Annotated in this window: 56 protein-coding genes (2 of these 56 only partly in view); 32 read left to right on the top strand and 24 right to left on the bottom strand. The window is 67.8% G+C overall.

From position 1 onward, the window contains the following. Window positions 1-403: the 3' end of a helix-turn-helix domain-containing protein gene (locus tag ASE83_RS01580; RefSeq protein ID WP_055786856.1), read on the top strand. The gene continues 494 nt to the left of window position 1, outside the view; 403 of the gene's 897 nt are visible here — the last part of the coding sequence; the start codon falls outside the window, past its left edge; its stop codon occupies window positions 401-403. 167 nt (window positions 404-570) lie between these two features. Beyond that, on the top strand, window positions 571-1794 hold the full coding sequence (locus tag ASE83_RS01575; protein ID WP_156360193.1) for a hypothetical protein: 1224 nt from the start codon (window positions 571-573) through the stop codon (window positions 1792-1794). A gap of 115 nt (window positions 1795-1909) precedes the next feature. On the opposite strand, the gene ASE83_RS01570 is transcribed toward ASE83_RS01575, so the two are convergent. From ASE83_RS01570 to ASE83_RS01555, 4 genes are all read right to left on the bottom strand, one after another. Beyond that, window positions 1910-2188 carry a hypothetical protein gene (locus ASE83_RS01570; protein ID WP_055786862.1) on the bottom strand — a complete coding sequence of 93 codons (279 nt, stop codon included), beginning with the start codon at window positions 2186-2188 and terminating at the stop codon, window positions 1910-1912. 44 nt (window positions 2189-2232) lie between these two features. Continuing rightward, complete coding sequence (gene ung, locus ASE83_RS01565; RefSeq protein ID WP_055786865.1) at window positions 2233-2964, bottom strand: uracil-DNA glycosylase; 732 nt, start codon at window positions 2962-2964, stop codon at window positions 2233-2235. Further along, entirely contained in the window at window positions 2961-3266 is a 306-nt protein-coding gene (locus tag ASE83_RS01560; RefSeq protein ID WP_055786868.1) for a zinc ribbon domain-containing protein YjdM, read from the bottom strand. Before ASE83_RS01560 ends, ung begins: the two co-directional genes overlap by 4 nt. Window positions 3267-3337: 71 nt before the next feature. After that, window positions 3338-4798, bottom strand: coding sequence for a S41 family peptidase (locus ASE83_RS01555; protein WP_082443214.1), 1461 nt, complete (start codon window positions 4796-4798; stop codon window positions 3338-3340). A 260-nt stretch (window positions 4799-5058) separates the two neighbouring features. Between ASE83_RS01555 and ASE83_RS01550 the strand changes: the two genes are divergently transcribed. The 5 genes from ASE83_RS01550 (at window position 5059) to ASE83_RS01530 (ending at window position 12859) form a co-directional block, all read left to right on the top strand. After that, window positions 5059-6447 (top strand): TIGR03013 family XrtA/PEP-CTERM system glycosyltransferase, encoded by a 1389-nt coding sequence (locus ASE83_RS01550; RefSeq protein WP_055786872.1) that lies wholly within the window; start codon window positions 5059-5061, stop codon window positions 6445-6447. A 4-nt stretch (window positions 6448-6451) separates the two neighbouring features. Further along, entirely contained in the window at window positions 6452-8506 is a 2055-nt protein-coding gene (gene prsK, locus ASE83_RS01545) for an XrtA/PEP-CTERM system histidine kinase PrsK (protein ID WP_055786876.1), read from the top strand. Continuing rightward, the gene (gene prsR, locus ASE83_RS01540) at window positions 8503-9858 is read left to right on the top strand and encodes a PEP-CTERM-box response regulator transcription factor (protein WP_055786879.1); all 1356 of its coding nucleotides are present in this window, start codon (window positions 8503-8505) and stop codon (window positions 9856-9858) included. The genes prsK and prsR overlap by 4 nt, the downstream gene beginning before the upstream one ends. Further along, a complete protein-coding gene (locus ASE83_RS01535) occupies window positions 9842-11899 on the top strand; it encodes a tetratricopeptide repeat protein (RefSeq protein WP_055786882.1) in 2058 nt (685 codons plus the stop codon). The genes prsR and ASE83_RS01535 overlap by 17 nt, the downstream gene beginning before the upstream one ends. A gap of 150 nt (window positions 11900-12049) precedes the next feature. After that, window positions 12050-12859 carry a DUF815 domain-containing protein gene (locus ASE83_RS01530; protein WP_055786885.1) on the top strand — a complete coding sequence of 270 codons (810 nt, stop codon included), beginning with the start codon at window positions 12050-12052 and terminating at the stop codon, window positions 12857-12859. A 198-nt stretch (window positions 12860-13057) separates the two neighbouring features. Here ASE83_RS01530 and ASE83_RS01525 read toward each other — a convergent pair whose 3' ends face one another. Next, window positions 13058-14827 (bottom strand): ATP-binding cassette domain-containing protein, encoded by a 1770-nt coding sequence (locus ASE83_RS01525; RefSeq protein WP_055786889.1) that lies wholly within the window; start codon window positions 14825-14827, stop codon window positions 13058-13060. Between the two features lie 104 nt (window positions 14828-14931). Here ASE83_RS01525 and ASE83_RS01520 point away from each other — a divergent pair, with 104 nt between their 5' ends. From ASE83_RS01520 to ASE83_RS01510, 3 genes are read left to right on the top strand one after another with little or no spacing between them, the layout of a single operon-like run. Next, on the top strand, window positions 14932-15228 hold the full coding sequence (locus tag ASE83_RS01520) for a hypothetical protein (protein WP_443024301.1): 297 nt from the start codon (window positions 14932-14934) through the stop codon (window positions 15226-15228). Between the two features lie 21 nt (window positions 15229-15249). Further along, entirely contained in the window at window positions 15250-15939 is a 690-nt protein-coding gene (locus ASE83_RS01515) for a response regulator transcription factor (protein WP_055786895.1), read from the top strand. Window positions 15940-15949: 10 nt separating this feature from the next. Further along, a complete protein-coding gene (locus ASE83_RS01510; protein ID WP_055786898.1) occupies window positions 15950-17317 on the top strand; it encodes a sensor histidine kinase in 1368 nt (455 codons plus the stop codon). A gap of 166 nt (window positions 17318-17483) precedes the next feature. On the opposite strand, the gene ASE83_RS01505 is transcribed toward ASE83_RS01510, so the two are convergent. The 4 genes from ASE83_RS01505 to pdxH all read right to left on the bottom strand — a co-directional run bounded on the left by ASE83_RS01505 (window position 17484) and on the right by pdxH (window position 21082). Next, the gene (locus ASE83_RS01505) at window positions 17484-18470 is read right to left on the bottom strand and encodes an LLM class flavin-dependent oxidoreductase (protein ID WP_055786901.1); all 987 of its coding nucleotides are present in this window, start codon (window positions 18468-18470) and stop codon (window positions 17484-17486) included. Between the two features lie 298 nt (window positions 18471-18768). Continuing rightward, window positions 18769-19554 (bottom strand): PhzF family phenazine biosynthesis protein, encoded by a 786-nt coding sequence (locus ASE83_RS01500; protein ID WP_055786905.1) that lies wholly within the window; start codon window positions 19552-19554, stop codon window positions 18769-18771. Next, window positions 19554-20510 (bottom strand): cation diffusion facilitator family transporter, encoded by a 957-nt coding sequence (locus ASE83_RS01495; protein ID WP_055786907.1) that lies wholly within the window; start codon window positions 20508-20510, stop codon window positions 19554-19556. The genes ASE83_RS01500 and ASE83_RS01495 overlap by 1 nt, the downstream gene beginning before the upstream one ends. Then, window positions 20507-21082, bottom strand: coding sequence for a pyridoxamine 5'-phosphate oxidase (gene pdxH, locus ASE83_RS01490; RefSeq protein WP_055786909.1), 576 nt, complete (start codon window positions 21080-21082; stop codon window positions 20507-20509). The genes ASE83_RS01495 and pdxH overlap by 4 nt, the downstream gene beginning before the upstream one ends. Window positions 21083-21199: 117 nt before the next feature. Between pdxH and ku the strand changes: the two genes are divergently transcribed. Together ku and ligD are read left to right on the top strand one after the other, a co-directional pair. Continuing rightward, window positions 21200-22069, top strand: coding sequence for a non-homologous end joining protein Ku (ku, locus tag ASE83_RS01485; protein ID WP_055786910.1), 870 nt, complete (start codon window positions 21200-21202; stop codon window positions 22067-22069). Between the two features lies 1 nt (window position 22070). Further along, entirely contained in the window at window positions 22071-24473 is a 2403-nt protein-coding gene (gene ligD, locus ASE83_RS01480) for a DNA ligase D (RefSeq protein ID WP_055786913.1), read from the top strand. Between the two features lie 10 nt (window positions 24474-24483). On the opposite strand, the gene galE is transcribed toward ligD, so the two are convergent. After that, entirely contained in the window at window positions 24484-25479 is a 996-nt protein-coding gene (gene galE / locus ASE83_RS01475) for a UDP-glucose 4-epimerase GalE (protein WP_055786916.1), read from the bottom strand. Between the two features lie 64 nt (window positions 25480-25543). Here galE and msrA point away from each other — a divergent pair, with 64 nt between their 5' ends. After that, window positions 25544-26086 (top strand): peptide-methionine (S)-S-oxide reductase MsrA, encoded by a 543-nt coding sequence (gene msrA / locus ASE83_RS01470; RefSeq protein WP_055786919.1) that lies wholly within the window; start codon window positions 25544-25546, stop codon window positions 26084-26086. Between the two features lie 107 nt (window positions 26087-26193). After that, window positions 26194-28179 carry a GAF domain-containing protein gene (locus ASE83_RS01465; protein WP_055786923.1) on the top strand — a complete coding sequence of 662 codons (1986 nt, stop codon included), beginning with the start codon at window positions 26194-26196 and terminating at the stop codon, window positions 28177-28179. 64 nt (window positions 28180-28243) lie between these two features. On the opposite strand, the gene ASE83_RS01460 is transcribed toward ASE83_RS01465, so the two are convergent. The 3 genes from ASE83_RS01460 to ASE83_RS18740 form a co-directional block, all read right to left on the bottom strand. After that, entirely contained in the window at window positions 28244-28495 is a 252-nt protein-coding gene (locus ASE83_RS01460; protein WP_055757526.1) for a GlsB/YeaQ/YmgE family stress response membrane protein, read from the bottom strand. A gap of 109 nt (window positions 28496-28604) precedes the next feature. Then, complete coding sequence (gene sciP / locus ASE83_RS01455; RefSeq protein WP_055786926.1) at window positions 28605-28907, bottom strand: CtrA inhibitor SciP; 303 nt, start codon at window positions 28905-28907, stop codon at window positions 28605-28607. Window positions 28908-29006: 99 nt separating this feature from the next. Then, entirely contained in the window at window positions 29007-29207 is a 201-nt protein-coding gene (locus tag ASE83_RS18740) for a hypothetical protein (RefSeq protein ID WP_200931503.1), read from the bottom strand. Window positions 29208-29389: 182 nt separating this feature from the next. On the opposite strand from ASE83_RS18740, the gene mnmA reads away from it, so the two are divergent. The 3 genes from mnmA (at window position 29390) to dapD (ending at window position 32121) form a co-directional block, all read left to right on the top strand. Beyond that, the gene (gene mnmA, locus ASE83_RS01445) at window positions 29390-30484 is read left to right on the top strand and encodes a tRNA 2-thiouridine(34) synthase MnmA (protein WP_055786929.1); all 1095 of its coding nucleotides are present in this window, start codon (window positions 29390-29392) and stop codon (window positions 30482-30484) included. Between the two features lie 159 nt (window positions 30485-30643). Beyond that, on the top strand, window positions 30644-31306 hold the full coding sequence (locus ASE83_RS01440; protein WP_055786932.1) for a pyrimidine 5'-nucleotidase: 663 nt from the start codon (window positions 30644-30646) through the stop codon (window positions 31304-31306). After that, window positions 31303-32121 (top strand): 2,3,4,5-tetrahydropyridine-2,6-dicarboxylate N-succinyltransferase, encoded by an 819-nt coding sequence (gene dapD / locus ASE83_RS01435; protein WP_055786935.1) that lies wholly within the window; start codon window positions 31303-31305, stop codon window positions 32119-32121. Before ASE83_RS01440 ends, dapD begins: the two co-directional genes overlap by 4 nt. Before the next feature lie 54 nt (window positions 32122-32175). On the opposite strand, the gene ASE83_RS01430 is transcribed toward dapD, so the two are convergent. Further along, window positions 32176-33408: a dipeptidase gene (locus ASE83_RS01430; RefSeq protein WP_055786938.1), complete on the bottom strand. Its 1233-nt coding sequence runs from the start codon at window positions 33406-33408 to the stop codon at window positions 32176-32178. Between the two features lie 79 nt (window positions 33409-33487). On the opposite strand from ASE83_RS01430, the gene ASE83_RS01425 reads away from it, so the two are divergent. Next, window positions 33488-34006, top strand: a complete 519-nt coding sequence (locus tag ASE83_RS01425; RefSeq protein WP_156352583.1) for a hypothetical protein — start codon at window positions 33488-33490, stop codon at window positions 34004-34006. Window positions 34007-34346: 340 nt separating this feature from the next. Here ASE83_RS01425 and ASE83_RS01420 read toward each other — a convergent pair whose 3' ends face one another. The 4 genes from ASE83_RS01420 to ASE83_RS01405 form a co-directional block, all read right to left on the bottom strand. Beyond that, window positions 34347-35276 (bottom strand): electron transfer flavoprotein subunit alpha/FixB family protein, encoded by a 930-nt coding sequence (locus ASE83_RS01420; RefSeq protein ID WP_055786944.1) that lies wholly within the window; start codon window positions 35274-35276, stop codon window positions 34347-34349. Then, window positions 35273-36022, bottom strand: a complete 750-nt coding sequence (locus tag ASE83_RS01415; RefSeq protein WP_055786947.1) for an electron transfer flavoprotein subunit beta/FixA family protein — start codon at window positions 36020-36022, stop codon at window positions 35273-35275. The genes ASE83_RS01420 and ASE83_RS01415 overlap by 4 nt, the downstream gene beginning before the upstream one ends. Window positions 36023-36226: 204 nt before the next feature. Then, complete coding sequence (sucC, locus tag ASE83_RS01410) at window positions 36227-37426, bottom strand: ADP-forming succinate--CoA ligase subunit beta (protein ID WP_055787724.1); 1200 nt, start codon at window positions 37424-37426, stop codon at window positions 36227-36229. Window positions 37427-37547: 121 nt separating this feature from the next. Then, a complete protein-coding gene (locus tag ASE83_RS01405; protein ID WP_055786950.1) occupies window positions 37548-37856 on the bottom strand; it encodes a hypothetical protein in 309 nt (102 codons plus the stop codon). A 23-nt stretch (window positions 37857-37879) separates the two neighbouring features. On the opposite strand from ASE83_RS01405, the gene ASE83_RS01400 reads away from it, so the two are divergent. Genes ASE83_RS01400 through ASE83_RS01380 form a run of 5 tightly spaced genes read left to right on the top strand, consistent with a single transcriptional unit; the run spans window position 37880 to window position 40909 of the window. Continuing rightward, entirely contained in the window at window positions 37880-38404 is a 525-nt protein-coding gene (locus ASE83_RS01400; RefSeq protein ID WP_055786953.1) for a sterol desaturase family protein, read from the top strand. Then, window positions 38401-38766, top strand: a complete 366-nt coding sequence (locus ASE83_RS01395; protein ID WP_055786955.1) for a hypothetical protein — start codon at window positions 38401-38403, stop codon at window positions 38764-38766. The genes ASE83_RS01400 and ASE83_RS01395 overlap by 4 nt, the downstream gene beginning before the upstream one ends. A 4-nt stretch (window positions 38767-38770) precedes the next feature. After that, the gene (locus ASE83_RS01390) at window positions 38771-39517 is read left to right on the top strand and encodes a sulfite exporter TauE/SafE family protein (RefSeq protein WP_156352581.1); all 747 of its coding nucleotides are present in this window, start codon (window positions 38771-38773) and stop codon (window positions 39515-39517) included. Window positions 39518-39554: 37 nt separating this feature from the next. Next, on the top strand, window positions 39555-40394 hold the full coding sequence (locus ASE83_RS01385) for a peptidoglycan-binding protein (RefSeq protein WP_055786958.1): 840 nt from the start codon (window positions 39555-39557) through the stop codon (window positions 40392-40394). Further along, on the top strand, window positions 40394-40909 hold the full coding sequence (locus ASE83_RS01380) for a hypothetical protein (RefSeq protein WP_156360194.1): 516 nt from the start codon (window positions 40394-40396) through the stop codon (window positions 40907-40909). Before ASE83_RS01385 ends, ASE83_RS01380 begins: the two co-directional genes overlap by 1 nt. A gap of 48 nt (window positions 40910-40957) precedes the next feature. Here ASE83_RS01380 and ASE83_RS01375 read toward each other — a convergent pair whose 3' ends face one another. Continuing rightward, window positions 40958-41893 carry a ribose-phosphate pyrophosphokinase gene (locus ASE83_RS01375; RefSeq protein WP_055787729.1) on the bottom strand — a complete coding sequence of 312 codons (936 nt, stop codon included), beginning with the start codon at window positions 41891-41893 and terminating at the stop codon, window positions 40958-40960. A 121-nt stretch (window positions 41894-42014) separates the two neighbouring features. Between ASE83_RS01375 and gltX the strand changes: the two genes are divergently transcribed. The 7 genes from gltX to ribH all read left to right on the top strand — a co-directional run bounded on the left by gltX (window position 42015) and on the right by ribH (window position 47894). Next, entirely contained in the window at window positions 42015-43334 is a 1320-nt protein-coding gene (gltX, locus tag ASE83_RS01370) for a glutamate--tRNA ligase (RefSeq protein WP_055786964.1), read from the top strand. A 92-nt stretch (window positions 43335-43426) separates the two neighbouring features. Then, window positions 43427-44101 (top strand): TonB family protein, encoded by a 675-nt coding sequence (locus tag ASE83_RS01365; RefSeq protein WP_055786967.1) that lies wholly within the window; start codon window positions 43427-43429, stop codon window positions 44099-44101. Window positions 44102-44391: 290 nt separating this feature from the next. Beyond that, a complete protein-coding gene (locus ASE83_RS01360; protein ID WP_055899598.1) occupies window positions 44392-44739 on the top strand; it encodes a hypothetical protein in 348 nt (115 codons plus the stop codon). Between the two features lie 41 nt (window positions 44740-44780). After that, the gene (ribD, locus tag ASE83_RS01355) at window positions 44781-45725 is read left to right on the top strand and encodes a bifunctional diaminohydroxyphosphoribosylaminopyrimidine deaminase/5-amino-6-(5-phosphoribosylamino)uracil reductase RibD (RefSeq protein ID WP_055786973.1); all 945 of its coding nucleotides are present in this window, start codon (window positions 44781-44783) and stop codon (window positions 45723-45725) included. Between the two features lie 10 nt (window positions 45726-45735). Further along, window positions 45736-46353, top strand: a complete 618-nt coding sequence (locus ASE83_RS01350) for a riboflavin synthase (protein WP_055786975.1) — start codon at window positions 45736-45738, stop codon at window positions 46351-46353. Further along, window positions 46340-47470, top strand: a complete 1131-nt coding sequence (ribB, locus tag ASE83_RS01345; protein WP_055786979.1) for a 3,4-dihydroxy-2-butanone-4-phosphate synthase — start codon at window positions 46340-46342, stop codon at window positions 47468-47470. The genes ASE83_RS01350 and ribB overlap by 14 nt, the downstream gene beginning before the upstream one ends. A 1-nt stretch (window position 47471) precedes the next feature. Further along, window positions 47472-47894, top strand: coding sequence for a 6,7-dimethyl-8-ribityllumazine synthase (gene ribH, locus ASE83_RS01340; RefSeq protein WP_055786982.1), 423 nt, complete (start codon window positions 47472-47474; stop codon window positions 47892-47894). A 133-nt stretch (window positions 47895-48027) separates the two neighbouring features. On the opposite strand, the gene ASE83_RS01335 is transcribed toward ribH, so the two are convergent. After that, entirely contained in the window at window positions 48028-48645 is a 618-nt protein-coding gene (locus ASE83_RS01335; protein ID WP_055786985.1) for a YbhB/YbcL family Raf kinase inhibitor-like protein, read from the bottom strand. A gap of 161 nt (window positions 48646-48806) precedes the next feature. Between ASE83_RS01335 and ASE83_RS01330 the strand changes: the two genes are divergently transcribed. After that, window positions 48807-49841, top strand: a complete 1035-nt coding sequence (locus tag ASE83_RS01330; RefSeq protein ID WP_235513162.1) for a patatin-like phospholipase family protein — start codon at window positions 48807-48809, stop codon at window positions 49839-49841. A gap of 121 nt (window positions 49842-49962) precedes the next feature. Here the strand turns inward: ASE83_RS01330 and ASE83_RS01325 are convergent, their stop codons facing one another. The 4 genes from ASE83_RS01325 to ASE83_RS01310 all read right to left on the bottom strand — a co-directional run bounded on the left by ASE83_RS01325 (window position 49963) and on the right by ASE83_RS01310 (window position 53903). Then, the gene (locus ASE83_RS01325) at window positions 49963-50322 is read right to left on the bottom strand and encodes a Rieske (2Fe-2S) protein (RefSeq protein ID WP_055786987.1); all 360 of its coding nucleotides are present in this window, start codon (window positions 50320-50322) and stop codon (window positions 49963-49965) included. Next, a complete protein-coding gene (gene hmgA, locus ASE83_RS01320) occupies window positions 50319-51599 on the bottom strand; it encodes a homogentisate 1,2-dioxygenase (protein WP_055786990.1) in 1281 nt (426 codons plus the stop codon). The genes ASE83_RS01325 and hmgA overlap by 4 nt, the downstream gene beginning before the upstream one ends. A 286-nt stretch (window positions 51600-51885) precedes the next feature. Next, window positions 51886-52944 carry a 4-hydroxyphenylpyruvate dioxygenase gene (hppD, locus tag ASE83_RS01315; RefSeq protein WP_055786993.1) on the bottom strand — a complete coding sequence of 353 codons (1059 nt, stop codon included), beginning with the start codon at window positions 52942-52944 and terminating at the stop codon, window positions 51886-51888. Between the two features lie 32 nt (window positions 52945-52976). Next, on the bottom strand, window positions 52977-53903 hold the full coding sequence (locus ASE83_RS01310; RefSeq protein WP_055786996.1) for a LysR family transcriptional regulator: 927 nt from the start codon (window positions 53901-53903) through the stop codon (window positions 52977-52979). Between the two features lie 193 nt (window positions 53904-54096). Here ASE83_RS01310 and ASE83_RS01305 point away from each other — a divergent pair, with 193 nt between their 5' ends. Beyond that, a protein-coding gene (locus tag ASE83_RS01305) for a malate synthase G (protein ID WP_055786998.1) crosses the window boundary here: on the top strand, window positions 54097-55943 show its 5' portion. 241 nt of this gene lie beyond the right edge of the window; only the first 1847 of its 2088 coding nucleotides appear in the window; the start codon lies at window positions 54097-54099; its stop codon lies off the right edge, out of view.

Here is a 55943-nt window from a genome sequence, read left to right as displayed (position 1 = left end):
GCAGCGCCGCCGCCGCCCGCGCCGGGGCGAGGCTCCCGCACCCAGCATGGCGGAGGCGCTCGACGCGCTTACCCCCGTGCCGCCGGTCGAGCCGGAAAAGCTGATGGCCCCCGCCGATCTCGACGTCGCGATCGAGGTCGCCGACCTGAACGACGGCCGCCTGCCTGGCTGGCTCGACCCCGATCGCCGCGCCGAACCCGCGCCCATGCCGAAGCGCGCCGAACCGCCGCTCCCCGAAGCGCTCGCCGCCGCGCTGGCCGCGCAGGAGGACGACATCTACCTCCCCGAACCCGGCCCGCTGGGCGCGGCGTTCGAGGTGGAGCTGGAACTGGCCAAGCGCGGCATCGTCGTGCCCCGCCCGAAACCCAATCGCCGCGCGCGACGCGCACAGCGGCGAGTGTGAACTTCGTGAACTTTCGGCGCGGGACGGGGGCCGGACCATGACCGGTGGCGACCGGTCGGAACATGATCCGAACCGGGCGTAACCGTCGCTGGCGACTTTCCGGAATCGGATACGATGGTAAAGTCCCCTGGACCGATCGCGGGGGCGATCCGGCAGAGGGGGCCATGATGAGACGTTCGATCCTGATCGCAGGAATGGCGGCAATGCTGCCTGGGCAGGTACTGGCGGAGGCGGCGCAGCTATCGCCGGCCGGGGCCGCCGAACCCGCGGACGATCCGAAAGAGATCGCGGAGGATGCCGCGCGCGACCTTACGCCGTCGCGCTTCTACAACCGCGTGGGCGCGACACGTGCCGACTATGACGCGGCATGGCAGCAATGCCGGCTGATCGCGCGCGGATCGCGCACGCCTTCGGGCACGATCCCGGTGGTATATAATCCGGCGGTGATCTCGCCGGTCGCGGCCGGGGCCGGGGGGCTGCTCGGCGGGCTGATCGCCGGGGCGATCGCCCAGGGCCAGCGGCGGCGGGCGAACCGGCAGAGCTGCCTGCTGATCGGCGGCTGGCGTCTGGTCGAACCGGATGCGGCGGCGGCGGCGCAGGTGCTGGCCATGCCGGAGGCCGAGCGGATCGCCTATCTCGATCGGCAGATCGGCGCGGCGGAGGTCGCGGGCAAGGTGACCGAGCGTACCGGCTTTACCAGGCCGGTCGATCCGTCGTGGCGGATCGATGCGCCGCTGACGCTGCCGGGGACGGTGTTCCTCGGCAAGAAGGTCGATGCCGCCGCGCCGTTCGTGCTGGCCCCCGGCGAAGCGGCGGTCGTCGTCGCCTTCCGCCGGCTGGATGCCGCCAGCGCGGGACGCTCGGCGCAGGCGCAGTTGCTGCGCTATGACGTGGAGAAGCGCGATGCCCTGTATCGGCCGCGCGACTGGAAGGCGAAGGGTGACAAGACCATCTACGACCTGACCATCAACAGCGGCGACAAGAAGTCGCCCTATGAGGTGCAGGTGCTGCGGGTCACGCCCGGCGATTATGTGCTGAACGCGACGTCGGTCGCAAACCTGCCGGTCACCAGCACCAATTGCTTCGGCGCACCGATGATCCATGTCGAACCGGGACAGATCGCCTATCTGGGCGATTTCGTGCCGTACATGAATGCGCGCCATGCCGATGGGAAGCGGTTCGACGGCCTGCTTTTTGCGGGGCAAGGCGGCGATGCCGCAAAGACGCTGGCATCACGGCAGCCGGCGCTCGCCGCCGCACTGACGCCCGCCAGGTGGCAGAACCGCGCGACCTATGGCTGCGCGGGCATGGACATGGACCGGTACGACCTGCCGGACATGCCCGATCTCCCGCCCGCCCCGCCCGCGCCGGACGCGCCGGTCACGGGCTGAACGCTGCTACGGCCTGGCGGGACAGGGTGGGCGTCCCGTCAGGCCGGCACGAAAAAGGGCGCCGCGTGGGTCTCACGCAGCGCCCCTTCGCGTCCGGTATGCCGCAGGGCGCGCCTTACAGCGCGTTCTTCACGGCCTGTTCGACCTGCGCATTGTCGTTGTCGTCGGCCTTGTCGGCAGCGTCCTCGCCCATGTCGCGGACGTTCTCGGCCTGTGCCTCGAGCGAATCCGACACCTGCTCGTTGCTGGTCAGGTCGGCCTGGTCTTCCAGCGCGTCCGCCTTGTTCTCGGTCATCGCCTCGATATTGTCGGCGGCCTTGTCGTCGGCATTGCCACCGCACGCGCCCAGCAGCATCAGCGCGGCCAGGCCGGTCGCCGTCATCATCGTCTTCATGGCAATTCCCTCTTTTATCCCGCCCTTGTGGCGGACAAGCGGGTTCAATCGATCGAAGGGGCGGATGGTTCCGTCTGCGTATCGAGCGGGGGGATCGCCCAGTCGATCGCGCCCCGGCCTTGGCGCTCGAGGAACGCGTTCGCCTGGCTGAACGGGCGGCTGCCGAACCACCCGCTATGCGCCGACAGGGGGGAGGGGTGGCGGGCCTTCAGCACCAGATGCCGGCCGCCGGCATGGACGTCGCGAACGAAGCCGGCCTTCTTCTGGGCATGGGTACCCCATAGCAGGAAGACGCTGGGCGGTCCCTGTTCGGCTACGGCATGGACGACCGCATCGGTCAGTGCTTCCCAGCCCTGGCCGGCATGGGCGGCGGCGCGGCCCTGCTCGACGGTCAGCACCGCGTTCAGCAGCAGCACCCCCTGCCGCGCCCAATGCTCCAGAAAGCCGTGGGCCGGCGGCACGATGCCCAGATCGTCGTGCAGCTCCTTGTAGATGTTGCGCAGCGACGGCGGCACGGCCACGCCCGGCCGGACGGAGAAGGACAGGCCATGCGCCTGTCCCGGGCCATGATAGGGGTCCTGCCCCAGGATCACGACCCGCACCTGGTCCAGCGGGGTCAGCTTGAGCGCGGTGAACCAGTCGGCGCTGTGCGGCAGGATGCGCTTGCCCGCCGCCTTCTCGGCCTTCAGATAGTCGCGCAGGCCGGCCATCACCGGTCCGTCGAATACGGGGCCGAGCGCCGGTGCCCAGCTCGGGTCGATCGCCGCGGGGATCATGTCCGCTTGCGCACGAACTCGGCGCGCAGGACCAGGCCCTTGATCCCGTCGAACTTGCAGTCGATCTCCTGGTCGTCGCCGGTCAGGCGGATCGACTTGATGAGCGTGCCGCGCTTCAGCGTCTGTCCCGCGCCCTTGACGGTCAGGTCCTTGATGAGCGTCACCTGATCGCCATCGGCCAGCACGTTGCCGACCGCATCGCGCACGACCACCGCGTCGTCCGCAGCCGGGCCGGCCGCGACCTGCGAGGCCGGCACCCACTCGCCGCTCGCCTCGTCATACACATAGTCGTCGTCGCTCATGGCCGGTCCGTTTCCCCGCTACGCTGTCCGGACGGCCTTAGGCGCTCCCGTTCGTCCTGAGTAGTCCTTGGTCAGAACAGCCCCGGCACCTCGCGCTGCGCGGTGTTCGGCCGGGCGGGCTGCAGCAGCGTGCGTTCGTCGAAACGGGCCGTCGCGTTCTGCGCGCTGCTGCCGGTCGAGGCGGAGATGCGGGTGCAGGTCCGCCCGGCCAGGAAGTCGAGCGCGCGGGCGACCGACTGTTCGCGATTGTCGCCCAGCGGATAGCTGATGTCGTCGCTCGCCTGGCACGTGTTGGGCACCGTCGCCGCCAGCCCGTCATAATAGGCCGCCGAGCGCGCCGAGTTCTGCACCGCCAGTGCCACCACGCGCAGCCGGTCGTCGCACTCCGGTTTGTCCAGCCCGACCTGCCCGACCGGCTTGCCATAGGTGTTGGTGCCGATCAGCGCCATGTTGTTGCCGAGATAGGGCACGAAGGCGTTGATGACCAGTTCGCTGGCCGATGCGGTCCGCCCGGTTCCGATGAAGGCGATCTTGGTCGGCGTCACCGACTGCGCGGTCGGGGCGAAATACTTGACCGTGTTCCTCGACGATTTTTCGGGGCGGAAGCTGGTGTAGCTGTACACTTGGCTGGTCGACTTGCCGCCGCCCAGCAGGTCGCCCATCAGGTCGGCGATATTGATGGCCCCGCCGCCATTGTAGCGGAAATCGATGATGAACTCGCTGATCCCCTGCGCCCGGAAACTGGCGAATGCCTCCTTGAGCGGCGTCTCGGCGGTGGAGATGAAGGTGCGCAGGTTGAGATAGCCGACCTTCTTCGCCCCGTCGGTCAGCACCTTGGCGCCATAGCGGGTGGAGACGGGCAGCAGCGAGAAGTCGGTCTTGGTCACCGTCGCGGTCCTGGTCGTGCCGTCGATCGTGCGGAACTGGAACGCCCGCGCCGTCCCCGGCGTGTCGGGGCCGAGCGCGACGTTCAGGCCGTTGGTCCCTTCGGCATCGATGATCGAGGAAACCGTGCGCAGGTTGCCGGTCGAGGTCCCGATCTGCAGGATTTCGGTCCCGCGATCGATCCCCGCCGCCAGCGCCGACGCCCCTTCGAACGATTCGATCACGAATAGCCGCCGCCCGGTCTGGTCCAGCGCGAAGCGGGTGCCGAAGCCAGCGGTCGCACCCGAGTCGTAATAGGCGTTCTCTTCCTTGATCGACGTCAGATAGGTGAAATACCGGTCCTTGCGCTGCGCCCGCGCGGTGGCGGTCAGCGAATCGATATAATCGTCGACGTTCGAAAACGCCGCCGGGTTGGGACTGCCCGGCAGCGTTTCGGGGAACAGATACCATTCGCGCAACTGTGCCAATGCCCAGTCCTGCCGCTCGCGCAGCGAACAGCCGGCGGTGGTGGTCGGGGTCGGGGTCGGCGTCGCGGTGGGCACCGGCGTCGGGGTCGGCGTGCCGCCGGTCACGCTGCCGCCACCACCGCCGCCGCAGGCGGATACCATCGCCAACACGCCCAACGCCGCCCCGATCCGTACCCGCATCACACCCACTCCATGAACTGATGCCAGCCTAGATGGCTGGATGGCGAAAGGAAGGGGGATTCTCGGCCCGCTCCGTTCGAACAGGGATAATGCTGCCGGCATCCTGATCGCCGGCTGAACAGGGACTGCGACCGGCGATGACTGTTGCGGTCCGACAACAATGCCGAACATCGTGAGCGGCGCGTTCAGTATTTCTTTGCGCTTTGGCGGCATAGGGGGTGGGTGTCGGATTGCCTTACACCTGTATCGGGATCGCCGCGATGATTCGGCTGTTCAAGCATTATATTCCTCACGCCGTGCTGCTGCTCGGCCTGCTCGACATCGGCGCGCTGCTGATCGCGGCCGAACTTGGCTGGATCACGCGGGCGATGCAGATCGGCATGGCGATCGAGCCGATCCATACCCGCATCCCGCAACTCTTCAGCTTCGCGCTGAGCCTGGAGGTCGCGATGGTCGCGGTCGGGGTGTACGGCACCGACGCGCTGCAATCGGTCCGCTTCGCCGCCGCGCGGCTGATCGTCGCCATTTCGCTCGGCGTCATCTTCCTCGCCGTCATCTTCTTCCTGACGCCGGCGATCACCTTCTGGCGGTCGAACCTACTCTACGCGATGGGCTTCGCAACCGTGCTGCTGCTGCTGCTGCGCATCGTCACCGGCACGCTGCTGGGCGGGCAGGCGTTCAAGCGGCGGGTGATCGTGCTGGGCGCCGGTCCCCGCGCGCAGCGGCTGAAGGAACTGGGCCAGCGGCCGGGCGCCGGCTTCGTCGTTGTCGGCTATATCGCGATGAGCGAGGCGAACCGGGTCATTCCCGAAGCGATCGCCCGCGACGCGATCTACAACCTTGCCGACCATGTCGTGCTGCTGGGCGCGTCCGAAGTGGTGCTGGCGCTGGAGGAGCGGCGCAACGCGCTGCCGCTGAAGGACCTGCTGCGCATCCGGACGACCGGCGTGCACGTCAACGAAATCTCGACCTTCCTCGAACGCGAGACGGGCCGCGTCGACCTCGACAGCGTCAATCCGTCGTGGCTGATCTTTTCCGACGGCTTTTCGTCGGGGCGGATGTTCTCCAGCATCTTCAAGCGGATGTTCGACATCACCGCCAGCCTGCTGCTGCTGCTGCTGACGCTGCCGGTGATCCTGCTCGCGGTGATCGCGGTGAAGCTCGACAGTCGCGGGCCGGCCTTCTACCGCCAGCGGCGCGTGGGGCTGTACAGCACCGGCTTCGACATCCCCAAGCTCCGCTCGATGCGCACCGATGCGGAGGCCGCCGGCTCGGCGATCTGGGCGGAGAAGAACGATCCGCGCATCACCCGCGTCGGCCGCGTGCTGCGCAAGACGCGGATCGACGAACTGCCGCAATGCTGGAGCGTGCTGATCGGCGAGATGAGCTTCGTCGGCCCGCGCCCCGAACGGCCCCAGTTCGTGGCGGAGCTGGAAGAGCAGCTGCCCTATTACGCCGAACGGCACATGGTGAAGCCGGGCATCACCGGCTGGGCGCAGATCAACTATCCCTATGGCGCGTCGATCGACGATGCGCGGCAAAAGCTCGAATACGACCTGTATTACGCCAAGAACTATTCGCCCTTCCTCGACCTGTTGATCCTGTTGCAGACGATCCGGGTCGTGATCTGGTCGGGCGGGGCGCGCTGATGCGATGCTGACCGGGGTCGTCGTCTGGGGTCATGCCATCGCCGCGCTGCTGTTCGGCGCGCTGGCGTTCTGGAGCGCGCGGCACGGTCCGGCCGATGGCGCGCTGCCGCGTCGCTGGCTGTCGGTCGCGCTGGCGCTGACCGCCTTGTGGGCGCTGGCGGTGGCGGGGGTCGCCAACGACCATCCGGCGACGCACCTGCTGGCGGGGCTGCGCACGCTCGGCTGGCTGGTGCTGCTGTTCGCGATCCAGCAGCGTACCGATCAGGCGGGACCGGAGGCGCTCGGCCGGACGATGGCGTACGGTGCGATCGCGGTGGTCGACGTGGCGCAGGTGCTGCTCGAATCGCTGGCCACCACCGCCGATAATCCCGCCGTCGCCGCCGTGATCGGCAATGTCGCGACGGTCCTCGGCATGTTGGCGGCGCTGGGCGCGCTGCTGCTGCTGCACGGCCTGTTCCGCGCCACCACCTCGGCCGCGACCCGGCTGGTGCTGGTGACGATGGGCGCGTTCTGGCTGATCGACGTCAACAGCGCCATCGCCAGCTATCTCTTCGGCGGCGCGCCCGAGGAACTGATCGCGGCGCGCGGCGCGGCGGTGGCGGGCATGGCGCTGCTCGTCGGCCTCGCGCTGTCGCGGCCGGGTGACGGCGGGGTGCAATTCTCGCGCACCGCCACCTTCCACACCCTGTCGCTGCTCGGCCTCGTCGTCTATTTCGCGATCACGATCATGGCGACCAGCCTGATCGAAGCGCTGGGCGGCGAACATGCCCGGGTCGCGCAGACGGCCTTCGTGTTCGGGTCGACCGTCGCGGTGCTGACCGCCGCCTCGTCCGGCTGGCTGCGGGCCTGGATCAAGGTGAAGCTGGTCAAGCACCTGTTCCAGCACCGCTACGACTATCGCGCCGAATGGACCCGCTTTACCGAGACGCTGGGCGAGCCGAAGGGCGGCGCGCCGCTCGACGAACGGCTGGTGAAGGCGGTCGGTGACCTGATCGACGCGCCCGCCGGGCTGTTGCTGGTCGCCGACGGCGACACGCTGGCGCTGCAGGCGTCGTGGTGCTGGGATGCGCAGACGCTGCCCGACGACGACGGCGGCAGTGCGCGGCTGGCGTCTTACCTGCGGACGACCGGCCGGATTCTGGAACTCGATTCGATCCGCAGCAGCCCCGACGATCCCGACCGGGCGGCGGTGCCCGATGGCCTGCTCGCCCATCCCGAGGCGTGGGTGGTCGTGCCGCTGCCGCATCTCGGGCGGCTGACCGGCGCGATCCTGCTCGCCCGGCCGATCCTTGCCCGCTCGCTCGACTGGGAGGATTTCGACCTGCTGCGCATCGCCGGGCGACAGGTCGCGAGCTACCTGGCTGAGGAACGCGCCCAGTCCGCCCTGTCCGAAGCGCGCCGGTTCGAGGAGTTCAACCGCCGCTTCGCCTTCATCCTGCATGACGTGAAGAACATCGTGAGCCAGCTGAGCCTCGTCGCGCGCAACGCCCCGCGCCATGCCGACAATCCCGAATTCCGCGCCGACATGGTCGCGACGCTGAACGAATCCGCGACGCGGATGAACGACCTGCTCGCCCGCCTGTCGGAACGCGAGGTCCCCCGCATGGAGGCGCCGCGCGCCGTCGCGCTGGCGACGATCGCCGCCCAGTCGGCCGCCCGCTTCCGGGCGCGGGGCGCGGTGGTGGTGGAGGGAGCGCGCGACCTGCACGCCGCCGCCGATCCGGCGCGGTTGCAGCAGGTGCTCGACCATCTGGTCCTCAACGCGCTGGACGCCGGTGGCCACGATCCGGTGCGCGTGCTCCTGGGGCAGGCCGCCGACCGCGTGTGGCTCGACGTCATCGATACCGGGCAGGGCATGACCCAGCAATTCGTCCGCGACGACCTGTTCCGTGCCTTCGTGTCTTCGAAACCGACCGGCTTCGGCATCGGCGCGTTCGAGGCGCGACAACTGGCCCATGCGATGGGCGGAACGATCGAGGTGGAAAGCCATCCCGGGCGCGGCACGCGGTTCCGCGTCACGCTGGCGGCGGCGACCCCCACGCTGGAGCAGGCGGCATGACGACACGCAAATGCCTGTTGATCGTCGAGGACGATGCCGGACTGCAACGCCAGTTGCGCTGGGCCTATGAAGGCTATGACATCGTGGTCGCGGGCGACCGCGATGCGGCGATCGCCGCCGTCCGCGCGGAGGAGCCGCAGGTCGTCACCCTCGACCTCGGCCTGCCGCCCGATCCCGACGGGGTCAGCGAAGGCTTCGCGACGATGGAAGCGATCCTCGCGATGAAGCCCGATACCAAGGTGGTGGTGGCGAGCGGCCATGGCGACCGGTCGAGCGCGCTGCGTGCCATCGATCTGGGCGCCTGGGATTTCTATGCCAAGCCGATCGACATCGACGCGCTGGGCCTGATCGTCGCGCGCGCCTTCCACGTCCATGCGCTGGAGGCGGAGAACCGCCGGCTGGCGGAGCGGATCGAGGGGCAGGCGGTGCTGGGCGGCATGATTACCGCCGCGCCCGAAATGCTGAAGGTCACGCGGACGATCGAACGCGTCGCCCCCGCCGACGTGTCGGTGATGCTGCTCGGGGCCTCTGGCACCGGCAAGGAATTGCTGGCGCGCGCGGTCCATGACGCCTCGCGGCGCAAGCGCGGCAACTTCGTCGCGATCAACTGCGCCGCCATCCCCGAAACGCTGCTGGAAAGCGAGCTGTTCGGCCATGAGAAGGGCGCGTTCACCGGTGCGGTGAAGACGACCGAGGGCAAGATCGAACAGGCGGCGGGCGGCACGCTGTTCCTCGACGAGATCGGCGACGTACCCTTGCCGTTGCAGGTGAAGCTGCTGCGCTTCCTGCAGGAACGGGTGATCGAGCGCATCGGCGGGCGCAAGGCGATACCGGTCGACACGCGGATCGTCTGCGCGACGCATCAGGACATCGACAGTATGGTCGCCGAGGGCAGGTTCCGCGAGGACCTCTATTACCGCCTCGCCGAGATCGTCGTGCGCATCCCGTCGCTATCGCAGCGGCCGGGCGACCCCGCGCTGCTCGCCCGCCATTTCCTCGACCGCCACGCCGCGCAGATGGGACTGGGGCAAAAGCGCTTCGCCCCCGATGCGCTGGCCGCGATTGAGGCATGGGGCTGGCCCGGCAATGTCCGCGAGCTGGAAAACCGGGTGAAGCGCGCCGCGATCATGGCCGATGGCAAGGCGGTGACCGCCGCCGATCTCGACCTCGCCGGCCCCGACATGGCGCACGGGCCGATCAACCTGAAGGCGGTGCGCGAGGCGGCGGACCGCTCGGCGATCCGCTCGGCGCTGGCGCAGGCGCAGGGCAATATCTCGGGCACCGCGCGCCTGCTCGGCATCAGCCGCCCGACCCTCTACGACCTGATGAAGAGCTATGACCTGCAACCCTGATCGATCGATCCGCGCGCTGTTGGGCGCCGGCGGCCTTGCCGTCGTCGCCGTGGCGCTGGCCTCCCTGGGCGGGGTGTTGCCCGCGCGTGCCGATGGCGCCGCCGCCCGGACGAAGGTCGCGCAGGCGCTGGCGCAGTTCCAGGCCGGGCACTGGACGGTGGCGCGCGACCGTGCCCGTGCCGCGACGGCAGCCGATCCGGCCTCGGGCTTCGCGCTGGCGGTGCTGGCGCGCACCGAACTGGCGCTGGGCGATGGTGCCGCGGCGCAGGCCTCGCTCGATCGCGCGACCAAGGCGGGGTTCGATCCCGCCCGCGCGCACCAGCTTTATGCCCATGCCCGGCTGTTGCAGGGCGATCCGGCGGGTGCGGTGGCGGAGGCGAACCGGGCCGCGCCACGCTATCGCGGCTATGCCACGACCATCCGCGCGCAGGCGGTAGCGGCGGGCGGCGATGTCCGCGCCGCGCTGTCGACGCTGGAGGCACGGGTCGCGGCGGCACCGGGCGATGCGATGGCGTGGGTCGCGCTCGGCCGGCTGCGGCAGGATGCGGGCGACATGGTCGGCGCGATCAATGCTGGCGCGGCGGCGGTGCGGGCCGACCCGGCCTCGCCCGACGCGCTCCGGCTGCGTGCGCAGACGATGCGGACGCAATATGGCTTGGTCGCGGCGCTGCCGTGGTTCGAAGCGGCACTGGCGCGCGATCCTCAAGCCCATGACACGCTGATCGACTATGCCGCGACGCTGGGCGATGCCGGGCGCGCGCGCGACATGCTGGCGGCGGTGCGCCGGGCGATGGCGGTGCGGCCGGGCAGTCCGCAGGGGCTGTACCTGCAATCGGTGCTGGCGGCGCGGGCGGGCGATATGGCAACCGCGCGCAGCGTGCTGGACAAGGCGGGGCGGGGGCTGGCCGGGGTGCCGGGCGCCCTGCTGCTCAGCGGCTCGATCGGCCTTGCCGCCGGCGAAGCGGCGCAGGCGGCGATCCCCTTACGCGAACTGGTCGCGCGGCAACCGACCAACATCACCGCGCGCAAGCTGTTGGCGTTGGCGCTGCTGCAAAGCGATTCGGCGCGCGAGGCGTTCGACGCGATCCTGCCGGTCGCCTCGCGCGGCGATGCCGACAGCTATACGCTGCTGCTTGCCGGCCGCGCGCTGGAGCGGATCGGCGACCGCGCCAATGCCGCGCCGCTGTTCGACCGGGCGGCAGCTCTGACGCGCGGGCGATCGGGCGCGTTCGCGACCGGGGAGAATCTCGCGACGCTGGCGAACGAAGCGTCGGCGGCACCGGGCAATCCGGCCGCGGCGCTGCCCTATGTCCGCGCGCTGTCGGCCGGCGGCGATGCCGCGGCTGCGCTGGCGGCGGCGCAGGCGCTGGCCGATGCCAATCCGGGGTCGCCGGTGGCGCAACTGGTGCTGGGCGATGCGCTGGCGGGCGCAGGGCGGATGGGCGATGCCGCCACCGCCTATGGCCGCGCCGCAGCCACCCGCTTCGACGAAGCGACGATGCTGCGGCTGGTCGACGCCCGCGACCGCGCCGGGCAGCGCGATCAGGCGAGCGCCACCCTGTCGCTGTTCCTGACGCAGAACCCCGGCAACGTCGCCGCGCTGCGCCTGCTGGGCGCATGGCAGGTGGCGGCGGGCGAGCATGACGCGGCGATCGAGACGCTGGAGTCCCTGCGCGAGCGCGTCGGCGACCGCGATCCCGCCGTGCTGGCGTTGCTCGCCTTCGCCTATGCCGCCGTGGGCGAGCCGGAGGCGGCGCAGGGCTATGCCGGCGCTGCCTATGCCCTCGCGCCGTCCAACCCGATGACCGCCGATGCGCTTGGCTGGGCGCTCTACGCCGCCGACAATATCGGCGCGGCGGTGCCGCTGGCGGTGAAGGCGGTGCGGCTGGCGCCGGGCGACGCCACGATCCGCTGGCACATGGCGCAGATCGCCGATGCCGCCGGCAACCGCCCGGTTGCCATTGCCAATGCCCGGATGGCATTGGGCGATGCGGGCTTCGCCGACCGGGCGGCGGCGCAGGCGTTGATCGCGGGCGGCTGACCCGAGCCTCCAACCGACCGCCGGCAACAAACGTTACCCCAGCGCAGGCTGGGGTCTCCTGCGGCGGATGCGCCGCCTTTGCCACGGGGAGATTCCGGCCTGCGCGGGGATGACGTGCGTGGTGACGGGGTTTGCGCTAGGGGCGGGGGCATGACCGATCCGCTGATCCGCATCGCCGAGGCGCTCGAACGCCTGTCGCCGCCACCGCCACCCGCCGCCGATCCGCTGACCCATCCCGCCTATGGCTGGGACGGAACGGTGTTGCGCGCGGCGCGGGGGTTCCGGCCGCTGGCGCTCGACCGGCTGGTCGGGATCGATGCGCAAAAGGCGGCGCTGACCGACAATCTGGCGCGGCTGGCGGCGGGCGCGGCGGCGCATGACGTGCTGCTCTGGGGCGCGCGCGGCACCGGCAAGTCGGCGCTGGTCAAGGCGGCGGTCGGGCAGGTGCAGGCGGAGGGCGGCGCACTGGCGCTGGTCGAGGCAGCGGCCAATGCGCTGTCCGGGTTGCCGCGCCTGTTCGCGATGCTGTCCGACGTGCCGCGCGCGTTCGTGGTGTTCGTCGACGATCTGGGCTTCGACACCCCCGCCGACGGTCGCGCGCTACGCTCTTTGCTGGAGGGCGGGGCCGAGGGACGGCCGGGCAATGTCCGCCTGATCGTCACCGCCAACCGCCGCCATCTGGTCCCGCGCGACCTCAAGGAACAGGACAGCGCCATCAACCCGCGCGACGGCATCGACGACGCCTTGGCGCTGGCCGACCGGTTCGGCCTGTCGCTCGGCTTCCACGTCGTCGACCAGGATCACTATGTCGCGATCGTCGAGCGTTACTGTGCCGCCTACGACCTGCCGTTCGACGGGCAGGAAGCGATCAACTGGGCGACGAAGCGCGGCAGCCGCTCGGGCCGCGTGGCGTGGCAATATGTGACGGAGCTGGCCGGCCGGCACGGGAAAGCGGTGTAGGGTTCACGCGAAGGCGCGGAGACGCGAAGAGGACTTCAAGCGCGGCAGCGCCTTCACCTGACCCAAGGGCCGGGAAGGAAGGGCGGCAGACGCCGCCGGGCGCAACCCCCTCCGCGTCTCCGCGCCATCGCGTGAATCCATCTTCGCTGTCGGCGGGCGTCTCGATAGTGGAAGCGCCTCTCCCCGTGCCGGGGAGGATTACGCCTCGGCCATCTCCGCGAGCGCCAACCAGCGCTCCTCCGCCGCGTCCTTCTCGACCCGCGCCTTCTCGATTTGCGCGTTCAGCGCCGCGAACCGCTTCGGGTCCTTCGCATAGAGCGCCGGATCGGCAAGCAGCGCCTCGTCACGTGCGATCGCCGCTTCCAGTTCCTCGATCCGCTTTGGCAGGATGTCGAGGTCGCGCTGGTCCTTGTAGCTCATCTTGGTCGACTTGGGCTTGGGCGGCGCAGCCTCGACCGGCTTCGCCTTGGGCCTGGCCGCGCTGCGTTCGCGCCGCTTCGCCACCCAGTCGGCGTAGCCGCCCGGCACGACATCGACATCGCCGCTGCCGTCCATCCCAAGCGTCACCGTGACGGTACGGTCGAGAAAGTCGCGGTCGTGACTGACGATCAGTACCGTGCCGGCATAATCGCCGATCACCTCCTGCAACAGGTCGAGCGTTTCGAGGTCGAGGTCGTTGGTCGGTTCGTCCAGCACCAGCAGGTTCGACGGTCGGGCGAACTCGCGCGCCAGCAACAGCCGCGACCGCTCCCCGCCCGACAGCGTGCCGATCCGCGCCTCGGCGATCGACGGATCGAACAGGAATTCCTTCAGATAACCGTGAACGTGCTTCTTGGACCCGTTGACCTCGATCCAGTCGCCGCCATCGGCCAGCACGTCGCGCACCCGCTTTTCCGGGGCCATCAGCTTGCGCTGCTGGTCGATGACGATCCCGTCCAGCGTCTGCGCCCGCATGATCCTGCCCGAATCCGGCTCGAGATCGCCGGTCAGCAGCCGCAGCAGCGTCGTCTTGCCCGCGCCATTGCCGCCGACGATGCCGATCCGGTCGCCGCGCCGCACCCGCAGCGAGAAGTCCTTGAGCACGGTGCGGTCGCCGAACGCCTTGGTCACATGCTCGGCATCGATCACGACCTTGGTCTTGGTATCGTCCGCCTCCACCGCCAGCTTGGCGGTGCCCTGCGGCCCCTGCATCGACGCCCTGAGCGCGCGCAGTTCGTGCAGCTTTTCCAGCCGGCCCATGTTGCGCTTGCGCCGCGCGGTGACGCCGCGGTGGAGCCAATGCTCCTCGATCTTCAGCTTGGCGTCGAGCCGTTGCGCCGCGCGCTCTTCCTCGGCGGCGGCCTGTTCCATCCACGCCTCGAACCCGCCGAACCCGATTTCCGCCCGGCGGATACCGCCGCGATCCAGCCATAGCGTCGACTTGGTTAGCCGCGTCAGGAACGTACGGTCGTGGCTGATGACGATGAACGCGCCGTTGAAGCGGTTCAGCCATTCCTCCAGCCATTCGATCGCCGACAGGTCGAGATGGTTGGTCGGTTCGTCGAGCAGCAGCACGTCCGGATTCTCGGCCAGCGCGCGGGCGATCGCCGCCCGCCGCCGCTCGCCGCCGCTGGCGGTCGCCGCCTCCCGGTTCAGGTCGATGCCGAGCTGGTCGGCGATGGCGTCGACCTCATGCTCGGCCGGCGCGCGCGGCCCGCGCAGCGCGAAGTCGCGCAACGTCGCATAGCCATCGACCTGCGGGTCCTGTTCGAGCAGCACGACATGCGTGCCTGGCACGATCGTCCGCCGCCCTTCGTCGGCATCGATCGCGCCGGCGATCAGTTTCAGCAGCGTCGTCTTGCCCGCGCCGTTGCGTCCGATCAGCGCCAGCCGGTCCCGCTGCCCGACATGGATGTCGAGTCCGCGAAACAACCAGCCATTGCCCTGGATCAATCCAAGGCCCTCATAGGACAATATCGGTGCAGCCATGTGTGGCAGGTAAGCCGCAGTCGCGAACGAAGCAAGTTACGCCAGCCTGTCTGCCCTATTCACGGGCTGTTCAACGCTCCCCCCCTATGCCACGCCCTATGTCGATGATCGTTCGGTTCCTTGGTCTGGGATTGCTGGCGGTGTCGGGAAATGCGCAGGCATTGCCCGACCAGGTGCTGCGCGATCACCAGGCGGCGCGCGCCGCACGGGCCGAGGGCCGCATCCTGCCGATGCGCGAGATCGAACGCCGGGTCCTGCCACAGATGCGCGGTGCCCAGTATCTCGGCTTCGACTATGATCCCGACCGCGGGATTTACACGCTCAAGTTCCTGCGCGATGGGGCGGTGATCTGGGTCGATGTCGATGCGCGGACCGGGCAGGTCACCGGCCGCAGCCGTTAAACACATAGGGGAGAACAGTCGATGCGCGTCCTGATCGTCGAGGACGAACCCAATCTCGGCCGCCAGCTGCGCGCCACGCTGGAGGGCGCGGGCTATGCCGTCGACCTCGCCACCGATGGCGAGGAGGGGCATTTCCTGGGGTCCACCGAAACCTATGACGCGATCATCCTCGATCTCGGCCTGCCCGAGGTCGACGGGCTGACCGTGCTCGACCGCTGGCGCAAGGAGGGGCGCACCGCCCCGGTGCTGGTGCTGACCGCGCGCGACAGCTGGTCGGACAAGGTCGCCGGGCTGGATGCCGGCGCCGACGATTATGTCGCCAAGCCGTTCCAGACCGAGGAACTGATCGCCCGCCTCCGCGCGCTGATCCGTCGCGCCTCGGGCAATGCCTCGGCCGAACTGACCGCCGGCGACATCCGGCTCGACACCCGCTCGGGCAAGGTGACCAAGGCGGGCGAGCCGGTGAAGCTGACCGCGCAGGAATATAAGCTGCTCAGCTACCTGCTGCACCACAAGGGCAAGGTCGTCAGCCGCACCGAGCTGATCGAGCATATCTACGACCAGGATTTCGACCGTGATTCGAACACGATCGAAGTGTTCGTGACGCGCATCCGCAAGAAGCTGGGCGCCGACGTCATCACGACGATCCGGGGTCTCGGCTACAGTCTAGACGAACCGGGCGCGCCGAAGCCGGCGGGCGCGGAGGACTGATCGGCGCGCCATGGCGATCGGCACCGATCCTGCCCCGCGCACCTATGTCCGGGTGACGGGATCGCTGTCGCGGCGGATGATCGTCGTCGCGGCGCTGTGGATCATGCTGCTGCTCGCCGGCGGTGGCTTCGCGCTCGACCGGGTGCTGGTTTCGGCGGTCACGCGCAACACCGATGACGGCCTAGAATATCTCCTCAACTCGCTGATCGTGTCGGCGGAGATCGATTCGACCGGGGAGGTGACGTTCAACCGGCAACTGTCGGATCAGCGGTTCCTCGAACCCTATTCGGGTCTCTATTGGCAGGTGAGCGGGCCGGGGCACGAAACCTGGCCGTCGCGCTCGCTGTGGGACCGCAAGCTGCCGGTCGATCGCAGTCGCTATACCGACGTCCATATCTATGACGCGAAGCCCTTTCCCGACCAGAAGCTGCGCATCGTCGAACGCGACCTGACCCTGCCCGGATCGCCGACCGTGTGGCGGTTCCAGGTGGCCGAGTCGCGCGACGTGCTCGACGGGTTGATCGCCGCATTGCGCAAGACGCTAGTACGATCGTTCGCGCTGCTCGGGCTGGGGCTGATCGTCATGGCGACGCTGCAGACCTGGTACGGCCTGCTGCCGCTCCGCGCCGTCCGCGACGCGATCGCCCGGCTGCGTGCGGGGCAATCGGCGCGGGTCGAGGGATCGATGCCGGCCGAGGTCGCTCCGCTGGTCGAGGAACTGAACGCGCTGGTCGAACATAACGACAAGCAGGCGGAGGAAGCGCGGCGCCATGCCGGCAATCTCGCCCATGCGCTGAAGACCCCGCTGACCGTCATCATGAACGCGTCGGCTGCCGGGCAGGACGATCTCGCCGATACCGTCATTCGCGAAGCGCGGACGATGCGGCGGCAGGTCGACCACCACCTCGCCCGTGCCCGCGCGGTCGGACGACGCGGATCGGCGCACAGCCGGGCGGACGTCTGGGAATCGGTCGAGGCGGTCGAGCGCGCCGTCGCCCGGCTCTATCCCAATGTCCGCATCGACGTGGACGGCAAGAAGGACCTGATCGCCCGGATCGAGCGGCAGGACCTCGACGAAATCCTCGGCAATCTGGTCGAGAACGCTGCGAAATATGGCGGGGGCAGCGTGTTCGTGACCGTGCGCGCCGATGCCGGCTTCGTCGAACTGCTGGTCGAGGATGACGGGCGCGGCATTCCGGAGGCCGACCGGCTGCGCATCTTCGACCGCGGCGTGCGGCTGGATTCGGGGAAGCCTGGCACCGGCCTCGGCCTCGCGATCGTCCGTGACGTGGCGGAGATTTACGAGGGCACCGCTTCGCTGGAGGAGAGCGAGGATTTGGGTGGGCTGCTGGTGCGGCTGCGCCTGCCGGCTGCGTGACCTTCAAATCCCGTGTTCGATACGCCAGTTCCGCAAACCGTTCGTCCTGAGTAGCCATTGAGCTTGTCGAAATGGCGTATCGAAGGACTTGTGCCAGTGCTTCGATACGGGTCTTCGGCAAGCTCAGCCCCTACTCAGCACGAACGGGTCGTACTTTCGTAAAGCCCTACAACCCCCGCATCGCCGCCGCCGCGATCGACGCACTTCGCTTGCGCGCCGCCGGATCGAACATCGCGCCGGTGACGATCACCTCGTCGACCTGCGTCCGCTCGATAAACGTCGCCAGACCCGCCCGCACCGTCTCCGGCCCGCCGATCGCCGAACATTCCAGCACATGATCGAGGATCGCATTACCCTGAGTCCCGATCCGCTCGCGATACCCCGCGACCGGTGGCGGCAGCTCGATCGGCTGGCCGGTGCGGATCGCGACGAACATCTGTTCGGTCGAACTGGCGAGCAGCCGGGCTTCGTCGTCGGTATCGGCCGCCAGCACGTTGAACGCGGCGGCGGCGTACGGTTTGTCGAGCACGGCCGAGGGGGTAAAGTTGCGCCGATACACCTCCAGCGCCTGATCGAGTGCCGCCGGCGCGAAGTGCGAGGCGAACGCATAGGGCAGCCCCAGCATCGCCGCCAGCTGCGCGCCGAACAGCGACGATCCCAATATCCACAGATCAACCTTCGCCCCCGCGCCCGGCACCGCGCGGATGCCGGTGCGGCCGTCATCGGCGAAATAGCTTTGCAGCTCGACCACATCCTGCGGAAAGGCGTTGGGATCGCTGTCCAGCGTCCGGCGCATCGCGCGCGCCACGATCTGGTCCGATCCCGGCGCCCGGCCCAGCCCGAGATCGATCCGCCCCGGATGAAGCGCGTCGAGCGTGCCGAACTGTTCGGCGACGCTCAGCGGCGCATGGTTGGGCAACATGATGCCGCCCGCACCTATGCGCATCGTCTTGGTCGCGGCGGCGATGTGGCCGATCACGACGGCGGTCGCCGCGCTGGCGATGCCGGGCATCCCATGATGTTCGGCCACCCAGTAGCGGTGGAACCCTTCCGCCTCGGCATGGGCGGCAAGGTCGGCGGCGGCGGCCAGCGCCTCGGCCGGGGTGCCCCCCTGCCGGACGGGGACGAGATCGAGCATCGAATAGCGGGTCATGGCAGAGAGATGGGGTGTCGGTTGCGGAATGCTACCGAAGCGTTGCTTGGGGGTGGTGGGGAAGAAATTGGATCACGCGGAGGCGGGGAGGCGCGGAGAAGAAGATTGGTTTTCGCGCAGAGGCGCAGAGGACGCAAAGGGGGAACAGTGGTCGTTGCACCGTCTTCTGTGCAAGCGGCCGCTTAACGCGGTTCCAGCGAACGCAGCGTCTCCCGATCGCAAATGATCTCCAGAAGCGCGCCCTCTCTGCGGCCTCCGCGCCTCCGCGTGAACCAGCTTTGTCTGAAGACTCGATCGATCAAACCAGTATTTCGCCCCGCATCACCGTCACGCACTGCCCGCCCAGCACCGCGCGGTCGCCGTCCAGCGTGCAGGTCAGATGCCCACCCCGCGCGCTCGCCTGGAACGCGGTGAAGCTGTCGCGGCCAAGACGTTCGGCCCAGAACGGGGCGAGCGCGGCATGGGCCGATCCGGTCACCGGGTCCTCGTCCACGCCCCAGGCGGGTACGAATACGCGACTGACGACGTCCGCGACATCGCCCGGCGCGGTGACGATCGCCATGACGTGACAGGCCGACAGCGCCGCCATGTCCGGGGCACAGGCACGGACCGCCGCCGCGTCGGGCAACAGGATGATGCTGGTCTCCTGCGCACCCGCGATGCTGGCGAACACCTCACCCTCGCAGCCCAGCGCCGCCAGCAGCGCCGGATCGGGCGCCGCCGCCACCCGCGTCACCGGGAGGTCGAGCGTATAGCCATCGCCCGCGCGCCGCACGACCAGCACGCCCGCCTTGCGCGTGGCGAAGCGCACCACGTCGCTTGTCCCCATCAGCACATGGCCGCTCGCCAGCGTCGCATGGCCGCACATCGCGATCTCGACCGTCGGCGTGAACCAACGCAGTTCGTAGTCGGCCTCGCCATCGGTCATGGGAACCGCGAACGCCGTCTCCGACAGATTATGCTCCAGCGCGATCGACTGGAGCAGCGCATCGTCGGGCCATGCGTCGAGCAGCATCACCGCCGCCGGATTGCCCGCGAACGGCCGGTCGGCGAACGCATCGACCACGGTGAACGGCATCGCCATCACAGGCTCCCCACGCGCTTGCCGAACCAGTGCGGCGTCACGTCCGCCTCGACCAGCGGGTTGTCGGTGTCGACATGGCCTTCGGGATCGAGGTGGATCAGCACCTCGACCTTGGGGAACGCCTGTCGCAGCGCCCGCTCCACGCCCTCGACCACGTCATGCGCCTCGGCCACGGTCATGTCGCGCGCGACCTCCATGTGGAACTGCGCGAAGTCGTGGCTGCCCGACCGGCGGGTGCGAAAGTCATGGATGCCGCGCAGGCCGTCCTGTCGGGCGGCGACGTCGAGGAATGCCTGGCGCTCCTCTTCCGGCCATTCCTTGTCCATCAACTGGTCGATGGCCTGGCTCGACGCCTGGAACGCGCCCCAGCCCAGCCACAGCGCGATCAGGATGCCCATCACCGGATCGGCGCCGCGCAGCCCGAACATCTGGTCCAGCACCATCGCGACGATCACTGCCAGGTTGAGCAGCAGGTCGGACTGGTAATGAACATTGTCGGCGCGGATCGCGACCGATCCGGTGCGGTCGATGATCGATTTCTGGTACGCCAGCAGTGCGAAGGTCGCGAGGATCGCGATTACCGACACGCCGATGCCGAACTCGACATCCTGCGTCTCGCCCGGCGCGCCAAACGCGGCGATGGCGCGCCACCCGATCCCCGCCGCCGATGCGGTGATGAGCATGACCTGGAACAGCGCCGCCAGCGCCTCCGCCTTGCCATGGCCGAACCGGTGGTCGTGGTCGGCCGGCGTCGCGGCCAGGCGCACGCCATAGAGCGTCACCAGCGAGGCGAGCAGGTCGAGCGCGGTGTCGGCCAGACTGCCCAGCATCGCGACCGACCCGGTATGCCATGCGGCAAACCCCTTCAGCCCCAGCAGGAACAGGGCCATCGTCACCGACGCGATGGCGGCGCGGGTGGCGAGCGGGATCACCCGCCTGCGTTCGGTCTCGGTCACGGGAACAGCAATCCTTCGCTCCAGCCGCCCTCGGTGGCGGTAAAGACGCGGCGTTCGTGCAGCCGGTGCGCCCGGTCCTGCCAGAACTCGATGGTCCGGGGCGTCACCCGGTACCCGCCCCAGAAAGGCGGGCGCGGCACGTCCTGCCCCTCGAACCGCGCCTGCACCTCGGCGAAGCGCGCTTCGAAGGTTTCGCGGGTATCGAGCGGGCGCGATTGGTCCGATGCCCATGCCCCCAGCTGCGAATCACGCCCGCGCGACGCGAAATAGGCGTCGGATTCGGCGTCGAAGGCCAACGTCACCGGCCCCTCGATCCGGATCTGCCGGCGCAGCGATTTCCAGTGGAACAGCAGCGCGGCGTGCGGATTGGCCGCCAGATCGGCGGCCTTGCGCCCTTCGCGATTGGTGTAGAACACGAACCCGTCGCGGCCATGCCCCTTCAGCAACACCATCCGCACCGATGGCCGCCCGGCCGCATCGGCGGTGGCGAGCGCCATCGCATTGGGGTCGTTCGGTTCGCTCGTCTGCGCCTCGGCGAACCACTGGTCGAACAGGTCGAAGGGATCGGTCATGTGCCGCCCATACGCCCTTTCGCAGCCGATTTCACCCCGACCCGAAAGGCAGGAGTGGGAACGACTCTTTCCCCTGCGAATTGAATCGGTTGAGCAACGATTTCGGGGGCAGGCGGTATGGCGGCACGGGCAACTTGGCAGGGGCAGATTCGCCTCGCCCTCGTTTCGATCCCGGTTGAAATCTACAGCGCGACCAAATCGGGCGCCAGTGTCAGCTTTCGCCAGATCCACGAACCCAGCGGCAAGCCGATCCATTATGAGAAATCGGTGACCGGGATCGGTCCGGTCGATCCGGACGAGATCATGAAGGGCTACCAACTCGAAAAGGGCGAATATGTCCTGCTCGACCAGGACGAGATCGATGCCGTCAAGCTGGAGTCGAAAAAGACGTTGGAGCTGACCCAATTCGTCGATGCGCATGAGATCGACGTGATCTATTACGAAAAGCCCTATTTCGTGGTGCCCGCCGACGATCTGGCCGAGGAGGCGTTCGTCGTGCTGCGCGAGGCGTTGAAGCGGACGAAGAAGGTCGGCCTGGGGCAGCTTGCGCTGCGCGGCCGGGAAGTTGTCGTCAGCCTGAAACCCTGCGGACGCGGGCTGGTGCTCGAAACCTTGCGCTATGCTGATGAGGTCAACCGGGCGCAGGCCTATTTCCGCGATATTCCCGATACGAAGCCCGATGCCGATCTGCTCGACCTGGCCGAGACGCTGATCGCAAAGAAGACCGCGGCGTTCGACCCCAAGGAGTTTCACGACCGCTATGTCGATGCGCTGAAGGACCTGATCGAGCGCAAGGCCAAGGCGAAGGGACGCAAGATCGTCGATACCGCTGCCGACGACGAACGGCCGAGCGGCGGTAATGTCGTCGACCTGATGGCGGCGCTCAAGAAATCGCTGGAAAAGCCGGCGGCAAAGGCTGCGCCGAAGAAACCTGCCGCGAAGAAGCGCGCGCCGGCGAAGAAGACCCCGGCCGCCAAGCGCGCCTGACATGGCGCGCAAGTCCGACCGCCTCGCGACCTACAACGCCAAGCGCGACTTCGCGCGGACCGCCGAACCGGCGGGGACGCTGGCGAAGGGGCAGGGCAATCGCTTCGTGGTACAGAAGCATGACGCGACCCGCCTGCATTATGATTTCCGGCTGGAGGTAGACGGGGTGCTCAAAAGCTGGGCGGTAACGCGCGGTCCCAGCCTCGATCCCGATCAGAAGCGGCTGGCGGTGCGGACCGAGGATCACCCGCTCGACTATGCCGGGTTCGAGGGCGTGATCCCGGCGGGAGAATATGGCGGCGGCACGGTGATGCTGTGGGATGAGGGGACATGGTCGCCGGTCGCGGGAAAGTCGGCGAAGGATCTGGACAAGGGTCATCTCCATTTCGTGCTGGCGGGGCAGCGGATGCGTGGTGAATGGCTGCTGGTCCGGCTGAAACCTAGGGCCAGGGAGAAGCGCGAAAACTGGTTGTTGCGCAAGGTCGCCGACGCGCAAGCGGGCGGCACCGACACGCTGACCGCGACGATGCTGACCAGCGTGACGACGGGGCGGACGATGGAGGAGATCGCGGCGGGCAAGCGCCCCCGCCGCAAGCCCGTAACCAAGGCGAAGCGTCCCGCCTTCGTCGCACCGCAACTCGCGACGCTGGTCGATGCGGTGCCGACGGGCAGCGACTGGCTGCATGAGGTCAAATATGACGGCTATCGCATCCTGATCGCGACCGGCGGCGGCGGTCCCCGGCTCTATACCCGCACCGGGCTGGACTGGACCGGGAAGTTTCCGGGCATAGCCGAGGCCGCTCAGAACCTGCCGGGCGGCCTGCTGATCGATGGCGAGGTCGTGGCGCTGAAGAACGGCAAACCCGATTTCTCGACATTGCAGGCCGCGATCAAGGAGGGCGGCGAGATGCGCTGCTTCGCCTTCGACCTTCTCCACGACGCCGATGGCGACCGGCGTGAGGAACCGCTGGTGCGGCGCAAGGACCGGCTGCGCGCGGTTCTGGCCGATGCCGATCCGCGCATTGCCTATTCGGAGCATGTCACCGGATCGGGCGAGCGGCTGTTCGCGGCGATGTGTACGGAAGGGTATGAGGGGATCGTGTCGAAGCGCGCTGATGCGCCCTATCGCGGCACCCGTTCGCGCGGCTGGCTGAAGGTCAAATGTATCCATCGGCAGGAGTTCGTCATCCTCGGCTGGCTGCCGAGCGCGGCCAAGGGACGGCCGTTCAGGTCGCTGCTGCTGGGGGTGCAGGGCAAGGATGGCTTGCGTTATGTCGGGAAGGTCGGCACCGGCTTCGATGCGGCTGGGATGTCCGAAATAGAGGCGGCGCTGGCCCCGCTGGCGCGCAAGACGCCGCCGGTCGAGCTGCCCGCCGCGCTACGCCGGGGCGCGAAATGGGTAACGCCCAAGCTGGTGGCGGAGGTCGCCTTCGCCGAATTCACCGGCGACGGGATGGTGCGCCATGCGAGCTTTGTCGGCCTGCGCGGCGACAAGGCGGCGAGCGATGTCGTGCGCGAAATGCCGGTCGCGGCCGATGCGACGCCCGCGGTTCGCATCACCAGCGCCGATCGGGTGATCTTTCCCGGCGACCGGCTGACCAAGGGCGATCTTGCCGCCTATGTCGAACGCGTCGCATCCTTGTTGCTGCGCACCGCCGCCGACCGGCCGCTCAGCCTGGTGCGCTGTCCGCAGGGGCGGGGCAAGGCGTGTTTCTTCCAGAAACACGACGCTGGCAGCTTCGGCGACGCGGTCCATGCGATCGACATCGCCGCGAAGGACGGCAAGCGCGAACCCTATCTCTATGTCCGCGACGCCGCCGGGCTGCTGTCCTGTGTGCAGATGGGGACGATCGAGTTCCACGGCTGGGGATCGGGTATCGTCGATGTCGAGAAACCCGACCGGATGGTCTTCGACCTCGATCCCGACGAGGGGCTGGATTTCGCCGATGTGAAGCGCGCGGCGCATGACCTCAGCCGTCATCTGGCCGACCTTGGCCTTGCCAGCTTCGCGATGCTGTCGGGGGGCAAGGGAGTGCATGTCGTCGTACCGCTGACGCCCGATGCCGGCTGGCCGGTGGTCAAGGATTTCGCCGACCGCTTCGCCCGCGCGCTGGCCCAGGCGGAACCCGACCGGTTCACCGCGACGATGGCCAAGGCGAAGCGGAAGGGCCGCATCTTCATCGACTGGCTGCGCAACCAGCGCGGCAGCACCGCCGTCCTGCCCTATTCGGCGCGCGCCCGGCCCGGGGCGCCGGTGGCGGCCCCGGTCGCATGGCGCGAACTGGACGCGATCGACACCCCGGCACGCTGGACGATTCGCGATGCCGACGACCTGCTGGAACGCGCCGACAGCCGGCTGCTGGCCGGCTGGGGCATCGCCGATCAGGTCTTGCCGGACCGGTAGGGCCGTACCGTCAGCCCGCGCTGCGTTCGGCCAGCTTGCGCTCCCACCCCAGTGCGTCGCGCACGATCTTGTCGAGATCGGCATGTTGCGGCCGCCATGGCAGCGTGGCGAGGATGGTGCTGTTGTCGGCGACCAGCGCATCGGGATCGCCGGCGCGGCGTCCTTCCAGCTTGCGCTGGATGGTCTGGTTGGTCGCGCGATCGACTGCATCGAGCACCTCCAGCACCGAATAGCCGCGACCATAGCCGGCATTCATCGTGTGGCTCTTCGTCGGCTCCGCCATCAGCAGGTTCAGCGCATGGACATGCGCATCGGCCAGGTCGCTGACATGGATATAGTCGCGTACGCCGGTCCCGTCCGGCGTCGCGAAGTCGGTGCCATAGACGCCGACATGGGCGCGCTTGCCGGTCGCCGCCTCGACCGCGACCTTGATGAGATGGGTGGCGCCCGCCGTCGACTGGCCGGTGCGCCCCTGCGGATCGGCACCGGCGACGTTGAAATAGCGCAGCGCGGCATAGTTGATCGGATGCGCGGCGGCGACATCGGCCAGCATGATCTCGGTCATCAGCTTCGACATGCCGTAGGGATTGATCGGCTGTTTCGGGCTGTCCTCCCGCACCGGCACGACCTCGGGAATGCCATAGGTCGCGGCGGTCGAGGAAAAGATGAAGTGCTTCACCCCTTCGGCCACCGCGCTCTCGATCAGGCTGCGCGAGGCGGCGGTGTTGTTGCGGTAATATTTGAGCGGGTTCTCGACGGATTCGGGCACCACGACCGATCCGGCGAAGTGCAGGATCGCGTGCACGTCATGCTCGCGCATCGCCGCGCGCACCGCCACGTCGTCGCTGATGTCGGCCACGACCAGCGCCGCGCGGGGATCGACCGCCCAGTCGAACCCGGTGACCAGATTGTCGACCACCACCACGTCATGGCCCGCATCGAGCAGCGCCAGCACCGCATGGCTGCCGATATAGCCCGCGCCGCCCGTGACCAGAACCTTGCCCATTACCGTACCCCCGATTGCACCGTCGTCTTGCGCGCCTATCTCTTCGACCAGAGGAGATTGTGCAATGGCTACCGAACAGGCGACCTTCGCCGGCGGATGTTTCTGGTGCACCGAGGCGGTGTTTCGCGACGTGATCGGCGTCGAACAGGTCGAAAGTGGCTATATCGGCGGCACGGTCGAGCATCCGACCTACAAGCAGGTCTGCGGCGGCGATACCGGCCATGCCGAGGCGATCCGCGTCACCTACGACCCGGCCGTCATCGGCTATGACGAAATGCTCGACATCTTCTTCGCCACGCATGATCCGACGCAGCTGAACCGCCAGGGCAACGATGTCGGTACCCAGTATCGCTCGGCGATCTTCCCGCATTCGCCCGAACAGGAAGCGGCGGCCCGTGCGGGAATCGAACGTGCGGGCGAAGGGCGCGGCAAGATCGTCACGACCATCGAACCGCTGACCACTTGGTATCCGGCCGAAGACTATCACCAGGAATATTGGGACGGCGAAGGGCAGCGTAACCCCTATTGCATGGCGGTGATCCCGCCCAAGCTGCAAAAGCTGCGGAAGAGCTTCGCCGCGCGCAGCCGCGCTGCCGAATCCACCTGACGCGGTTGGCGGGATGAGTTTGCAAGGGCCATGCCAACACTGGCGCGGCCCTTGTGCCATGGACGGCGAATTGCTATCCGGATCATGGCCATAGGGGCAGGACGAACATGGGGGCGACGATCGATACGACCGGATCGAACCGGCGATTTGCCGCGATCCGCGACTATCGGCTGATCGAGGCGATCGGCGATGGCGCGCAGGAAGACCTTGCCCGACTGGCCGCCGAAATCTGCGAAGCGCCGGTGGCGTTGGTTACCCTGCTGGCGGCGGACCGGCAATGGTTCGTGGCGACGGTCGGTACCGATCTGTGCGGCACGTCGCTGGACGATGCGATCTGCACCCACGCGCTGGATGTCGACGACATCCTCGTCATCCCCGACCTTTCGGTTGATCCCCGTACCTGCAACAGCGGGATCGTGGTCGGCGATCCACAGATACGCTTCTACGCCGGCGTCCCGCTGCGTATCGCCGATGGCGTTCCGGTCGGCACCTTGTGCGTCATCGATGTCGTCGCGCGGCCCGACGGGTTGAGCGTGACGCAGCGCGACATGCTGCTGCGCCTCGCCCGACAGGCGGTGACCACGCTCGAATTGCGGCGGTTGCTGGCAGAGCGGGATGAAACGCTACATCGCATTGCTGCGACCGAAGCGGCGCTGACCGGCAACGAACTGCGCTGGCAGCGGCTGTTCGAGAATATCAACGACGGCTTTGCGCTGGGTGAAGCGATCCGCGATGCCGATGGACGGGTGGTCGACTGGCAGTTCGTCGACGCCAATCTGGCGTGGTTCGCGCTGTCCGGTGTCGATCGCGACCGGATGCTGGCGCTGACCGGGCGGCAACTCGATCCCGCGGCGCCCGGGCAGTGGGCGGCCGATCTGCACCGGATGCTGTCGGATGGAGCGCCGACCGGCTTCATCCACCATGTGCCGAATATCGGGCGCTGGTTTCGTGGGCATTGCTTCCGGATCGATGGTGATCGCTTCGGCGCTATCCTGCGCGACATCACGCTCGACCGTGCGGCGGAGAGCCGGCAGTCGGCGCTGATCCAGCTGGGCGATGCGCTGCGCGACTGCCACGACGTCGCCGATGTGGCGCGCGCCGCATCCGAACTGGTCGGACGGACGCTTGACGTATCCGGCGCGGGTTTTGGTCGGATCGACGCGGACGTCACCCAGATCGAGATCGGGTCCGACTGGACGGCCGCAGGGGGCGCTTCGCTGGCAGGGCGACAGCCGTTGGACGGGTTCGGCGATCTGACGGGCGACATCGCGAACGGCGACGCCGTCATGGTCGCCGATGTCCGTGGCGACGCACGTACCGCCGCCCGGGCCGATGCCCTGCTGGCCCGCGACATCGGTGCGTTCGTCATCGTGCCGGTGCGCCGCGACGGGCGGATCGTATCGGCGTTCATCGTCCACGCCGCCGGGCCGCGCCGCTGGAACAGCGAAGAGATCGTATTCCTGCGGAAAGTAGCCGACCGGGTCGAGGTCGGCATGGCGCAGGTCGAATCGGAAGCGCGCCAGAGCCTGCTGATCCAGGAACTGGCCCATCGGCTGAAGAATACGCTGTCGATGGTACAGGCGATCGCATCGCAGACGCTGCGCGGATCGGTCGACCGCGCACCGCTGGACGCGTTCGAACGCCGGTTGCAGGCGCTGGGCGTGGCGCATGACGTGCTGGTCGAGCGGAATTGGGTCGGGGCCGATATGCGCACCACCATAGGACAGGTGATGGCGGTGTTCGGCTGCAACGATCGCATCGCGCTGACCGGCCCCGATGTGGCGCTGGGCGCGCGCGCGGCGTTGGCGATGGCGCTGATCCTCCACGAACTGGGGACCAACGCGGTCAAATATGGCGCGCTGTCGACGGTGGAGGGCACTATCCTGCTCGACTGGGCGGTGGCCGATGGCCAGTTGGCGATGACGTGGCAGGAACGCGGCGGACCGGTCGTCTGCCAGCCGGCGCGGCGGGGATTCGGGTCCAAGCTGCTGCGGCTCGGGCTTGCGGGCACCGGCGACAGCGTGATCTGCTACGATCCGGCGGGCGTGCGGGTGTCGATGCGCGCCGCCTTGTCCGAACTGACCGGCGGCTGACCACAGCAAAACGGGCCGCCCCGGCAGGGGCGACCCGTATCGATCGTGTCGATCGCCGGTGCTTTTAGCGCACCGAACCGCGACGCACGAGGTTCACGATCGCGAGCAGGACAATCGCGCCCAGCAGCGAATACAGGAAGCTCATGACAGTGATGCCGTTATTGATGTTCGCGCCCGTCACGAAACCCGCGATGACCGCGCCGACGATGCCGACGACGACATTCAGGATGATGCCCTGCTGCGCATCGGTCCGCATGACAATGCTGGCCAACCAGCCAACCACACCACCAACGACCAGCCAGATGATGATACCCATGAGACGTCCCTCCATTGAAGTCTGCAACCCGGTGACCTTCGTACCGGGCGTACTGAGGGAAAGACTCTTTAAAGACTGGCTTGTTCCGCCTCCGTTTTAACTCCGCGTCTCAATATTTGCGCTGCTGGCGCTCGTAGAGGGATTTGTAATGCTGGATTCGCGTCACGCGCAGGCCCGGCATCCCCGATCGGTCGACCGCGCGCTGCCAGCTGGCGAATTCTTCCGCCGACAGATTGTACCGCTGACAGACGTCGTCGACGCTCAACAGGCCGCCATTGACCGCCGCGACCACTTCCGCCTTGCGGCGCACGACCCAGCGGGTCGTTTCGGGCGGCGGCAGCGAATCGATCGTCAGCGGCTCGCCGAGCGGACCGATCACTTTTGCCGGACGAATCTTGTGGTTCTCAATCATACTGGACCTCGAGCCGGGGAAGCTCCCCTGAAACCTTCTTGCGCGGTCATACGCGAACGCGGTTGAACATCGGCTAAAATGGCTAGGTAAACATCGTCTTCATCCGCTCGCATCGTGCCAATTCTTCGCGACAGGCCGGTATTCCGGCGCGACGCACCCCCGCAGCAAGGCGGCGGTCCATCCGTTGAACGCCCCGTCGACCGGATTGAGCAGGGACACCGGCGCGCGGTTCCATGCCAGTCGGGTCTGCAACCGCGCCGTCGGCGTTGCCGCCTGCCGCCCGGTCGCCGAAGCCAGCAATACAGCCAGCTCCGTCGGCAGGGTGGTGACCGTGGAACCACGGTCGAAACGTGCGAAGCTCAGATCCAAATTTTCTTCCAGCAACAGGACTTAGGAGACTGTGTTACGCCGACACTGTTGAAGGTACGGTAAATGGAGCCGCATTTTTGCAACCGGACGGCGAAGCGCCTATCTGGCGACCCATGGACCTTGGTGAATTTCAACTGGATGCCCCCCTTTCCGCGCGTCGCATCGTGGTGGCGATGTCGGGCGGGGTGGACAGTTCGGTGGTCGCGGCACTCGCCCATGCGACGGGTGCGGAGACGATCGGCGTCACGCTGCAACTCTACGATCACGGCGCGGCGGTGGGTCGCGCCGGATCGTGCTGCGCCGGACGCGACATTCGCGATGCACGGGCGGTGTGCGATCGGCTGGGCATCGCCCATTATGTCTTCGACCATGAAAGCAGCTTTCGCGAGACGGTGATCGACGATTTCGCCGATGCCTATCTGGCCGGGCGCACGCCGATTCCGTGCGTGAAGTGCAACATGGGGCCGAAATTCACCGACCTGTTCGCCCTTGCCCGCGATCTGGGCGCCGATGCCCTTGCGACCGGTCATTATATCCGGCGGGTGATAGGCTCGGCGGGTGCCGAGCTGCACCGCGCGATCGATCCGGCGCGCGACCAGAGCTATTTCCTGTTCGCCACGACGCAGCCGCAGCTCGACTTCCTCCGTTTTCCGCTGGGCGCGATGCCGAAGGCCCGCGTGCGCGAGATCGCCGCCGAACTGGGGCTGGGGGTCGCAGGGAAACCCGACAGCCAGGACATCTGCTTCGTCCCCGACGGCGACTATGCCGGACTGGTCCGCAAGCTGCGTCCGGAGGCGAGGGAAGGCGGTGAGATCGTCGATCTGGCGGGCCGGGTGCTGGGGCGGCATGGCGGGCTGGTCGGCTATACCGTCGGGCAGCGGCGCGGGCTGGAGATCGGCGGGCTGGCCGAGCCGCTCTATGTCGTCCGCCTCGAACCCGCGACCAAGCGTCTGGTCGTGGGACCACGCAGCGCGCTGGCGGTGGGCGCGGCGCGGCTGTCGGACATCAACTGGATCGGCGGCGACCATGTGGGACCACTGACCGCGAAGGTCCGTTCGATGGCGAAGCCGGTACCGGCACGGCTGGAGGGCGAACGATTGGTGTTCGACGCGCCCGAATATGGCGTGGCGCCGGGGCAGGCGGCGGTGCTCTATGCCGGCGACCGCGTGCTGGGCGGTGGCTGGATCGAAGGGACGGAGGCCATCTAAGTCCTCCCCGGCACGGGGAGGAGGACCAGCGCAGCTGGTGGACGGGGTGTCGGCGTCCACAACGGTCGCGTGGCGGCCAGCTTCCCTCCACCACCGCTGCGCAGCCGTGCCGGAGAGGAGCTTGCCCCCGTCCGACGCACCGCCTACAGCCCCGACCCGATGCTGCCTGCGCTATCCCATGTCCGCGACTGGATCTTCGATCTGGACAACACGCTATATCCGGCGTCGTCCAACCTGTTCGCCGAGGTCGAGGCGCGCATGGGGCAATATATCTGCACCCTGCTTGATTGTGATATCGACGAAGCGCACCGGGTGCAGAAGATGCATTTCCACAATCACGGCACCTCGCTGTCGGGGCTGATGGCCGAACAATCGGTCGACCCGTATCATTTCCTCGATTTCGTCCACGATATCGACCTGTCGCCGCTGGTGCCCGATCCCGACCTGCCGCGCCTGCTGGCTGCCTTGCCGGGGCGCAAGCTGGTCTTCACCAATGGCGACGCGCCCTATGCCACGCGCGTGCTGGAGCGGCTGGGCCTGTCCGACAGTTTCGCGGGTATCCACGACATCCACGCCACCGCGTATCGCCCCAAGCCGCATGTCAGCGCCTATGCCGGGCTATGCACGGCGTGGGAGATCGATCCGACGACCGCGTTGTTCGCCGAGGACATGGCGCGCAACCTCGTGCCCGCCAAGGAAGCGGGGATGACGACGGTCTGGGTCGACAACGGGTCCGAACAGGGGCCGGTCGTGGGACGCGACCATATTGATTACACCACGCACGACATCGTCGCGTGGCTACGCTTCGTGGAGGAATCATGACCGACCTTGCCGCCCAGATCGATGCCGCCTGGGAAAACCGTGCCGAGCTGACCGTCCATACCCGGGGCGAGGTGCGGGATGCCGTCGACGCCGCGCTGGCGCTGCTCGATTCGGGCGAGGCGCGGGTGGCCGAGCCGGTCGGCGATGGCTGGCAGGTCAACCAGTGGCTGAAAAAGGCGGTGCTGCTGTCGTTCCGCCTGAACGACAACGCCATCATGGACGGTCCCGGCGGCACCAACTGGTTCGACAAGGTGCCCAGCAAATTCACCGGCTGGGGCGAGCATCGTTTCCGCGAGGCCGGCTTCCGCGCGGTGCCGGGCAGCATCGTCCGGCGCGGCGCCTTTGTCGGCAAGGGCGCGATCCTGATGCCGAGCTTCGTCAACATCGGCGCATGGGTCGGTGAAGGCACGATGGTCGATACCTGGGCGACGGTCGGCAGCTGTGCGCAGATCGGCCGCAACGTCCATTTGTCGGGCGGGGCCGGCATCGGCGGCGTGCTGGAACCGTTGCAGGCCGATCCGGTCATCATCGGCGACGGCGCGTTCATCGGCGCGCGTGCCGAAGTGGCGGAGGGCGTCAGGGTCGGTGAGGGCGCAGTCCTGTCGATGGGCGTCTATCTCGGGGCATCGACCAAGATCATTGACCGCGCGACCGGCGAAGTCTTCCGCGGGGAAGTCCCACCCTATGCGGTGGTCGTGCCCGGATCAATCGGTGGCGGCGACGGCAAGCCCGCGCTCTATTGCGCGGTCATCGTCAAGCGGGTCGATGCCCAGACCCGCAGCAAGACTAGCATCAACGACCTGCTGCGCGACTGATCGCACCGCCATCGCGGGACGGCGCGTACCGTCCCGCGATTGGCGTATGGGCTTTCAGGGATAGGTGGCGTCGACCGGACGCTGCCCGGCCATCGACTTCGCCACCGCCTCAGCCTTTCCCAGCACGCGCAGCACGTTCCCCTGCGCCAGCGCCGCCAGATCGGCATCGCTCCAGCCGCGCCGCGCCAGTTCGGCGAACAGCAGCGGATAGCCGTCGACCCCGCCCATCCCCTCCGGCCCGGTGCCGGAGATGCCGTCATAATCGCCCCCGATGCCGACCGCCGCGCGCCCGGCAACCTTCGCGATATGCTCGACATGGTCGGCCATGGTCGCCGCCGTCACGCGCGGGGCGGGATTGGCCGCCTCCCACGCCTTGACCGCCGCCGGTGCCTGCGCACCATAGAGGTTGCCCGGCAGCCCCTGCGCCTTGGCAAAGGCACCGCGCCGGTTGTCCCATTCGTTCCACTGCGCCGACAGGAACGCCGGATAGGCGTTGACCATCACCAAGCCGCCCTTCGCCCCGATCTGCCGCAAGAGGTCGTCGGGAATGTTGCGCGGCCGGTCGGCCAAGGCGCGGGCGTTGGAGTGCGATGCGATCACCGGCGCCTTCGATTCGGCCAGCGCCGCCGCCATCGTCGCATCGGACACATGGGCGACGTCGATCAGCATCCCCAGCCGGTTCATCTCGCGCACCACCTGTCGTCCGAACGGGGTCAGGCCGTTCGCCTGCGGAGTGTCGGTCGACGCATCGGCCCAGCCGACGCTCTTGGTATGGGTCAGCGTCATGTAACGGACGCCAAGGTTGTAATATTGGCGCAGCACCGACAGCCGCCCGTCGATCTGGTGCCCGCCCTCTACGCCGATCAGCGAGGCGACGCGACCGCTCTTCGCGATCCGGGCCATGTCCGCCGCATCGCGCGCCAGCGCCATGCGAGTCGGGTTCGCGCCGATCATGCGCCGTACGATGTCGATCTGCTCGATCGTCGTCTCCACCGCCTGCGGACCGGTGGTCGTTGCCGGTATCCACACCGACCAGAATTGTCCGCCGACATGGCCGCGCTTCAGGCGGGCAAGGTCGGTCTGCAGCGGCGGATCGATCCGGCTGGTGTCTTTCGTCAGGTCGACTGCTTCGACCGCCGCATGGTGATGTTCGCGAATGCCCCAGGGCAGGTCGTTATGCCCGTCGATGATCGGCGCCCGTTCCAGCACGCGCTCGGCCCGCGCGCGGTCCTGTGCGGACGGGGCAGGGGCCTGGGCGGCGGCGAGCAGTAGGAGCGGCAGGATCATCGGCCCACGCTAATCCGTCGCCCGGGGCCGCGACAAGTGCTACGCATGGCATCGGCCATGCGCCGGGGATATGGGAGACGTGCCGATGTACGCCATGCTGTTGCTGCTGGGACAGGCCGCGACGCCCGCCGTTCCGCTGGCCGGCCCGCCTGAGCGCATCTCGATCCTGGTCGACCCCTGCGCATCCCGGCGGCGCAATTCGCAGGACGACGAAATCCTCGTCTGCGGCGAAGCGGCGCGCGATCCACGCCTGCCACTGCCGGCGGAGCGCACCCCGCCCGATCGGCCGTTGGCATCCAACCCTTATGCCGATGGGCGTGGCGCGGAACTGGCATCGATCGACCCTTGTGCCACCCGGTCGGAGGGCTGCACCACCGGTGTCGACATGATCGGCGGCGGCGTCTTTGCCATTCGCGCGATCGGCAAGCTGATCGATCCGGACAGCTGTTGCGAGGAACCGGGCGAATATAAGGACGTCGGCAAGCTGATTGGCGACATCGTGCGGGGTGTGAAAGGCGGCCCGTCGAAGAAGGAACGGGCGAAGCGCGTGGCGATCCCGCTCGATCCGGCGGTGCCGTTGCCGGTGGCGGCTAAGTAGGGAGCTGCGTCGCGAGGCCGGCGAAGGCTGGGGGCCAGTCGGGAGCGGTCGCGACTTAACGTCGCCCAGCGAAGGCTGGGGCCTCCAGCGACTTCTTCGCTACACTGTCAGCAGGAGATCTCAGCCTACGCTGGGATGACGTTCGAACCGGTCTGCTGCGTTGCCAACCTTCGCAACGGGGGCGAGGGTGCGCAGGCAATCATACAGCGGTTGTCACCGGGGCCGACGCGGGAGTGAATCCCGCGTCGTCGATCGTCGCTGTGGCGACGCCGGCCGGCCGTCGCTTTGTGCGCTTGGGGCTTCGTCCTCGCGCACCGGCTCGCAGCTTTCGCTGCCCGCCTCAAAGCTTGGCGGTCAACTCCGGCACCACCGTGAACAGATCGCCCACCAGCCCGACATCGGCGACCTGAAAGATCGGCGCGTCCTCGTCCTTGTTGATCGCGACGATGACCTTGCTGTCCTTCATCCCCGCCAGATGCTGGATCGCGCCGGAAATGCCGACCGCGATATACACTTCCGGGGCGACGATCTTGCCGGTCTGGCCGACCTGATAGTCGTTGGGAGCATAGCCCGCATCGACCGCCGCGCGCGATGCGCCGACGGCGGCGTTGAGCTTGTCGGCCAGCGGGTCGATCAGCGCGTGGAACTGCTCTTCCGACCCCAGCGCGCGCCCGCCCGAGACGATGATCTTGGCGCTGGTCAGCTCGGGACGTTCCGACGCCGCGATCTCGGCACCGACGAAGCTCGACACGCCCTTGTCGCCGGTCGACGCGACCGCTTCGACTGCCGCCGACCCACCGGTCGCGTCGGCCTTGTCGAACGCGGTGCCGCGCACCGTCAGCACCAGCTTGGGATCGCTGGTCTTGACCGTAGCGATGGCGTTGCCGGCATAGATCGGGCGGGTGAAGCTGTCCGGCCCTTCGACCGACAGGATCTCGCTGATCTGCATGACGTCGAGCAACGCGGCGACGCGCGGCGCGATGTTCTTGCCGGTCGTGGTGGCCGGCGCAAGGAACGCATCATGGCTGCCCATCAGCTCGACGACCAGCGGAGCAACATTCTCGGCAAGATTATGCGCGAAGGCGGCATCGTCGGCGACCAGCACCTTGCCAACCCCGGCGATCTGCGACGCGGCCTGCGCCACGCCATCGACGCCCTGCCCCGCCACCAGCAGCTCGACCTCGCCCAGCTTCGCGGCGGCGGTGACGGTGGCATAGGTCGCGTCCTTGACCGACTGCCCGTCATGTTCGACCCAAACCAGCGTCTTCATGCGACCACTCCCAGCGTCTTGAGCTTGCCGACCAGTTCGTCGACGTCGGCGACCTTCACGCCCGCCTGGCGCTTGGCCGGTTCCTCGACCTTCACGGTCGTCAGGCGCGGCGTCACGTCCACGCCGAAATCGGCGGCGGTCCTGGCGGCCAGCGGCTTCGACTTGGCCTTCATGATGTTCGGCAGCGATGCGTAGCGCGGTTCGTTCAGCCGCAGGTCGGTGGTGACGATCGTCGGCAGGGTGAGCGCGACCGTCTCCAGCCCGCCATCGACCTCACGCGTCACATTGACCTTGTCGCCCGCGACCTCGACCTTGCTGGCGAAGGTGCCCTGCGCATAGCCGGTCAGCGCAGCCAGCATCTGGCCGGTCTGGTTGTTGTCGTCGTCGATCGCCTGCTTGCCGAGGATGACGAGCTGCGGTGCTTCCTCGTCGATCACCGCCTTCAGCAGCTTGGCGACGCCCAGCGGCTCGACCTTGGTCTCGCTGGTGATGAGGATCGCGCGGTCGGCGCCCATGGCGAGCGCGGTGCGCAGCGTGTCCTGCGACTTCTGTTCGCCGATCGACACGACGACGATCTCGGTCGCCACGCCCTTTTCCTTCAGGCGGATCGCTTCCTCGACCGCGATCTCGTCGAACGGGTTTATGCTCATCTTGACGTTGGCCAGATCGACGCCCGACCCGTCCGCCTTCACGCGGGGCTTCACATTGTAATCAAGCACACGCTTGACCGGCACCAGCACCTTCATGGGCACTCCCTCTCAAAACGTTTTGCGCGGTGGCATCGCGGGTTTCTGTGGCGGTTCTGCGTGGGTTTCGCAAGTCCGGTATGGAAACGCCGGGACGCCGTAGCGGCAGGCGGCGACCCTAGCGCGAATCGCCTTGCCACCCCAACGAAAAAGGGTCCGGACGTTTCCGCCCGGACCCCCGTATTCGTCGCAGGCAAAGGGCGATCAGGCCGCCTTCTGCACTTCCGCGACGATCTTCTTGGCGGCATCGCCCAGGTCGTTGGCCGGAACGATCGCGAGGCCCGAATTGGCGAGGATGTCCTTGCCGGCCTGCACGTTGGTCCCTTCGAGGCGCACGACCAGCGGCACCGACAGGTTCACTTCCTTCGCGGCGGCGACAATGCCCTCCGCGATGATGTCGCACTTCATGATCCCGCCGAAGATGTTGACGAGGATGCCCTTCACCGCCGGATCGGCGAGAATGATCTTGAACGCCGCGGTCACCTTCTCCTTGTTGGCGCCGCCGCCGACGTCGAGGAAGTTGGCCGGGAACATGCCGTTCAGCTTGATGATGTCCATCGTCGCCATGGCGAGGCCGGCGCCGTTGACCATGCAGCCGATGTCGCCGTCGAGCTTGATGTAGGCCAGGTCGTACTTCGACGCCTCCAGCTCCATCGCGTCTTCTTCGGTCGTGTCGCGTAGTTCCATCAGGTCCTTGTGACGGAACATGGCGTTGCCGTCGAAGCCGACCTTGGCGTCGAGCACGACCAGCTTGCCATCGTCGGTGACGGCCAGCGGGTTGATTTCGATCTGCTCGGCATCGGTGCCGAGGAATGCGTCGTACAGCTTCGACGCGACGCTGGCGGCCTGCTTGGCGAGGTCGCCGCTCAGTTCAAGCGCGGCGGCGACGGCGCGGCCATGATGGCCCTGGAAGCCGGTGGCCGGATCGATGTCGATCGAGTGGATTTTCTCGGGCGTGTCATGCGCCACGGTTTCGATGTCCATGCCGCCTTCGGTCGAGGCGACCATCGACACGCGGCCGGTCGCGCGGTTGACGAGCAGCGCGAGGTAGAATTCCTTGGCGATGTCGACGCCGTCGGTCACATACAGGCGGTTGACCTGCTTGCCCGCGTCACCGGTCTGGATCGTGACAAGCGTGTTGCCGAGCATGTCGGTCGCCGCTGCGCGGACTTCGTCGGCGGTCTTGGCGAGGCGGACACCGCCCTTGGCATCGGGACCCAGTTCCTTGAACTTGCCCTTGCCACGCCCGCCGGCATGGATCTGCGCCTTCACGACGTAGAGCGGTCCGGGCAGCTTCGCCGATGCTTCGACCGCTTCGTCGACGGTCATGGCCGAGAAGCCGGCAGGAACGGGCACGCCGAACTTCGCGAGCAGTTCCTTGGCCTGATATTCGTGAATGTTCATGGATTCGCCTTCCGCCTCTCGGGTGGTTGTACGCAGGTTTGCGAAGTTGCCGCGCGTAAAGCACATGCGCGCAAGTGAATCCAGCCCGAAAGCGCATTAATGCAAATGCGTCGCAAATGCTTCAGCCGTGAAGGCCGCTGGCGCACAGTGCGGCGGAGCTGCTCGCAACGCCCAGTATTTCGGAATCGCCGAGCGCCCGGACGCGGTGGAGGAAGCCGCGAACATCGCCCGCATCGCCGGCGGCGGGCAGGTCGGAGAGGCGCAGCAGCTGCTTCAGGCTCAGCCGGTCGGCCATCCGTTTCGCCATGCAGGCCGATAGCGGCCGGGAAAGGCCCGCCCGCGACAGGCCGGTGCGCAACCGCGCCTCCGGCACCGCGCAACCGGTGATCGAGAGCGTACAGACAAGCAGGACAAGGCGTCGCAATATCATGGCCGAGCCGCTATAGCCCCGGAATGCACTGGGCAATCGGCATCCTGATCTTCCTCGCCACCGTGATCTTCATGGAGGGCTTTGCGTATGTCGCGCATCGCTGGCTGATGCATGGGCCGGGCTGGTTCCTGCACGCGAGCCACCATCGCCCGCGCCATGGCAATTGGGAATGGAACGACCTGTACGCCGCGATCTTTGCGGTGCCGTCGATCGTCCTGCTGCTGGGCGGGGTGCAATGGGGCTGGTGGCCGGGCACGATCTGGATCGGCGCGGGCATCGCTGCCTATGGCGCGATCTATTTCGGGTTTCACGACATCATCGTCCATCGCCGCCTGAACCACCGCTATCTGCCGCAATCGCGCTATATGAAGCGGATCATCTCGGCGCATCGGCTACACCATGCAGTCGAAAGCAAGCATGGCACGGTCAGCTTCGGGTTCCTGTGGGCACCCAGGCCCGAGGAACTGAAGGCCGAGTTGAAGCGGCGCGGCAATGCCGGGGTGCGGGCCGCCACTGCGAAGACCCGCGATCCCGTAGAGCATCCATGACCGCCGGCGGGTGGCAGGCACGGGCGCTGTCGTGGGTGCTGGCGATGGTTGGCGCGGTGGCGACCATGTCGACCAACGGCGGATCGTCGCCATCGGGCGCGAACACCGGCACCGACGCCACCGAACGGGTCGATCCGCGCACGGGACAGCCCCTGCTGCCGCCCGCGCCCTTCACCACCGGCGCACCGCGGATCGAGACGGCGGAGAGCATCGCGACCGCAAAGCAGGCCGCCGCCACGCGGAGCGTCGCCGACTGGCTGGCCGTGCTGACCTATGCCGTGCTGGCGCTGGTCGCGGTGCTGGCGGTGGGCGTGCTGGCGCTGTTCCGGATCGCGCAGGCCCTGGCCGAGCGGCGCGACTGACACGGTGATCGACGATCCTGTCTTCTATGCGCTGGCGATACCGGCGGTGGTGATGCTCGGGCTGGCCAAGGGCGGCTTTTCGGGGATGGGCGCGCTGTCGCTGCCGATGCTGGCATTGTCGGTCGATCCGGTGCGCGCGGCGGCGATCCTGCTGCCGATCCTGATCGTGCAGGACGTCGTGGGCGTCTGGGCGTTCCGACGGACCATCGATTGGCGGGTGATCGCATGGATGCTTCCCGGCGCGGGCCTGGGCATCCTGCTCGGCTATGGTTTTGCGCGCCATGTGCAGCCTTCGGCCGTCTTGGCGGCGGTCGGCGCGATCTCGATCGCGTTCGGGCTGTGGCGGTTGTGGACCGAGCGCCACGGGATGCCGGTCGCCAGCCGGTCGCCCGGCTGGGTCGGGACGATGTTCGGTGTCGCATCGGGCTTCACCAGCCAGATCGCCCATGCCGGGCAGCCGCCGTTTCAGCTCTGGGTGTTGCCGCGCCGGCTACCGCGCGACGTGCTGGTCGGCACGACCGCCCTGTTCTTCGCCGCGGTCAACTGGCTGAAGGTGCCTGCCTATCTGGCGCTGGGGCAGTTCACACCGGCGAACCTGACCACGTCGGCGGCGCTGCTGCCGGTGGCGATCACATCGACCGTGGCGGGGGTCTGGCTGGTGCGGCGGGTATCGGCCAGGCGGTTCTATACGCTGATCTATGTGCTGATGATCGCGGTGGGGATGAAGCTGGTGTGGGACGGGGTGGTATAGCGGAACCGAACAGGTTCGCTTCCGTTCTTGCGGGACCATGACCTCGCGCCCCCTCCGCGCCGACGAACGAGCCTTTGCTTACCAGGTCTTTGGTAACAGCGTCCGCTATAATTCGGTATCGATCAGCGACATCGCGATCGAGGGGCAAGTGATTACGACCCATTTCAACGGAAAGTTCACCATCCGCTGGCCCGAGGGATTTCACGACATCATGCGCAATCCCGGGCGCCGGGCAACGTTCATCCATGAGATGACGCACGTCTGGCAGGGGTGCAACAACGGCCGGTGGTCCGGCACATATCAGGCAAAATCGGTCGTCGCGCAGGTGACCGAGGGCGTACGCGACATCGTTCGTACCAAGGATTACGAAGACGGCATCAAGAACTGGGATCGGCATCGTAGCACCGCGTACCGCATCGATGCGCGCCGGTTCGGCCGACCATGGTCGAGCTTCAACGTCGAACAGCAGGCCACCATCGTCGAGACGTGGTTCATCGACGAGGCACTTCGCCGCAGTCGCGGTAGCGATGGTCCGGGCGTCTTCGGTGCGAGCATGTCGCCCTATGATTCCCGATTTCCCTATATCCGCGACGTGATCCGCAAGCGAAGCCCGACCGCCGCCTATACCTCCGTGCAGTTGCCGATCGGGGCCGATCCGGCGATCAAGGCATTGCAGGACGTTCTGGTCGCGCTCGGTTATCTCGAACCCAGATGTGCCGATGGACTGATCGGACGGACGAACAGCGCGACGCTGGACGCCGTGCGGGCGTTCCAGTCGCGTAATGGGTTGAAACCGGACCGGGTGCTGGGCGGTGCGAACAGCGAGACGCGCAAGGCGCTGGCCCGGCCGGTCGGACAGTTGCAAGGAGCGGGATGATGCGCTGGCCGGTTTCCGCGATGGCGCCATTGCTGGCCATCGCTTTCGTCGTGCCGGCCTGTTCGCAGGCAAGCCGGGGCAGCCTGTCGCCGATAGGAGGGCCGGGCGTCGCGCTGACATCGACCGAAGGCCTGCCGGGAGACACGGCGCGGCTTTCGGGCGGCGGGGTCACGGCGGATGTGACCGGGCGGTGGTCCGAGCAGAACGAAACGATCGAGATACGCTATCGCGCGGGGCCGGCGGTGGTGAAGGTCGCGATGCAACCGAATGCAGCGGGCGATGCGCGCGTTGCGACGTCGGCGTGGGACCGGACGAGGCCGTTCCCCGGCAACGCGATCGGCCGCCCATTGCTGCACGCGACGCCGCTGGCGATCGCGGCGGGTGGCGAGGCGCGGGTGCAGATCGAGTTCGCGCGGGGTGGCGATGCGCCGCTCACCATCGGCGACACCGTGACGCTGGCAGTGCCGATGCCGGACGGAGTGTATCCGGTACGTTTCCGCGCCGGCCGCGAATAGTGCGTTCGGCGTGGGGGCGTTCGCCCGCTGCCGAAACGGTGCTTCCGCTCAGTCGAACAGGCTCGACACCGATGCTTCCTCGGCGATGCGGCGGATCGCTTCGGCCAGCAGCGGGGCGATGGTCAGGTGACGGATCTTCGTGCCGCCGGCGATCACGTCGTGGTTGCCGATCGAATCGGTGATGACCAGTTCCTCCAGCGCCGACGCTTCGACCCGCGCCACCGCGCCGCCCGACAGGACGCCGTGGGTGCAATAGGCGACCACGCCGACCGCGCCGGCCTGTTTCAGCGCAGCGGCGGCGTTGCACAACGTGCCGGCCGAATCGACGATATCGTCGATCAGGACGCAGAAGCGGCCCTCGACATCGCCGATGATGTTCATCACTTCCGATTCGCCGGCGCGCTCACGCCGCTTGTCGACGATGGCGAGGGGGGCGTTGTGGAGCCGCTTGGCGAGGCTGCGCGCACGGACCACGCCGCCGACGTCCGGCGACACGACCATCAGGTTATGCTCGCCGAAACGGGTTTTGATGTCCTCGGACATCACCGGCGCGGCATAGAGATTGTCGGTCGGGATATCGAAGAAGCCCTGGATCTGCCCGGCGTGCAGGTCGACGCACAGCACGCGGTCGGCGCCGGCTTCGGTCACGATGTTGGCGACCAGCTTGGCCGAGATCGGCGTGCGGGGACCTGGCTTCCGGTCCTGCCGCGCATAGCCGAAATAGGGGATGACGGCGGTGATGCGCCGCGCCGACGCGCGCTTCAGCGCGTCGATCATGATGAGCATTTCCATCAGATTGTCGTTGACCGGATAGCTGGTCGACTGGACAACGAACACGTCCTCGCCGCGCACATTCTCCAGCACCTCGACGAAGATTTCCTCGTCGGCGAAGCGCCGCACGCTGGCCTTGGTCAGCGGGATTTCCAGATAGTCCGCGATCGCGGTCGACAGGGGAAGATTGGAATTGCCCGCCAGCAGCTTCATGGGTGCGCCCGTATCCATGATGGAAAAGAATGCGAGCGCCATAGAGCGCGCGGACGAATTGTGAAACCCATGTGACGCCCCCGTTTGCGCCGATGCGACAAATGGGCGAGAGGGCAGGGCCATGACCGTCACCCGTTTCGCTCCCAGCCCGACCGGCTTTCTCCACATCGGCAATCTGCGCACCGCGCTCCACAACTGGATGTTCGCGAAGAAGGCGGGCGGGCGGTTCCTGCTCAGGATCGACGATACGGACGCGCAGCGCAGCGAAGAGCGGTTTGTCGATGCGATCCGTGCCGACCTCGCCTGGCTGGGGCTGGCGCCCGATGGCGAGGAACTGCAGTCGGCGCGGTTCGGCCGCTATGAGGCGGTGTTCGCCGATATGGTCGCGAACGGGCGCATCTATCCGGCCTATGAGACGCCCGAGGAACTGGACCTGCGGCGCAAGATCCTCGCCGGGCGGGGCCTGCCGCCGGTCTATGATCGCGCGGCGTTGAAGCTGACCGACGACGATCGGGCGCGGCTTGAGGCAGAGGGGCGGCGGCCGCACTGGCGGTTCCGGCTGGAAGCGGAACCGATTGAATGGGACGATATGGTGCGGGGGCCGCAGCGGTTCGACGGCGCGCTGCTGTCCGATCCGGTGGTGCGGCGCGCCGACGGATCGTGGCTGTACCTGCTGCCTTCGGTGATCGACGATGCCGATATGGGCGTGACCCATGTCGTGCGCGGCGAGGATCATGTGTCGAACACCGCGACGCAGATGCAGATGTTCGCCGCGATGGGCGCGACGCCGCCGGCCTTTGCGCATGAGGCGCTGCTGGTCGGCAACGAGGGCAAGCTGTCGAAGCGGCTGGGGTCGCTGGGCATTGACCATTTTCGCGAGCAGGGGATCGAGCCGGAGGCGGTGGTCGCGCTGCTGGCGCGACTGGGGACCAGCGATCCGGTCGAGGCGGTGGTCGATGCGCAGCCCTTGGTCGACGCGTTCGATTTCGGCCGGTTCGGGCGGGCGCCCGCGCGCTTCGACGAGGGCGAACTGGCGCAGGTGAATGCGCGGATCGTCCACCAGTTGCCGTTCGAACGGGTCGCGGATGCGCTGCCCGAGGGGATGGACGCGGCGGCATGGGATGCGGTGCGCGGCAATCTGGAGCGGGTGAGCGACGCCGCCGACTGGTGGCGGGTGGTGACCGGGCCGGTCGAGCCGCTGCCGGTGGCGGAGGAGGACCGGGCGTTTCTCGTGCGGGCGGCGGAGGTCGCGGCGGACCTGCCATGGGTCGATCCGTGGAGCGAACTGACGTCGGCGCTGAAGGCGGAGACGGGGCGCAAGGGCAAGGCGCTGTTCCTGCCGCTGCGCCGGGCGCTGACGGGGATGGACCACGGGCCGGACATGGCCGCGCTGTTGCCGCTGATCGGGCGCGCCCGGGCGGTCGAACGGCTGGCAGGCTGACGCGCGCGTAAACTTTACACCGCGCTCGATAGGGTATCTCATCGCATACGCCGATTGGACGGCAGGAGATGTGAATCGAGAAGGACGGTGGCATGGCATATGAGGGACAACGTGGCCTGAACCCGGTGGGATTGGGCATTGCGATTGCGATCAACGGCGGCCTGTTGGCCGTGGCGATCCTGACGGCGACGACGGTGGTGACCCGTGTCGATCCGTGGAAGCCGATGGACGCGATCAATATCCCGATCGAACCGCCGCCCCCGCCCATCGATGTGCCCAAGCCGGTCGAGAAAGCGCTGCCCGATCCCGCGCCGATCGAGCCGATCTTCGCCCCGCCCGCGCCGATTCCAGCACCGGGACCGGTGATGACCACCACGACTGAGATGCCGACCGCCTTGCCGCCCACGGCTCCCGTGGCGACCGCGCCCGGCGGCACGGGCACCGGCAGCCCGGTAACGGTCGCCAGTCCGCTGCCGGTGCTGGTCAACGCCAGTATCGACCCGCGCTACCGCGCCGATTTCCAGCCCGATTATCCCGCGTTCGAACGCAATCAGGCGCGTGACGGCGTGGTCGTCGTCCGCGTGCTGGTCGGCGCCAATGGCCGGGTGAGCGCGGTCGAACCGGTCAGCGCGACCAGCGATGCGTTCTTCGATGCGACCAGGCGGCGCGCATTGTCGAAATGGCGTTTCCGTCCGGCGACCCGCGACGGGGTTGCGGTGGAGAGCTGGCGCGAAATGACGGTGCGGTTCAACATGGAGGATCGCTGAGGTGGCTGGCCCGGACCTCGGTCGGGTTCGGGCGTCAACGAAGAATGGGTTCACGCGAAGGCGCGGAGACGCGAAGGCGCGGAGACGCGAAGGGGGGTGCGTGCCCGCTGCATTCTTGTCCGCGACAGCGGCCTGGATACGCCTTGGCAACCGCCGAAATGGTCTCCCTTTCGCGAAAGGCTCGCCCGGAACGCGACCCCTTCGCGTCTCCGCGCCTTCGCGTGAACCAACCTTCTTCTGTATCTGCTCGGGGCTGGCGGAGTTCCGTCCCTGCGCCTATCTTGGACAGCGTGAAGCTCCGCCAACTTTTCTCGCCGATCCATGCCATTCGCGATTTCGCGACCTTCGCCCGCACGCGCGAGAAGCATGAATGGTGGTTCCTGCTCGCATCGATCTGCGTCGTTCTGGTGATCGGGTGGGGGTTCGTCCACGATTCGTATTTCGAACGGGCCTACAAACCGAACATCATCTATGTCGAAAGCTGGCCGGCGAACCGCACCGACGAAGAGATCATCGCCCAGCAGCAGATCGATCTCGCCAAGGAAAAGGCCGAAGCTGCGGCGTTCGAACGCGACCGTGCCAAGCGGCAGGCGGAATGGAAGAAGATCGACGACAAGCTGAAGAGCTGGGGCATCTGACCCGCTTGCACCCCGCGGGGACGCCTGAGGATGCGCGCTGGATGGGCGCGGCGCTGACGCTGGCCGAGCGGACGCGGGGGCGGACCGCGCCAAATCCCAATGTCGGCTGCGTCATCGTGGCAAACGGTCGCGTCGTCGGGCGCGGCTGGACCCAGGCCGGCGGGCGCCCCCATGCCGAGGCGGCGGCGCTGGCGCAGGCGGGGGATCGCGCGCGGGGCGCGACCGCCTATGTCACGCTGGAGCCGTGCGCGCATGTGTCGGCGCGGGGGCCGGCCTGTTCCGACCTGCTGGTGCAGGGCGGCGTGGCGCGGGTCGTCGTCGCCCTGACCGATCCCGATCCGCGTACCGATGGACAGGGGATGGCCCGGCTGCGGGCGGCGGGGGTCGCGGTGACCTGCGGCGTGCGGGCCGACGACGCGGCGCGCGGTATGGCCGGGTTCCTGACCCGGCGCGCGCTGGGACGGCCGTTCGTCACGCTCAAGCTGGCGCTGTCGCTCGACGGGGCGGTGTCGCGGGTCGACGGGCAGAGCCAGTGGATCACCGGGCCGCAGGCGCGGGCGCACGGCCATCTGGAGCGCAGCCGGCACGAATCGATCCTGGTCGGGCGCGGCACGGCGGAGATCGACCGCCCGACGCTGAACGTCCGGCTGCCGGGCCTGGGCGAGCACAGCCCGCAGCGGGTGGTGCTGTCGGCGGATTGCGCGGCGCTGCCCGGCTTTACGATGGTGCCGGGCGTCGAGGCATTGGCGGACCTGTCCGGCGATCATGTGCTGGTCGAGGGGGGCGCGGCGACGGCGGCGGCGTTCCTGCGTGCCGATGCGGTCGATCGGCTGCTGCTGTACCGCGCGCCGATCCTGATCGGCCATGGCCGCACGTTGCCCGATATCGGCCTGACCGATCTGGCGGCGGCGCATGGCCGCTGGCGCCTGCACGACGCCCGGATGCTTGGCAGCGACCGGCTGGAGGTCTACGAGCGCGCCAGATGAGGAGCTTGCCGTGTTCACCGGAATAGTCAGCGACGTAGGGCGCATCGAATCGATCGACGGGCCGGGCGACCTGCGCGTGCGGATCGGCTGCGCATATGACACCACGACCATCGACATGGGGGCATCGATCGCCTGTTCGGGCGTGTGCCTGACCGTGGTCGACAAATCCGCTCCCGGGGAACCGGGCTGGTTCGCGGTCGATGTATCGGGTGAGACGGTATCGCGTACCGCCGACCAGTGGGTCGCCGGCCGACAGCTCAACCTCGAACGCGCGCTGAAGCTGGGCGACGAGCTGGGCGGGCATATCGTCACCGGCCATGTCGATGGCGTGGGGCATGTGGTCGAACGGCACGCCGACAAGGATTCGACGCGCGTGACCTTTGCGATCCCGCGCACGCTCAGCGCGTTCGTCGCGCCCAAGGGATCGGTGACGATCGACGGCGTGTCGCTGACCGTCAACGACGTCGCCGATATGGCTGAGGGCACGCGCTTCACCGTCAACCTGATCCCCCATACCCAGGCGGTCACGACGCTTGGGCACCTTGCCGAGGGACAGTCGGTCAATATCGAGATCGACGTGCTCGCCCGGTATCTGATGCGAATGGAACAAGTCCGTGGCCAATCCTGAACTGGCGGGCCTCCGCCACGCCTTTCTGTCCAGCCCCGAAGAGATCATCGACGAAGCCCGCAACGGGCGGATGTTCATCCTGGTCGACGACGAGGATCGCGAGAACGAGGGCGATCTGGTCATCCCGGCGCAGATGGCGACGCCCGATGCGGTCAATTTCATGGCGCGGCACGGGCGCGGCCTGATCTGCCTCGCCATGACGAAGGGCCGGGTCGAGCAATTGGGCCTCGACCTGATGGCGCGCAACAACGGTACGCGGCACGAAACCGCCTTCACCGTCTCGATCGAGGCGCGCGACGGGGTGACGACCGGCATTTCCGCCGCCGATCGCGCGCGGACGATTGCCGTCGCGATCGATGCTTCGAAGGAAGCGTCGGAGATCGTGACGCCGGGCCATGTCTTCCCGCTGGTCGCGCGCGAGGGCGGGGTGCTGGTGCGTGCCGGCCATACCGAGGCGGCGGTCGACGTGTCGCGCCTTGCCGGCCTCAACCCCTCGGGCGTGATCTGCGAGATCATGAACGAGGACGGCACGATGGCGCGGATGGACGACCTGGTTGGCTTCGCGCAGCTGCACGGCCTGAAGATCGGCACGATCCGCGACCTTATCGCCTATCGCCGCCGCCACGACCATCTGGTCACCAAGCGCGCGGAAACGGTGTTCGACAGCGAATGGGGCGGCGAATGGCGCGCCATGACCTTCTGGAACAAGGCGACGGGCAGCGAACAGGTCGCGCTGGTCAAGGGGCTGATCGATCCGGGCAAGCCGACGCTGGTGCGGATGCACGCACTCTCGCCCTTCGCCGACCTGTTCGGTGAGGGGGGCGAGCGTGGCGGATTGCTGCGCAAGTCGATGCGGATCATTGCCGAGGAAGGGGCGGGCGTTGTCGTCGTCATCAACCGCCCACGTCCCGACGGCCTGACGCTCGCCATCCATGCGCGGACCGGTGCGCCGGTGCCCGACATGGAGGAACTGCGCGATTACGGCGTCGGCGCGATGATCCTGAACGAACTGGGCGTCGAGGACATGGTGTTGCTGACCAACACCCACCACACGCTGGTCGGCCTCGACGGATATGGACTGAAGATCGTCGGCGAACGGCCGATCGTGGAGAATTGATATGGCGAAGATACTGATCGTCGAGGCCCGGTTCTACGACCATCTGAACGACCTGCTGCTCGACGGTGCGCGTGCCGCGATCGAGGCGGCGGGGCACGAGCATGAAACAGTGACCGTGCCCGGCGCGCTGGAAGTGCCCGGCGCGATCGCGATCGCCGATGCGGCCGAGACCTATGACGCGTTCGTCGCGCTGGGCGTCATCATCCGCGGCGAGACCTATCATTTCGAGGTCGTGGCCAACGAAAGCGCGCGCGGGCTGATGAACCTGAGCCTCGAGGGCGTACCGGTCGGCAACGGCATCCTGACCGTCGAGGACGAGGCGCAGGCACTGACCCGCGCCAAACGCGACGAGAAGGACAAGGGCGGCGAGGCAGCGAAGGCCGCGCTGGCGATGCTGGAACTGCGCGAGCGTTTTTCGGTATGAGATAACTCTTCCCCGGCACGGGGAGGGGGACCGCCGCGAAGCGGTGGTGGAGGGGGCTTTCCACGAGCGTCCGTCTGCGGACGCCCCCCTCCACCAGCCTGCGGCTGGTCCCCCTCCCCGTGCCGGGGAGGATTTAGGCCGGGGCGACTTCCCCGACCGGCCCCACTTCCGCCGGCTCGCCGCGCGAATAGACGCCGGTGAGCAGCCCGGCGGCCAGCACTCGCCCGGCCATCGCCTCGACCACCGCGCCCCGCCCCGGGTTGGGGTCGAGATGCGGCGCGTCCTTCAATGCGAATAGCTGGAACGCGTAGCGATGCTCGCCGTGCCCGGTCGGCGGGTCGGGTGGCAGCCAGCCTTCGCGCAGATAGCTGTTGCGGCCGACATCGCCATGCACCGCGTCGCCGTCGCCATCGGGCCGGATCGCACCCTCGGCCAGTTGCCCGTCGGCGGCGGCGATGTCCCACAGGATCGCGTGGACCAAAGGTTGCGGCGAGGGGGCGTCGGCATCCTCGACGATCAGCGCCAGCGAGGTCGCGCCCGTCGGCACGCCGCGCCAGTGGAGCGGCGGTGACACACCCTCGCCATCGGCAGTGAAGCGCTCGGGCAGACGCTGGCCATCGGTAAAGGCGAGGCTGGCGAGGTCGAGGCTGTCGAAGCTGCCCAGCGCCGGATCGACGATGGTCAGCTTGGACGCGCCCGCGCGGACGCTACGCAGCAATCCGCCCAGCCACCCCGGAACATGTTCGAGCATGAGGGTCCTTTCGATACTTGTCACGGTGACAACCGGCGAGCGGCGGGGCGGGGTCCGTCGCCATGGCGAATTATTGAACGGGCATCGCTTGCTCGCAGGCCGGATACGAACCACGGTTGCTGCGTTGCAACATGACGCGCCCCCGATCGAAGGAACCGTCCATGTCCGCATCATCCGCAACGCCGCGTCTCGCCCTCGCGCTACAAGGGGGCGGTGCGCATGGTGCCTATGGCTGGGGCGTACTCGACCGGCTGCTGGAGGAGGATCTGCCGATCGTCGCGGTCAGCGGCGCGTCGGCGGGTGCGCTGAACGGTGCGGCGCTGGTCAGCGGGCTGGTGGCCGGCGGGCGGCAGGGGGCAAGGGACGCGCTGGAGCGGTTATGGGACACGGTGTCGCGCAATTCGCCGTTGCAGGCGTTCGATCTGGGCATGTGGACGCCGCCGCTGTTCGAACCCGCGCTGCGCCGCTCGCTGGAGGTCGGCAAGCTGCTGGGGCGCTATGTCGCGCCGCTGTCGCCGGGGTTGCGCGACATGCGCTCGCTCCGGCGGGTGGTGGAGTCGAGCATCGACCTGTCGCTGCTGACCGACCGCCAGGCCATCCCGCTGTCGATCGCCGCGACCCGGGTCGCGACCGGGGCGGCGCGGTTGTTCGACAATGACGCGATCACGCTGGATGCGCTGATGGCGTCGGCGTGCCTGCCCGACCTGTTCGGGCCGGTGACGATCGACGGCGAACCTTATTGGGATGGCGGTTTCTCGGCCAATCCCGCGCTCGAACCGCTGATCTTCGGCGGGCATGGGCAGAGCGACTTGCTGATCGTGCAGATCACGCCGTTCGCGGCGGAGGATACGCCCGGAACGCTGGTCGAGGTGATGGGGCGGATGAGCGATATCGGTTTCAACGCGTGCCTGCTGCGCGATCTGAAGGCGTTGACGCAGGTGCAGGCGATCGCCCGGCGCGCGCCGCCGATCGACGACAATTTCACCGCGCTGGCCAATACCAACCTGCACCTGATGGAAGCGCCGCACGCGCTGGCCGCGCGCGGCCCGACCGGCAAGATCGATACGCGCCGGTCGCAGCTGGATGCCCTGCGCGACCTCGGCCGGGCGACGGCGGATGCGTGGCTGCGCGACCATGGCGCGAAGCTCGGGCAGGGATCGACGCTGACCGCGCTGCCGGAGGCGGTCGCGGCCTAGCGTCGTTGAACCGGAAGGTCATCCCAGCGAAGGCTGGAATCTCCCCGTGATGGCGCGCAGCAGGAACCGCTTGATGCCCAGCCCTCGCCGGGGCGACGTTTCCAGCCAAAGGGATCAACCCTCAGGCGGTGACGATCGCCCCATCGACGACCGTGACCGGCCACGCCGTCAGCGACTGGCCGGGGCAGGGGCCGCCGAGGCACCGGCCATCAGCAATCGCGAACAGCGCCGCGTGCCAGCTGCACGTGATGGCGCTGCGATCGGGGGTCAGATAGGCGTCGAGCGTCTGGGCGAGCGGCAGCCCCATATGCGGGCAGCGGTCGGCATAGCCGAACACCGCGTCGCCCTGCCGCACGACGAAGCCGTGGAATCGCCCGGCGCGCAGTTGCAGGACGTAGTTGCGTGCGGTACCGTCGGGAATGTCGGTCAGCGGCCCGATCGTCACGCCCGCCGGCGTCGCGAAGACGCGATCTTCGGTCATCCGGGCAGCCGCGCCTTGGCGAAGCCGGTCCACACATCGTCGTAATCGAGCTGCATCGTCGGCGTGCCCATCGCCCACGGCGTCGGGCGGACGACGTGGCGGGTTTCGAACATGAACGCCATCGTGTCGGCGATGCGGTGCGGTTGCAGCTCGGCGGCGACGGCCTTCTCATAGCTTGCCTGATCGGGGCCGTGGCCGTTCATCTGGTTGTGGAGCGAGGCCCCGCCGGGGGCGAAGCCGCCTTCCTTCGCGTCATAGGCGCCGGTCACCAGCCCCATGAACTCGCTCATAACGTTGCGGTGGAACCACGGTGGGCGGAACGTGTCCTCCGCCACCATCCAGCGCGGCGGGAAGATCACGAAGTCGCAATTGGCGGTGCCCGGCGTCTCGCTGGGCGCGGTCAGCACGGTGAAGATCGACGGATCGGGATGGTCGAAGCTGACGGTGTTGATCGCGTTGAAGCGCGTCAGGTCGTAGCGGCACGGCGCGAGATTGCCATGCCATGCCACCACGTCGAACGGCGAATAATCGAGCGTGGTCGTCCATAACCCGCCCTGGAATTTCTGGACGACCTCGCAAGGCGTGTCGCGGTCCTCGAACCAGGCGGACGGCGTTTCGAAGTCGCGCGGGTTGGCGAGGCCGTTGGCCCCGATCGGTCCGAGGTCGGGAAGGCGGAACAGGCTACCGTAATTCTCGCAGACATAGCCGCGCGCCGTGCCGTCGGGCAGCTTCATGCGGAAGCGGACCCCGCGCGGGATTAGCGCGATCTGCAATGGGGCGATGTCGATCCGGCCGAGTTCGGTGTCGATCGCGAGCGAACCCTGCTGCGGCACGATCAGCAACTCGCCATCGGCCGAGAAGAAGGCACGCTCCATGTCCCGGTTCGCGGCATAGAGATGAATGCCGACCCCGCTCTGCGTCGCGACGTCGCCGGTCGCGCCATAGGTGACGAGGCCGTCGACCCAGTCGGTCGGTTCGGTCGGCATGGGCAGCGGGTCCCAGCGCATCCGGTTGGGGCTGGGCGGCGTGTCGACGGGCGCGGATTTGAGAAGATGGGCGCCGGTGTAGGGCACGAACGCGCCATGGTTGGCGGTCGGGCGCAGGCGATAGAGCCACGAGCGGCGGTTCTCGCTGCGCGGCGCGGTGAAGGCGGTGCCGGACAGCTGTTCGGCATAGAGACCGAAGGGGACATGCTGCGGGCTGTTGCGGCCGATCGGCAGCGCGCCGGGTACGGCTTCGGTGGCGATGTGGTTGGCGAAACCGGGGTGGTAGGTCATGGTCACCTCATCAATCCTCCCCGGAACGGGGGAGGGGGACCGTTCGCATCGCGAACGGTGGAGGGGGCTGGCCGCACATGGTCCGCTGGTGGATGCCCCCCTCCACCAGCTTCGCTGGTCCCCCCTCCCCGCGGGCGGGGAGGAGTGGTCGTTTCGCCCGACCGCCCGACCGCCGGGCCGTCAGTCGCGGCGAAGCCGCGCCTTGTGGCCCGGCTCCGCTCGCGCTGGCCGGTCGACGGCAGCGCCTGCGCGCTGCACCGCGACCGAAGCGCCGCTTCGGTCTTGGTCAGGCATCGACCGTGATGACGCCCCGCCGGATCTGATCCAGCTCGATGCTTTCGTACAACGCCTGGAAATTGCCGTTGCCGAAGCCTTCATTCCCCTTGCGCTGGATGATCTCGAAGAAGATCGGCCCGAACATCGGTTCGGTGAATATCTGCAACAGCAACCCTTCCTCGCCGACATTGCCGTCGATCAGGATGCGGTTGCGGCGCAGGCGTTCGAGGTCCTCGCCATGGCCAGGCACGCGCTTGTCGACCAGTTCGTAATAGGTCTCGATCGTGTCCTGCAGCTTGACGCCGCGCGCCCGCAGTTTTTCCACCGTCTCGAAGATATCGTCGGTGGTGAAGGCAAGGTGCTGGATGCCCTCGCCATTGTAGTCGCGGATGAATTCCTCGATCTGACTCTTGTCGTCCTGGCTTTCGTTCAGCGGGATGCGGATCGCCTTGTCCGGCGCGATCATCGCCTGGCTGAACAGGCCGGTCGCCTTGCCCTTGATGTCGAAATACTTCTGCTCTTCGAACCCGAAGATCTGGTTGTAGAAGGTCGACCAGGTGCGCATCTGCCCGCGCTTCACGTTATGGGTCAGGTGATCGAGCAGGTCGAGGCCGACATTGTTCGCGGCTTCCGCTTCCGCAGCGCCCGGCACCTGTTCCCAGTCATCGTACAGCGATCCGGCCGCACCGTGCCGGTCGACCAGATACAGCATCGACCCGCCGATCCCCTCCAGCGCATAGCCTTCGCCCAGCACCCCGCGCGAAGCGTCGGCAGGCTTTGCACCGCGCGCCACCGCTGCGTCGAACGCCGCCTTCGCATCCGCCACGCGGAACGCCATGCCCGAGGCGGAGGGACCGTGCTGCGCAGCAAAGTCCGCAGCATGAGTGTCGGGAATGCGGTTCAGGAGCAGGTTGATGCGGCCCTGCTTGTAGCGGACCACGTCGCGGGTGGGGTGCTTCGATGCGGCGACGAAGCCGAACTGTTCGAGCTGGGCGGCCATGCGGTCGAGGTCGGGGGCGGTGAATTCGCAGAATTCGAATCCGTCGAGGCCCATCGGGTTGACGTCCATGTGTTCCACGGCTGCATCCTATCCAGTTCGTATCAATTGATACCAGTCTGATCCGAAGCAGCAAGTGAGTCAAGCGTCTCCCAAGGCGGCGGCGACCATCGCGCGGCGAGGTGGTCGACGAAGGCGGTTACTGCCGGGCGCGGATCGGGCGCATGGATGGCGTGGATCGCCAGGTCGCGCGGTCCCTCCCATGCCGGCAGCACGCGGACCAGTCGCCCATCGGCCAGCGCGCGGCCGACATCCCAGAGCGAGCGCAGCGCGATACCCACACCGGCCAGTGCCAGTTCGCGGACGATCTCGCTGGAATTGGTGCGGACATGACTGCGACCGGTCACCTGCACCCGGCCGCCGGGGCGCAGCAGCGTCCATGGCAACTGTCCCTCGGCGGCCAGCAGCCGGTGGTCGCCCAATGCTTTTGGATGGGCCGGAACGCCATGGTCGGCGAGGTAGGCGGGACTGGCGCAGACGACGCGACGATTGTCCGCCAGCCGCCGCGCGATCATGCCGGCGGGTGGGTCGGCGGTGATGCGGATCGCGCAATCGATCCGCTCGGCCGCCAGATCGACATAGCCGTCGGCCAGCGACAGTTCGAGCTGCACCGCCGGATGGTCGCGCAGGAAGTCGCCCAGATGCGGCGCAATATGCAGCCGCGCGAACGAGGTCGGCGCGGCGATCCGCAGCGGACCGGCCGGCGCGGCGGCGGCGCCGGTCACCCGCGCTTCGGCGGCGGCCAGCGCCGACAGGATCGGGGTCAGATCGGCGTGGAGTTGTGCCCCGACCGGGGTCGGATGCAGCCGCCGCGTGGTCCGCTCGATCAGCCGCGTGCCCAGCCGCGCCTCGAACCGGGCGAGGCGTTTCGATACCATCGCCGGCGAGGTGTCGAGCACGCGCGCGGCGGCGGCGATGCTGCCGGTATCGAGGATCGCGGCGAACAGTTCGTGGTCAGGATCGAGCGGCATTCGTTCCTCATCGGCATGGCTGTACTGTGATTATGGATAGTTCCGCTAGGAAAGGCGAGCCGGTATGCTCCTCTCAAGAAGCGTCATTCCGGCGAAAGCCGGAATCCACGGATGCGGGACGTGGCGGATCGTTCGATGCGTTTCGCGACCATGGATCCCGGCCTGCGCCGGGATGACGCAAGGGAGAAGTCGTATGCCGGAAGTCTTTGTCGAGCGCGCCGGATTACAGGTCGCGGCCGAACTGGCCGATTTCCTCGAACGCGACGCGCTCCCCGGCACCGGCATTCCCGCCGACTCGTTCTGGGAAGGCACCGCCGCGATTCTCACCCGCTTCGCGCCTGACAATCGCGATCTGCTCAGGCACCGCGACCAGTTGCAGGCGCAGCTCGACGTATGGTTCGCCGAGCGCCAGGGGACGGCGATCGAACCGGCGGAACAGGCGGCGTTCCTGCGCGACATCGGCTATCTGGTCGATGAACCGGCGCCGTTCACGGTCGACCCGGCAGATGTCGATCCGGAGATCGCGACGTTGGCCGGGCCGCAACTGGTCGTGCCGATCCTCAACGCCCGCTTCCTGCTCAACGCCGCCAATGCGCGCTGGGGTAGCCTGTACGATGCGCTGTACGGCACCGATGCCATTCCCGGCACGCCCGCACCGGGCGGCTATGATGCCGAACGCGGACGACAGGTGATCGCTCGGGCGAAGGCGTTTCTCGACGACGCGGTGCCGTTGGCGCACGGCAGCTGGCGCGACTGGCGCGGCGGCACCCCCGACCTTGCCGACCGCACGCAGTTGGTCGGGCGGGCGGGCGACAATCTGCTGCTGCGCCATCACGGGCTGCATATCGAACTGGTGATCGACCGCGCGCACCCGGTCGGCGGCGGTGATCCGGCGGGCCTTGCCGACATCCTGCTGGAATCCGCGCTCACCACCATCTGCGACCTCGAGGATTCGGTCGCGGCGGTCGATGCCGCGGACAAGGTCGCCGCCTATGCCAATTGGCTGGGGCTGATGCAGGGAACCTTGACCGCCAGTTTTGCCAAGGGCGGGCGGAGCGTCACGCGGACGCTGGCCGACGACCGGCATTATGCGACGCCGGCGGGCGGGGAGCTGGTGCTGTCGGGGCGCTCGCTGTTGTTCGTGCGCAATGTCGGGCATCTGATGACGACGCCCGCCGTCCGCCTGCCCGATGGCACGCAAGCGCCGGAAGGCATTCTCGACGCGATCGTTACCAGCCTGATCGCGCTGCACGACCTGAACGGCGCGCGCGCCAACAGCCGCGCCGGATCGATCTACATCGTCAAGCCCAAGCAGCATGGGCCGGAGGAGGTCGCCTTCACCGACCGGCTGTTCGATGCGGTCGAGGACCTGCTGATCCTGCCGCGCCACACGATCAAGGTCGGGGTGATGGACGAAGAACGGCGGACCTCGGCCAACCTCGCCGCGTGCATCCATGCGGTGCGGCACCGGATCGTGTTCATCAATACCGGCTTTCTCGACCGCACCGGTGACGAACTGCACAGCGCGATGCACGCCGGGGCGATGATCCCGAAGGGCGAGATGAAGGGGGCCGACTGGATCGCGGCCTATGAGGATCGCAACGTGCAGATCGGCCTCGCCTGTGGCCTGGGCGGGCGGGCGCAGATCGGCAAGGGCATGTGGGCCGCGCCCGACCGGATGGGCGACATGCTGGTGCAGAAGGTGGCGCACCCGATGAGCGGGGCGAGCACCGCCTGGGTCCCATCACCCACCGCCGCCACGCTGCATGCGCTGCATTACCACGCGGTCGATGTTGCGCAGCGACAAACGGCGCGCGCGGCCGAACCGGTCGCGTCGCTCGACCGGCTGCTGACGCTGCCGATCGCGATCGGGCGCAACTGGGACGCGGCGGAGGTTGCGCGGGAACTGGACAACAACGTCCAGGGCATCCTGGGCTATGTGGTCCGCTGGATCGATCAGGGGATCGGCTGTTCGAAGGTGCCCGACATCCACGACATCGGGCTGATGGAGGACCGCGCGACGCTGCGCATTTCGTCGCA

Origin of the sequence: Sphingomonas sp. Leaf32, from assembly GCF_001421765.1 — a bacterium.
Classification (GTDB): domain Bacteria; phylum Pseudomonadota; class Alphaproteobacteria; order Sphingomonadales; family Sphingomonadaceae; genus Sphingomonas.
The sequence above is the reverse complement of the archived record's forward strand: the minus strand, read 5'-3'. Positions and strand labels throughout refer to the sequence as shown.

Bases quoted from the DNA above. Each gene is read 5' to 3' on its own strand.
- galE (WP_055786916.1), bottom strand. From the start codon at position 25,479: ATGGGCAAGGTTCTGGTCACGGGCGGCGCGGGCTATATCGGCAGCCAT.
- mnmA (WP_055786929.1), top strand. From the start codon at position 29,390: ATGGACCTTGGTGAATTTCAACTGGATGCCCCCCTTTCCGCGCGTCGC.
- ASE83_RS01420 (WP_055786944.1), bottom strand. From the start codon at position 35,276: ATGAAGACGCTGGTTTGGGTCGAACATGACGGGCAGTCGGTCAAGGAC.
- ASE83_RS01570 (WP_055786862.1), bottom strand. From the start codon at position 2,188: ATGAAGACGATGATGACGGCGACCGGCCTGGCCGCGCTGATGCTGCTG.
- msrA (WP_055786919.1), top strand. From the start codon at position 25,544: ATGGCTACCGAACAGGCGACCTTCGCCGGCGGATGTTTCTGGTGCACC.
- ASE83_RS01365 (WP_055786967.1), top strand. From the start codon at position 43,427: ATGGCATATGAGGGACAACGTGGCCTGAACCCGGTGGGATTGGGCATT.
- ASE83_RS01325 (WP_055786987.1), bottom strand. From the start codon at position 50,322: ATGACCGAAGATCGCGTCTTCGCGACGCCGGCGGGCGTGACGATCGGG.
- dapD (WP_055786935.1), top strand. From the start codon at position 31,303: ATGACCGACCTTGCCGCCCAGATCGATGCCGCCTGGGAAAACCGTGCC.
- ASE83_RS01380 (WP_156360194.1), top strand. From the start codon at position 40,394: ATGCGCTGGCCGGTTTCCGCGATGGCGCCATTGCTGGCCATCGCTTTC.
- pdxH (WP_055786909.1), bottom strand. From the start codon at position 21,082: ATGACCGATCCCTTCGACCTGTTCGACCAGTGGTTCGCCGAGGCGCAG.
- ASE83_RS01530 (WP_055786885.1), top strand. From the start codon at position 12,050: ATGACCGATCCGCTGATCCGCATCGCCGAGGCGCTCGAACGCCTGTCG.
- prsK (WP_055786876.1), top strand. From the start codon at position 6,452: ATGCTGACCGGGGTCGTCGTCTGGGGTCATGCCATCGCCGCGCTGCTG.
- ASE83_RS01335 (WP_055786985.1), bottom strand. From the start codon at position 48,645: ATGCTCGAACATGTTCCGGGGTGGCTGGGCGGATTGCTGCGTAGCGTC.
- ASE83_RS01535 (WP_055786882.1), top strand. From the start codon at position 9,842: ATGACCTGCAACCCTGATCGATCGATCCGCGCGCTGTTGGGCGCCGGC.
- prsR (WP_055786879.1), top strand. From the start codon at position 8,503: ATGACGACACGCAAATGCCTGTTGATCGTCGAGGACGATGCCGGACTG.
- hmgA (WP_055786990.1), bottom strand. From the start codon at position 51,599: ATGACCTACCACCCCGGTTTCGCCAACCACATCGCCACCGAAGCCGTA.
- ASE83_RS01310 (WP_055786996.1), bottom strand. From the start codon at position 53,903: ATGCCGCTCGATCCTGACCACGAACTGTTCGCCGCGATCCTCGATACC.
- ASE83_RS01560 (WP_055786868.1), bottom strand. From the start codon at position 3,266: ATGAGCGACGACGACTATGTGTATGACGAGGCGAGCGGCGAGTGGGTG.
- ASE83_RS01395 (WP_055786955.1), top strand. From the start codon at position 38,401: ATGACCGCCGGCGGGTGGCAGGCACGGGCGCTGTCGTGGGTGCTGGCG.
- ligD (WP_055786913.1), top strand. From the start codon at position 22,071: ATGGCGCGCAAGTCCGACCGCCTCGCGACCTACAACGCCAAGCGCGAC.
- ASE83_RS01555 (WP_082443214.1), bottom strand. From the start codon at position 4,798: ATGCGGGTACGGATCGGGGCGGCGTTGGGCGTGTTGGCGATGGTATCC.
- ASE83_RS01415 (WP_055786947.1), bottom strand. From the start codon at position 36,022: ATGAAGGTGCTGGTGCCGGTCAAGCGTGTGCTTGATTACAATGTGAAG.
- ASE83_RS01385 (WP_055786958.1), top strand. From the start codon at position 39,555: ATGACCTCGCGCCCCCTCCGCGCCGACGAACGAGCCTTTGCTTACCAG.
- gltX (WP_055786964.1), top strand. From the start codon at position 42,015: ATGACCGTCACCCGTTTCGCTCCCAGCCCGACCGGCTTTCTCCACATC.
- ASE83_RS01505 (WP_055786901.1), bottom strand. From the start codon at position 18,470: ATGACCCGCTATTCGATGCTCGATCTCGTCCCCGTCCGGCAGGGGGGC.
- ASE83_RS01525 (WP_055786889.1), bottom strand. From the start codon at position 14,827: ATGGCTGCACCGATATTGTCCTATGAGGGCCTTGGATTGATCCAGGGC.
- ASE83_RS01430 (WP_055786938.1), bottom strand. From the start codon at position 33,408: ATGATCCTGCCGCTCCTACTGCTCGCCGCCGCCCAGGCCCCTGCCCCG.
- ASE83_RS01550 (WP_055786872.1), top strand. From the start codon at position 5,059: ATGATTCGGCTGTTCAAGCATTATATTCCTCACGCCGTGCTGCTGCTC.
- ASE83_RS01575 (WP_156360193.1), top strand. From the start codon at position 571: ATGAGACGTTCGATCCTGATCGCAGGAATGGCGGCAATGCTGCCTGGG.
- ASE83_RS01400 (WP_055786953.1), top strand. From the start codon at position 37,880: ATGCACTGGGCAATCGGCATCCTGATCTTCCTCGCCACCGTGATCTTC.
- ASE83_RS01375 (WP_055787729.1), bottom strand. From the start codon at position 41,893: ATGAAGCTGCTGGCGGGCAATTCCAATCTTCCCCTGTCGACCGCGATC.
- ASE83_RS01460 (WP_055757526.1), bottom strand. From the start codon at position 28,495: ATGGGTATCATCATCTGGCTGGTCGTTGGTGGTGTGGTTGGCTGGTTG.
- ASE83_RS01515 (WP_055786895.1), top strand. From the start codon at position 15,250: ATGCGCGTCCTGATCGTCGAGGACGAACCCAATCTCGGCCGCCAGCTG.
- ASE83_RS01510 (WP_055786898.1), top strand. From the start codon at position 15,950: ATGGCGATCGGCACCGATCCTGCCCCGCGCACCTATGTCCGGGTGACG.
- ung (WP_055786865.1), bottom strand. From the start codon at position 2,964: ATGATCCCCGCGGCGATCGACCCGAGCTGGGCACCGGCGCTCGGCCCC.
- ASE83_RS01500 (WP_055786905.1), bottom strand. From the start codon at position 19,554: ATGGCGATGCCGTTCACCGTGGTCGATGCGTTCGCCGACCGGCCGTTC.
- ribH (WP_055786982.1), top strand. From the start codon at position 47,472: ATGGCGAAGATACTGATCGTCGAGGCCCGGTTCTACGACCATCTGAAC.
- sucC (WP_055787724.1), bottom strand. From the start codon at position 37,426: ATGAACATTCACGAATATCAGGCCAAGGAACTGCTCGCGAAGTTCGGC.
- ASE83_RS01440 (WP_055786932.1), top strand. From the start codon at position 30,644: ATGCTGCCTGCGCTATCCCATGTCCGCGACTGGATCTTCGATCTGGAC.
- ASE83_RS01465 (WP_055786923.1), top strand. From the start codon at position 26,194: ATGGGGGCGACGATCGATACGACCGGATCGAACCGGCGATTTGCCGCG.
- ASE83_RS01405 (WP_055786950.1), bottom strand. From the start codon at position 37,856: ATGATATTGCGACGCCTTGTCCTGCTTGTCTGTACGCTCTCGATCACC.
- ku (WP_055786910.1), top strand. From the start codon at position 21,200: ATGGCGGCACGGGCAACTTGGCAGGGGCAGATTCGCCTCGCCCTCGTT.
- ASE83_RS01330 (WP_235513162.1), top strand. From the start codon at position 48,807: ATGTCCGCATCATCCGCAACGCCGCGTCTCGCCCTCGCGCTACAAGGG.
- ribD (WP_055786973.1), top strand. From the start codon at position 44,781: ATGGGCGCGGCGCTGACGCTGGCCGAGCGGACGCGGGGGCGGACCGCG.
- hppD (WP_055786993.1), bottom strand. From the start codon at position 52,944: ATGGACGTCAACCCGATGGGCCTCGACGGATTCGAATTCTGCGAATTC.
- ASE83_RS01520 (WP_443024301.1), top strand. From the start codon at position 14,932: ATGATCGTTCGGTTCCTTGGTCTGGGATTGCTGGCGGTGTCGGGAAAT.
- sciP (WP_055786926.1), bottom strand. From the start codon at position 28,907: ATGATTGAGAACCACAAGATTCGTCCGGCAAAAGTGATCGGTCCGCTC.